Genomic DNA, 46,272 nt, shown 5'->3' with positions numbered 1-46,272 from the left:
CAGGCGGTGGCCATTTCGACGGCCACCACGCCGCCGCCGACCACGACGAGACGACCGGGCACACGGTCGGCGCTGGTCGCCTCACGGTTGGTCCACGGACGAATGTCGTCCAGATGGGGGAGGTTTGGCATCGCCGGGCCGCTGCCGGTGCAGACGGCGACCGCGTGGCGGGCACTGAGCCGCACCGTCTCGCCGTCGGGGGTGCTCACCACGACCTGGCGGGGTCCGTCGAGGCGGCCGTGGCCGCGTACGAGGTCGACAGAGACCGAGTTCAGCCAGGCGACGTGGTCGTCGTCCTGCCAGTGCCGGACGATGTCGTCGCGGTGCGCGAGGACGGCTGCCACGTCCAATGGCCCGTCCACCGCCCGCCTCAGTCCCGGTACGCCCAGCGAGTCGGCGCGTGCCAGCACCGGCCGCAGCAGCGCCTTGCTGGGCTCGCACGCCCAGAACGAACACTCGCCGCCGAGCAGCTCGCTCTCCACGATGACGGTACTGAGCCCCGCAGCACGGGTCCGGTCGGCCACGTTCTCGCCCACGGGGCCCGCGCCGATGACGACGACGTCGTAGGTGCGGGAGGTGTCGTTCACTGCTGCTCCTGTTTTTCCGGTTCTGCGGGGCTGTGTCACGGGGGCGGGCGTTACTGGATCACCCGGCGACGGCGGTCCGACGGAGCGGGCGTTCGACGGGCTGACGTCCGTCAGGTCACCGTCCGGGGAGCCGGGTCGTCACTTCCTGGAGCACCCAGCCGCTGCCGTCCGGGTCGCTGCACGAGGTGAACGAGCCGTAGCTCTTGCGCTCGGGCTCGGGGCTGCTGACCCGCCCCTCCTCCCCGGCGAGACGGAAGACACCAGATGGAATCCACTCAGTGGCGCCCCCCAGGTGACCGCGGCCGTGCATTCCCGCCGGCGTTGGAGACTACGCCTCCAGGTCGAGGCGGACGACCGCGCCGATCTCGACGAGCTGGTCGGGCAGTGCGAGGTCGCACACGCCCATGACGGTGCTGGTGGGCCGATGGTTGCCGCAGTACGCGGCGTGCAGGCGGGCGACGGTGTCGAAGTGCTCCCGCAGGTCCTTGACGAGGACGGTGGTCTCGACGATCTGGTCGCGGGTGGCGCCGAAGTGCTCCAGCACCCGGTCGAGGTTGTCGAGGGTCGTCGTCACCTGGAGCTCGAAGTCGCCCGCCCCGACGAAGGCCCCGGCGCTGTCGTGCGACAACTGCCCGGAGACGTAGAGCGTGTCGCCGGCCTGCACGGCCTGGCTGAACCCGTACAGAGATTCCCACGGCATACCGAAGCCGAATTCCTTGGACTGAACAGTCACGGTTCTCTCCTTGTGGTCGACCGAACCATCCCCGCGAGGGCGGGACGACAAATAAGACCAGCGTGGCGCCGATGGTGTGACAGACCCTCCCCGCGCGGGTGGGGAGGATCCGACCGGGCCGTCTGCCCACAGCACGGCGTCAGCCAGCTCGAACAGCGCGTCCGCACGTCTGGTCAGGCAGGAGTAGAACTCGCCCTGGAAGCACGACAGTTCAGCGAACGCATCCTGCCCGACATGCTGACACAGCAGACTCATCCTCAACGGTCTTCGCGCTGGTCGCGTGTACTCCTTGGTTGGAGCACATGATCAGCCGAAGGCCGCCCGCGCATACGGCGGATTCCAGGCCGAGTGATCAAGTTCGAGAGGCGATTCGATTTCGCCGTATCGGACTCGCGGGTCAGCCTGCGGAGGGACGCGGGGCGCGCAGGTGCGCCCGCTTCTCCGGCGGAACCACGCCCGGTGAGTGAGGACAGCCTGATGGACCGGACCACATCGAAAAGTTGGTGCTTTGAGTGAGTGTCGGGCTTAGGTTCGGCACAGGTACCCATCGCCACGCGGCGGCCGCTGAGGACTGCTGCGCACCAGCGTCCGAGCCAGGGCCGCCCGCTGGTCTCGCGTGCTCTTGGCGGTGGCGGTGTGCCCTTGTGCCCGCTCCAACGCCTTCTTGGCGTCGGCGATGCTCTCGTCGAGGTCGGTGAAGTCCTGCTTTCTCACCAAGGGCTGCGGTGAGTTCTCGATACGCGGAGGCAACCTTGGCTGCGGCGGTATCGAGGTCGGTCCGTGCCTTTGCGTCGGCACGGGTCTTGTCCCGCTCCTTCTCGTCCTTCAGCTCCGCCGCCAGGGCCTTGTTGGCGGTCTGCCGAACACCGTCGGCCAGCTCGTTGTACTCCTCCACGGTTCCCGGCTTGAGTGTGATCTGCTCAATCGCGCCGGTGTCCCGATCGGGGAAGTTCAGCGTCATCGACGTGCCGCTGATCGAGCCCGAGACCGTCAGCATGTGATCAAGGGTCAGCGTGATCGAGCGCTGGCCAGTGGTGCCCGTGATCCCGAAGTGCCCCGCCTTGGCTTCCGTCGGCTCCTCGTCCGGGATCGACGTCGCATCCAGAGAGCCCGTCACCCGATGCTCCGTCCTCGTCATCTGAAGCATCACCGCATCCTCGGGTGTGCCCCCCACCCAGGTTCCCGGACGGCTGTCGGTGGTCTGGGTCATGATGACGGGCATGGTCACACCGATTGAGGTCCGTCCCTCGCCTCGTCCGGAGCGGCGGGCGCTGTGCCCGGATCAGATCTTGGGCCGAGGTCTTTCCCGAGGCGGCTCTGTTTGAAGCCGCCGAACGGCGCGACAGACCGAGAGGGTAGGCGTTGCCGCCGACCGGTCCGGTGTGAATCCGGCGGGCAACGTGGCCGCCCCGGACGACGTGCGCCGTAAAGGCCGAGCCCTCAAGCCTCTGGCCGGAATGGTTGGCCAGGGCGACCGCTTCATCGTTATTGCCGAACGGGATGACGGTCAGGACTGGGCTGAAGATCTCCTATGGGGCCAACCGACTGGGGTCCCGGCACGAAACCGATCGGCCTCGCCGCCTGCCGCCGGAACTGGCCAGGCGGCGTGGCGGCCGTAGCCATGGCGCAGGCCACGCACACAGTCTCGAACCCATCCAGTAGTGATCAGCTTTGCGAGAGGACGCGACGATGCGATGGTTCCGCGGCTCGGTGTGGTCGTGGAGTCGACCGCCGGGGAAACTCGCGTAGTAGCTCCCACCACCATGCGTCAGTTGACGCGCCTCGGCTACGAAGTTGTGGTCGAATCAGGAGCCGGCTCAAGCGTGTTCTGTCGGCTGGTGGGGTCCGGGTGGCGCGGGTGAGTGCGGATCCCGAGCCATCGGGGGTCTCCTTGCAGGAGAAGGTGCAGAGACGGCGGACACCTGTTGTGGTGTCGTCTGCGGGGGATGGTCAGCGCGCGGTCGGCGGCCTTCCGGGCGGCCCTCTGCCTGAGAGCGTCCCTGTGGGGTCTCGGCCCTGGCCCAGTATGGCGTGATCAGCGTACTCGCTAGTGGGGTGCAGTCGGGGCGTACCTGAATTGCAAGAGAAAACTCAGCCGGTGTACTGTCGGTACGACAGCGCAGCAGCTGGGGACATACGGAGCCCGGCACCACGTGGGAGGTGGGGAGTGCCAATCGGAAGGCAGTTGTCAGGTCTCGTTGATGACGAGCCGGCCTGCTCCATCGAGCGGAGCCTGCAGATTCTCGGCGAGCGCTGGTCCTTGCTCGTGCTCCGGGAGGTTTTCGCCGGTAAGCATAAGTTCGCCGAGATCCAGTCGTCCCTGGGCATCGCATCGAACCTGCTGAGCGCTCGGCTCAAGCTGCTGGTCGAAGCGGGCGTGCTGGACACGCAGACCTACCAGGAGCCGGGCAGCAGGCCGCGGCAGAGCTACCACCTGACGGCGGCCGGGAACGACCTGCGGGTGGTGCTGGTTGCGCTCCAGCAGTGGGGCGACCGCCACCGACCGCGCCCCTCGGGCCCCTCCGCGCTCCGGCGGGTGCGCTCCACGAACCGGCCCGTCCATGTCGGGTTCCTCGACGACGACGGTCACGAAGTGCCCGCCACGGACGTCGTCATGCTCGCGGACACGGCCGCCAGGGCCTGATCAGAAGTCGCTGTCCGGGGCTCCCTGTGGGTGTGAGATCTCACCGAAGGTGGGTTACGACGGGTTCTGGACCCTGTGTGAACCGTAGGACCTGCAGTCCTTCAGGGCCGGATGAGACTGCCTCAAGTGCAGTGAGAACGCCTATGGCTGTGGCGGCGCCTGGGGAGTGTGCTGGGCACCGCTCCCGTGACGCAGCTCGGGGAATGCGTCCTCCCGGACATCCTTGATGGCCGAGGCGCTCGCCCGGCGTCGCACACCCGACACTGGTACATCCGGCGCCGAAGCCTCCGCGGAACGGGCCGGCGCGCGGCCTCTCGCGCCCGCCGCGAGCCCTCCGGCGAGCCGGCTCACCCCCGGTCACGCAGGGTCGGGCCGCCCACTGCACCGCGCACCAGCCATTTCGGCCGGGCGCACGCGGGTGGGCGGCCCGGCGATGCCGACGTCCGTCACCCCTCCTGCGCCCTGCGCCGCCACCAAAGGCGGCGGCGACGCGGATCCCAGGACTGCTTCGGCCCGCGTACGGGCATGCGATCTTCATGTGGGCCTCGGCTCACAGGGCCGGGGCAGGGCACGGCCTGCCCGCCGCCGAAGGCGCGGCCTGCCGTCGGCGGAGCGCGATGCGGGCGCAGGACAGCGCCCCCTGTGCGGGCAGGTGGGCGAGAGGGACCGGCCGGCAGGCCGCCGCCTCATGAAGCCGCGACCGTGGGGCGGCGGCTAGAAGTACCTGCAGGTGAGCCACTTTTCGTGGTCGTAGTGGTCCTGCGACGGGTACCGCGCTATGAGGGGGACCACTTCCGTCGTGTCCTCCGGCCGGACGCGCTCGGGCAGGGATCCGAACCGGGCCTGCCGCGCCGAGGCGGCGGCGTCTTCGACCGTGTCGACCCTTTTGACCTTCTGGGTGTTCGGCATGTGCCGCGTCCTTTCCGTTCGGTGTCGAGGATTCGGTGGCGGTGCAAAGGCACCGAGCCCGATGCCTGGGTCTTTGCCGTCGTCCGCGGACGTCAGAAGACCTGGAGGAAACAACCGCAGGTGATGGTGAGCACGGCCACCGCCACCGCGGCCGTTTTCAGTGCTTTGGGAATCTTCACGGGAAACCTCTGGTGGGGGATGGGTGAACTGTCGCGGTCCGCGCGCCCGCGGCGGGGGCCGCGGTTGCTGCGTGAACCGGGGGGCGCCGCCTGCGCGGCCCGATCTGTTCCGCAGGGGCGGCAACGGCCAGGGCCGGTCGCGAAGGGCCGCTCCTTGCCGGCCGGCCCGTATATGCGTCCTCGGGTGCGTTCACCGTCGACCCTCGCACCCCCTCCGTCACCTGTCAATGGGGTGACGGAGAGGGTGGTCGGTCTCACGGTCCGGGTGCGAGGGGCTGTTCGGCCCAGATGAGTTTGCCGTCGGGTGTGGCGGGTGCCCCATCTGCGGGACAGTTGGTCGACGAGGAGGAGGCCGCGGCCGCTCTCGTCGGTGGTGCGGGAGCGGCACAGGAGCGGGGCGCTGCCGCTGGTCGCCCCCGACACCGCCGTGGCTGTCGGCCGTCAGGTAGCGCCAGGCCACGTCGGCAGCGGAGCCCCGCTCGCGTGATGGGGGAGCAGGTGGCGCCGCAGGGCCAGGGCCGCGAAGCGATCGCGCGCATACCGGCGGGCGTTGTCCAAGGACAGCGCGGCCCAGCCGACGAGTTCCTCGGCAAGCAGCAGGTCGTCCTGGTCGAACGGCACACGATCGTCCGACCGCACGAATACCGCCACGCCCAGCTCGGCGCCCCGCGCCCGGATCGGGACGACCATCAACGAGTGCATCGCGTGCTCACGGACCTTTTCCGCCCGGGCTGCGTCGTGGCGGTCCAGCCAGGTACCCAGGGAGGTGTCCAGCACGAAGTGGGACTCCTCGGAGCGCAGGACACCGGCCAAGGGCGAAGCCGGAGGGACGAGCACCGGTTCGCCCCGCTCGAACAGGGCCTTCGGAACCCCCGGATGGATCGAGGCCAGGCCCGCCCGGCGGAATACGGGGGACGGGTCCGCCCCCTGCGGGCCCGGGCGAGTCGGCGGCTCCTCGCCGAACGGGACCGGCTCCACCAGGTCGACGGTGGCGTAGTCCGCAAGCAGCGGCACCGCGAGATCGGCCAGTTCCTGCCCGGTCCGCATGACATCCAGGGTGGTTCCGATTCGCTTGCCGGCCTCGCCCAGGACCGCCAGCCGCTCGCGCGCCCGCCGGCTGTCGGTGACATCCACGCTCACAACACACACGCCCAGCGCACGGCCCTCCGCATCGTCAAGACGGAAGAAGGAGGCCAAGAGCTCGCGATGCCGATACCCGCGTTGTTGATCACGATGGTGACGTCACCCGCGACAGCGGCGGCCTCGGCGATCTCGTCGGGCTCGGTCACATCGAGACGCAGCGGAGTGAGGTCCTGTTCGGCGACTGTTGCCGGATCACGGACGCCTGCGTAGACCTTGGCCGCGCTGTGCTCGATCAGCGCTCGGGCGAACGAACGGCCGATGCCACGGTCGGCCCCCGTGACCAGGGCGAGGCAAGGGGCCTCGTGGAGCGTGGTGCGGGCGTGACCCACCGCCGGCTCGTGAGCGGCGCGCCGGCCGACGGACCCGCGTGCGGGCCCCGACGTCCGACTCGACGTCACTGATGCGGCGAGTGTCAACGGCGCCGCCCATGGGATGATCGCCAATCCGCGCATGAAGCGGTTCCTCGCCGAGGTAGACGAGATGGAGCGGGTCAGAGCGTCATCCCCATGGCAGGCTCGTGGAACCGGAGGAGGCCGCCGACGCCCTCTTGCTCCTGAGCAGCGCATCGGCCTCGATCATCACCGGAAAGATCATTGTCCGCGACGGTGACGTGCAGTACACCTGGGCCTACTCAGACCTCTGAGCTCGAGTGACACACGTAGGACCGACCATCCGGTCAGCCTCGTTCGGAGGTAGCATTCTTACTCTACAATTGCAAGTAATCTGCGATTGGGGGCACCGGTGAAACGCCGAGAACTGGGCAAGTCGGCCTGTCCGATTGACCGTTCCCTGTCTGAGGTCGGCGACACCTGGACATTTCAGATTCTCCGTGACGCCATGCACGGCGTCACGCGGTTCACGGACTTCAACAAGCGCATCGGCCTCGCCTCCAACATCCTGTCCGCACGACTGCAGAAGCTCGTGGCGGTCGGGATCTTCGAGATCCAAGAGTCGGCACTCGGCAACTCGCACGAATACGTCCTCACTGAGAAGGGTCGGGACTTCCACACCGTGCTCTCGGCCCTGCGCCAGTGGGGGCAGAAGTACCTGTTCGAGGACGACGAGCCGATGACCCGCGTGATCGACGCCCGCACCGGACAGCCTCCCCGGCAGATGTCGCTCACCGCAGAGGACGGCAGGAACCTGTCTCCCGACGACATCCTCGTGGTCCGGTCGCGGGCGGCGGACCCCATCGAGGCCGCCGTACCGGTCGACACGCCTCGTCGCCGCAAGGCGTGATCCCGGGCTCCCGCCGACCGCAACAAGCAGGGCGTCACTCAGCAGCTCACGGACATCGCCGCCCGCGCAGGAGCCGCAGACCCGGAGCAGTTGGGCCGTCACCTGGCCGTCGTCCTCGCGGGTGCCACCGCTCTGTCGACCTCCCTCGACAGCCCCTGCCCCCGCCATGACGCCCTTGAGGCCGCCCGCGCACTGATGGATCACGCCCTTCCGGAAACGCAACCCGCCAACTGACCCCGTGATCCGCCTTGCTCGACCTCGTCGGTCATGCCGTCGCGTTCAACGCGTCTCGAACCGCAATGAACTGTCATAGGATCAGTGATGCCATCAGCCCCCCGAATCCGAGGCGGGGCGCGCGGTCGCACTGCCGATGCAAACCAAGAGTGAATGACCTCCTGGGCTTCGTCGGCGGTTTCGTCTGTCACCGCCAACTGACCGGACCGGCCGCATTCTCGGCCGGGCGCACCTGGCCTCGACGGCTTCAGCTGCGTACGGAGGCAACGTCAGCGCTGCCGGGGGCGGAGCTGTGGTGTCCTGCGGCGGCGGTGGCGTCCGGGCCGGCCTCGACTGCGCGCGCGGGCCGCGCGGAGCGACGGCGGTTGATGAGGACCACGCCGCCCACAATGACGGTGCCGCCAATCAGCTCTGTCACGTGCGGGACTTCACCGAGCCATACGAACGACACGATCAGTGCCACTGGGGGTACCAGGTACAGGGCGGCGGTGGAAGCCGCCAGCGGCAGTCGCGCGACGGCATAGCCCCAGATGACGAAGCCAAGTGCAGAAGGCAGAAGTCCCAGGAAGACAGCCGACAGCAGGGCACCGGCAGGGGCATGAGCCGTCGCGCGGATGGTTGCCGGCACCAGGGGCAGGGCGAATACCGTGCCGGCGACCATCGCGTAAGTGGCCACCTCGAGGCCTGTGTATCGGCGCAGCAGCGGCTTTGCGGCGACGTGATAGACGCCCTGGACGACGGCCGCGGCCAGAACGACCAGAGCTGCAGCGGTGAAGCCCGATACGCCGTTGGCCAAGGTGACTACAGCGGTTCCCGCGATGGCGATGGTGCTGCCGACGACGACGTTACGCGTCAGCGGCTCGGCCAGGAATGCGCTGCCGAGCAGGATGCTGAAGACAGGAGCCACGGCGATCAACAGGCTCGCCGTACCGGCCTCGACGTGGATCTCCCCCCAGTTCAGCAGTATCTGGTACGCGGTCATGCCGGTGAGACCGCACAAGGCGATCAGCGGCAGGTCACGTCGGTCCGGCAGCCGCACGTGGGCGAAAGGTGCGACGGCAGCCAGGGCGATGGCAGCGACGGCCAGGCGCAGGAATGACAGAGCCGCCACGCCGAGCCCGTCGACCCCGACACGGATCGCGGGGAATGCCGAGGCCCACAGCACGACCGTGCCGGCCAGGGCGAGGAAGCGGGGAGAGGTCATCGTGGTAATCACCCCTCCACCGTGCCCGCCACAAAAGAAAAGGTCCAGTTAGGTTTCTTGGAATACAGGAAAAGGAAAGCTTAATGGTGGCGGCTTCCGTAGCGCCAGACACCATGAAGGAGTTCTTGCTTCATGCACTTAAAAGCGTAAGGTGTGCTTATGCTCGATGTGCGCCGACTCAGGATCTTGCAGCACCTCGCCACGTACGGAACGGTCGCAGCAGCGGCCGAGGCCCTGCACCTGACCGCGCCGGCCGTCTCCCAGCAACTGGCCGTACTGGAACGTGAGGCCGGTGTACCCGTGGTGGAGAAGCACGGCCGCACGCTCCGTCTGACCGCCGCGGGGAACCTCTTGGTCGCGCACGCGGAGGTGCTCCTCGGCGACCTTGCCGCAGCAGAGTCCGACCTGGCGGCTCTTCGGGGAGGCCGACGCGGGCTCATTCGGGTTGCTGCGTTCGCGTCTGCCGCTCGTACCCTGCTGCCGGCGGTGTACAGGTCGATCGCAGAACAGTCCGATGAGCCGGCGAGCGCGCTCACCGTCCACCTCGTCGAGCAGGAGCCCGACGAGGCGCTGGAAGCGTTGCGCCGACGTGAGACGGACGTGGCCGTCGTGCACGGCTACACCGTACTGCCCCGTAACTTCCCTTCCGACAGCGAACAGGAAGTGCTCATGGAGGACCCCGTGGTGCTGGTCCTCCACCCTGACCACGCGGAACGCCTCGGGCTGTCTCCCGGAAAGCCGGCGGACCTGGCCGGCCTGGCGCACGAGCCGTGGCTGACTCCGGCGCCGGACACGTCCTGCTACGAGATGATCCAGCGCACCTGCGGCGCCGCAGGCTTCGTCCCGGACATCCGCGTACGAAGCAGTGACTTCTCCGTTTTGACGTCACTGGTAGCCGCAGGCGCAGGTGTGTCACTTGCTCCTCGACTGGCCATTCCCGAAAAGGCCGAAGGCATCAGCCTGCACCCTCTGGGCGCGTCGGTGAGCCGCACCATCTTTACAGTCAGCCGTTCGGGCACCGCCCGCAGGCCCGACGTGCATCTGTTGAGCGACCTCCTGAAGGGCGCGGCAGCCAGTCATGCTGCCGGTGTGAAGTAGCGCCCGACGGTGGGCCGTCTGCTCGCCGGCGTCTCGGTGCCGGTCAGCGCGGCGACTCCTCACAGTTCGAGGCCGTGCTGAAGGCCATCCGGCTGTCCCGGCTCAGCCCGGGGCGGCCGCGCACCCGACCCCGACGGGTCCGCGCCGACAAGGCATACGCCTCCCGCAAGAACCGCACCTACCTGCGTCGACGGGGGCTCCGCTGCACAATCCCGGACAAGGTCGACCAGGCCGCCAACCGCAAGAAACGCGGCTCGCGCGGCGGCAGGCCGCCCAAGTTCGACAAGGCCGACTACAAGGAAAGGCACGCCGTCGAGTGCGGCATCAATCGCCTCGAGAGGCACCGGGCGGTGGCCACCAAGGGCATCAAGCTCGCGGTGCGTGACGAAGCGACCGTCCTCGTCGCGGCCATCACGAATGGCTGTGACCAGCTACCGCGGGGCATCCGGCCGTTGCGCGTGTGAGCCTCAAGAAGACATCGCTGCGCGGTCGGCCTCACTGCGGAGAACACAGAATTCATTGCCCTCAGGGTCCGCGAGGACCGCCCAGCCGGCACCATCGGGCTCCCGGCGATCGTCGACGAGGGTGGCCCCGAGCTTCAGTAGTCGCTCGACCTCCTCCTCGCGCGTGGTCTTCGGACGCAGGCACAGGTGAACCCTGTTCTTGATCGTCTTCGGTTCCGGCACCTGGTTGAAGTGCAGCAGCGGGCCCTCCGGCAGCATCACCTCAGTCTCTGGATCACCTGGGTTGTCCTCCCGATGCAGCGGACAACCGAGCACCTCACTCCAGAACCGAGCCAGCTCATAGGCATCCGCACAGTCGATCGCCACATTCTGCAATACCGAGACCATGCACGAGAGCCTGCCTGAAGCACCGCTCGGTCCGCTACCAAATTGCGGCCGGACAGCACCAGCACTCTCGTAACAGGCCCTAGTAAGGGGAGGTCGAGTTGCTCTCAGCCCAGAGCTTCTCCGCGTCGGAGCCTCCGGGGGGCGGCACGATCCCGTTGATCATCCAGAGGTCGTCGCTGGTCTCGTCGACGTGGAATTCCCAGTGCAGCCCTGCGTTCCGTTCGAGGTGGGGCTGCAGTATGCCCTTGACCCACTGGGCGGTCCGGCGCCGGCTCGCTCGGTCGGGGTTGTGGCGGGCGATGTGGTCGATGACGATGCGGGCCCCGACCGGGGCGGGCTTACCACCGACGTAGAAATCCTCGGGCCGGGTCTCATGGAACAGCGTGACCACGTAGAACCGGGGCAGCCCGATCTTTTCGTAGTGGTCAGTGATGTGGGAGGCGAGTCGGTGCTTTTCCTCGTCGGTGAAGATTCCGGGCGTGTGGTGAATAGTCCACAGTGGCATGACGGTTCGTACTCCCTCATTGAGTGTTGGGTGGGATGTCAACGGGCGGCCGGGAAGGTCAGGCGCTCCACGGGGCCGGACAGCGCCGCCTTGGCGGCGACGGTGACGTCGTCGGCGAGCACCTCCGTGGCCTCGGCCTCCAGGCCGTCCACGATCCGCGCGGCCACCTCGGCCGGCGTCGCCTTCGGCAGGTCCATGGCGGAGACCATCTCGGTGTCGATGAACCCTGCGTGTACGCCGACGACCTGGGTGTTCTGGCTAGCCAGTTCGAATCGGAGCGAGTTCGTGACGGACCACGCCGCCGCCTTGGACGCCCCGTAGGCGCCGCTGCCGGCCAGCCAGGACAGCACGGAGTGCATGTTCACCAGTGCGCCCCCGCCGTTCGCGGCCAGGATCGGCGCGAACGCCCGTGCCACCCGCAGCAGCCCGAATACGTTGACGTCGAACGTGATGGTGGCGTCCTCGAAGTCGCCCGTCAGCAGCGGAGCCGGCAGCAGGATCCCGGCGTTGTTGAACACGATGTCGACGTCGGCGGTGCCCTCCGCGAGGGCGGCGACCGACGCCGCCGAGCGGACCTCGAGCTCAGCGGTGACCACCTCCGACCGTTCGTCGGTGTACGCCGAGCGTGCGGTCGAGTACACCTTTCGCGCCCCGCGTGCCAGCAGCTCATCTACCAGCGCCGCGCCGAGTCCCCGCCGGCCCCCGGTCACCATGACCACCCTGTCTGCTACTGCAACCACGGCATCTCCCATCTGAGTAACGAGTTCGTTAGTGAGATCGAACCACGCCCTGCTGGATAACGCAAGCGTTAGTTACAATGGTGGGATGGCGATGAACTTCGAGGAACGGCTGCACGACCGGGATGCGTGGCCGATCGGCGACGAATGCTCGGCGCGGCGGGTGCTGGACCTGCTGCTCAACACCAAGACGGCGTTCCTGGTGGTCCGCGAATGCTTCTATGGCACAACCAGGTTCGACGACTTCGTGGCGCGGATTGGGGCCTCGGCACCCGCGGTGTCACGGGCACTCACACAGCTGAAGGCCGCGCAGATCGTCGCGCCCGTTCTCTATCGGGAGCCCGGGAGCCGTGCCCGCGACGAGTACCGGCTGACCAAGGCCGGCGAGGACCTGCTACCGGTGCTCCTGTCGCTGACGCAATGGGGCGATATGTACCTACAGGAAGGCTGCCCGCCCCTGTCGTTTGTCGAAGCCGACACCGGCCGTCCGATACGGGTCCGCGTAACCGCCGACCCAGCTTCGGAGACGATGTCCAACGACATCGAGATCCGGCTGAACCCCGCCTGCCGGCCGCGGCTGGCGGCCGCGATCGGGAGCACCGCGGAACGCCACGATTCTGAGAGCCGTTCCTCTACCGATCATGGTGAGCATGCGTTCGAGTGAGGCTTCGCTGTCGGTTGATCTTTCAGCCGGGTGCGCCTGCACGCCACCATCGCCAGGGCGGCTCACCGCGCGGACCCCGCGCTGCCGGCGGACCTGGTGGCCACCCTGGTGACACCGGAGCGCAGCCGGTACTCGGAGCTGGAGCGGCTGCGCCGGCCGGCCGACGCGGACGACGGGCACGGCCTTCGCCCGGTCGCTGGAGCGGGTCGATGCAATCGGCGCGTTCCAGCTGGGCCGGTTGAAGCTGTCGCAGATCCCGCCGAACCGGCTCGCGGCGCTGGCCCGGTACGGGCTGGGGTCCAAGGCCGCGAGCCTGGAGCGGGCCGCGGAGCCCAAGCGCACGGCGATGCTCACCGCGGTGATGCGCCACCTTGAGGCCAGAGCGATCGACGAGGCGCTGGACCTCTTCTCGGTCCTGATGGCGACGAGGCTGATCAGTACCGCGAAGCGGGCCACGGACAAGGAGCGCCTGTCGACGCTGCCGCAGCTGGAGAAGGCGTCGCGGACCCTGTCCAGGGCTTCGAAGGTGCTGTTCGAGGAGCTGGAGCTGGTCGAGGCACACGGCATGGATCTGGACGCGGCGGCGTTGTGGCGGGCGGTGGAGGAGGTCGCGCCTACCTGCGCGCCGACACCATCGCCGCGGCGAACGCGGCGCTGATCGCTGCCCAGTCCGAGGTGCCGATCGTGCGGTACTGGGGTGACGGGCTGCTGGCGTCGGTGGACGGGCTGCGGTTCGTGGTCCCCGTCCGGACCATCAGCGCCGCCCCGTCGCCGAAGTACTTCGGGTCCAAGCGCGGCATCACCTGGCTCAACGCCGTCAACGACCAGGTGGCGGGCATCGGGCAGATGGTCGTGCCGGGCACCCCGCGCGACTCCCTGCACATCCTGGACGCCCTGCTGAACCTGGACGGCGGGGTGAAGCCGGAGATGGCGGCCACCGACAACGCCTCGTACTCCGACATCGTGTTCGGCATCTTCCGCATCCTGGGCTACAACTTCAGCCCCCGCTTCAAGGACCTGGACGACCAAAGGTTCTGGCGCGCGTCCCTGCCTGGGGTCTTGGCAACGACGCGTACCGCCGCTGTCCCGGCCAGGGATCAGCAGGCCGCAGGCGATCTCGACCGGCCCATGGATGTCAGGAGTTGCGCGGAGTCACCAGGCCGGATTCGTAGGCGAGCACCACGAGTTGGGCGCGGTCGCGGGCGTGGAGTTTGGTCATGGCCCGGTTGATGTGGGTCTTCGCTGTCACTGGACTGATCACCATGCGGTCGGCGATCTGGTCGTTGGACAGACCCTGCGCGACCAAGGTGACGGCCTCGCGTTCGCGGCCGGTCAGCTCGTCCAGCCCGGTGTCGGCGACGGCGGGGAGCGGCTGGGTGACGTACTGGTTGATCAGCTTGCGGGTGATGGACGGCGCGAGCAGCGCGTCGCCGCGGGCGGCGACACGCACAGCGTGCACAAAGTCGTCCGGCACGATGTCCTTGACGAGGAAACCGGCGGCGCCGGCGCGCAGCGCGTCCAGGACGTACTCGTCCATGCCGTAGTTGGTGAGGATGACGACGTGCACAGGGGCCAGGGCCGGGTCCGCGGCGATGCGCCGGGTGGCCTCGATGCCGTCGACGACCGGCATCTGGATGTCGATCAGCACAACATCGGGCAGGTGCTGTTTTGTCAGCGCCAGGCCCTGCTCGCCGTCGGCTGCCTCGGCCACCACCTCGATGTCGTCTTCAAGGTCGAGGAGTGCACGGAATCCGCTGCGGATGAGCGGCTGGTCGTCGACGAGCAGGACACGGATCATGACGCTCGTTCCACGGGGAGTTCGGCCTGGACGGTGAAGCCGCCCTCGGCGGTCGGCTGCGCGCGCAGCCGACCGCCGAGGGCGGTGACGCGTTCGCGCATGCCGAGCAGCCCCAAGCCGGGCTTCGGCACTGCGGTCGGCGTGGCCTTGCCGTCGTCATCGACCTGGATGGCCAGTGAGTCGGCCCGGTAGACGATGCGGACCGACGCGGTAGCGGCACCGGCATGCCGGGCGATGTTGGTCAGCGACTCCTGAACGATCCGGTAAGCAGTCCGGCCCAGCGCGGCCGGCACGTCGGTCCGCTGCCCCTCGACCGTCAGCGTCGCCTCCAGGCCCGCCCTGTTTGCCTGCTCCACCAGCTCCGGGACGTGGTCGAGCCCGCGGGGCGGGGCGGTGTCGTCATCGCGCAGCGCCTCCAGGGTGGCGCGCAGCTCCCGGGTCGCCTCACGTCCGGCCTCCTGGATCGCGAGCAGGGCCTCGGGTACCTGTTCACCCCGCCTGCGGGCCACGTGGACGGCGACTTCCGACTGGACCTTGATGATCGAGATCTGGTGGGTGAGCGAATCATGCAGCTCCCGCGCGATGTGCAGCCGCTCCTCATCCGCACGGCGCCGCGCGGTCTCCTCCCGGGTGCGCTCGGCTTCGTCCGCCCGTTGCTCGGCCTGCCGCAGCGCCTCCCCCGCGGCGAACGCGGCGATCAACCAGGCAACCTCCAGGACGTGTCGGGCCTGCGCCAACGCCTCACCCGCAGGCCCATCGTGGAAGACCAGGGCAGTGAGGAGAAGAACGACCAGCATGGTCACGGACGCCGCCACCGTGACGGCCCGGTGCCCGGCCCGTACCGCGCCGTACACCGCGACCAGGTACGAGACGGCGAGCACGTCGAAACCCGCCGCCTGATACCCCACCGCACACAGCCCGGTGACGGCCAGGACGCTCAGCGGAGCGCGGCGACGCGCGGCCAGCGCGAGGCCGCCGGCTGCCAGCAGGGCGTAGCCGAGCATGTCGGGGCCCGTGCCGGGGTGTTCCCCGGACAGCCCGGTGCCCAGCAGCAGCGCCGCCACACCGAGGGCGATCGCCCCGTCTCCGACACCGGCCGGGACGCCGAACCGACCTTTGTCCATGCGCGCACCTTAACCGGGTGCCGCTGCGGGCACGTCCCGCTTGTGGACGAGCGGCCGGCTACCGCGCCCGCAGTATCCGGGCGGCTCCTGCCGCATCCGCAGCAGGCGTCTGCGGCATCGGCGGCAGCACAAAGTGCCTGCGCCTGAGGGACGACCGGCACTGTGGTCGGCAGACATGCTCAAGGCAGAGCGAAACCTTGGAATTGCTCCACGCGAAGAATGGGGAGAGGCATGAACGCATCAGACGTTTTGATGGCTGCTGCTGAGGGCGGAGTCATCGGCGACGGGCGGACCGGGGCCAACCTGGCTCTCGCGGTAGGGGCGGTCGGCGTGGCCATCGGCTGGCTGACGCTGGCCCGCGTCGCCGGCCGTATCCGCACCGGCAACGCGCGCACCGGCGCCATCTCGGCCATGACGGTGGGGCTGGCCGGCACGGTCCTCGCGGTGCTGCACCTGGCCACCTCCAGCGGCGGTCCCGGCACCGGCAACGGGCTCGTCGGAGCCATCGCGGCCATCCCGTTGGGAGCGATCGCGATCGTCCTCGGCCGCCGGGCGCTGATCCGTTCCCGCCGCACTGTGCCGGCTGGTTGACCGCAGCGAATCCGTGCGCGGCCGGACACGGTCAGCCGCGGGCCGCGAGACCGCGCCTGATGCCGTAGGCAACGGCACCGAGGGCCAGCACCGCGGCCCCGGAGATCACCGAGGAGATGGGCAGGGCGAAGGCCAGGATCAGGCAGCCGACCAGCCCGAGGACGGGAATGACCCGTGCGGGGCGGCCTTCTTCCGGGGTCAGGGTCCAGGCGGAGGTGTTGGCGATCGCGTAGTACGTCAGGACGCCGAAGGAGGAGAACCCGATCGCCCCGCGCACGTCCGTCGTCGCGGCGACCACCGCCACCACCGCGCCCACCAGGAGCTCGGCCCGGTGCGGCACCTTGAACTTCTGGTGGACCACGGCCAGGCCGTGGGGCAGGTGCCGGTCGCGGGCCATGGCCAGAGTGGTGCGCGAGACGCCGAGGATCAGGGCGAGGAGGGAGCCGAGCGCGGCCACCGCCGCACCGACGCGCACAACCGGCACCAGCCAGTCGGCGCCCGCCGCCCGGGCCGCATCCGACAGGGGCGCGGTGGCCTGCGCCAGCCCCTCCGGTCCGAGGACGGTCAGCACGGAGATGGCGACGACGGCGTAGACGACCAGGGTGATGCCGATCGCGATCGAGATACCCCGGGGGATGGTGCGCTGCGGGTCGCGGACCTCCTCGCCGAGGGTGGCGATGCGCGCGTATCCGGCGAAGGCGAAGAACAGAAGGCCCGCCGCCTGGAGCACCCCGCCGAAGGTCGCGTCATCCCCGACATCGAGCCGGGCCGCGCTCGACGCAGAAGAGGTGAGGGATGTGACCACCACGGCGGCAAGCACCGCCAGAACCACGGCCACGATCACCCGGGTTACCAGCGCCGACTTCTGCACCCCGGCGTAGTTCACCGCGGTCAGCGCCACCACCGCCGCGACCGCAACCGCGTGCGCCTGGCCGGGCCACACGTAGGAGCCCACCGTGAGGGCCATGGCCGCGCAGGACGCGGTCTTGCCCACCACGAACCCCCACCCGGCGAGGTAGCCCCAGAAGTCGCCGAGCCGCTCGCGGCCGTAGACGTAGGTGCCACCCGAGGCCGGGTACCGGGCGGCGAGCCGGGCGGATGAGGTGGCGTTGCAGTACGCGACCACGGCGGCCAGGGCCAGGCTGATCAGCAGCCCGGAGCCGGCCGCGTGCGCGGCCGGCGCGAGTGCGGCGAAGATCCCCGCGCCGATCATCGACCCCAGGCCGATCACCACGGCGTCGCGGACGGCCGAAGGTCATCGACGACGACATGCTCACCTTCGCCGTCGCACTGAAGGACAAGGGCGTCCCCGTCCCCGACATCGCGAAGAAGCTCACCATCAAGGTCGGGAAGAACGCGGGCAAGTCCCCCTCGGTCGCCTCGCTGTATCGGGCGCTCGCCGAAGCAGAAGCCGCCGAGGCAGACGACGGCCTGCCCCTGCGGCCCAAGCCCGCACGCATCCGCCGGCCAGAGGACCCGCTCACCCCCGAGGAGATCGACCTCCGCGAACGCCTCCAGTCCCAGCCCCACCCGAACGCGGAGACTCGCGGCCAGACCCCGTGATCAATCTCGGCGCAGGCGGCTTTGCCGATGCTGCCCGGGGCGTACGCCATGATCCGTGGATGCAAGGTTCTGTGAATTCAGGATTCCGTGTACTGTCGGTGGTGTGCTGACTCTCGCTGCTGACATCGAGGTGCTGGCGCGGTTCGGCCGTGCCCTCGCCGACCCGATCCGCTGCCGGATCCTTCTCGCCCTGCGCCAGGCCCCGGCCCACCCCGCCGACCTCGCCGACACCCTGGAGATCTCCCGGACCCGGCTGTCGAACCACCTGGCGTGCCTGCGCGACTGCGGACTGGTCGTCGCGGTACCGGTCGGCCGCCGCACCCGCTACGAGCTTGCCGACGAACGCCTCGGCCACGCGCTGGACGACCTGCGCACCGCCGTGGTTGCCGTCGCCGCCGACAAGACCTGCGTGGACGCGGACGAGAAGGGCTGCTGCTGATGACCGCCGAGATGCCCATCGGCATAGGCCCCGCCCCGGCCCGCCGCGACGTCCTCTCCAAGCGGATACGGCTGTTGGTCGCGGCCACCATCACCTACAACGTCATCGAGGCGATCGTCGCGATCACTGCCGGGACGATCGCCTCCTCCACCGCCCTGATCGGCTTCGGCCTGGACTCCATCATCGAGGTCTCCTCCGCCGCCGCGGTCGCCTGGCAGTTCTCCGCCCGCGACCACGCCGTACGCGAGGCGCGGGAGAAGACCACCCTGCGGATCATCGCGGTGTCGTTCTTCGCGCTCGCCGCGTACGTCACCATCGATGCCGTCCGCGCGCTGGCCGGCACCGGCGAGGCCGAACGCTCGATCCCCGGCATCGTCATCGCCGCCCTCTCGCTCGCAGTGATGCCGTTCCTGTCCGCCGCTCAGCGCAAGGCCGGCCGCGAACTCGGCTCCGCCTCGGCGGTCGCCGACTCTAAGCAGACCCTGCTCTGCACCTACCTGTCCGCCGTCCTCCTGGCCGGCCTGGTCCTCAACGCCACCCTCGGCTGGTCCTGGGCCGACCCGATCGCCGCCCTGGTCATCGCCGCCATCGCCGTCAAGGAAGGCCGCGACGCCTGGCAGGGCAAGGGCTGCTGCGCGACACCCGCCGCCGCGGTCCCCTCCGCCGGCCCCGAGACAGACGCGTGCGGCTGCCGCCCCGGCTGCGACTGCTGCGGCTGAACCGACACCGGCACACGCCCAGGACCCCGGCCATCACATGGTCGGGGTCCTGCGCATTCCCAGGGACCCTCGCTTCGTCCAGGAACAGGTCGGCCATGACCACGCGAGCACAACCTCGATCTACACCTGCGTCAGCTCAGACTTCCGCACCCGCACCTTGCGGCGACACCTCGACGGCACCGTCGCCGCCGCCCTGGAGAGCCAGAACCGGAGGCAGTCGTGAAACGCAAGGTCGGCTACGCATGGAAACTGCGTGAGGTGATGGCGGCGCACGGCATCTTCACCACCACCGAACTGGTGCCGATGCTGCGCGACCGGGGCATTGAACTGTCCGCCTCTCAGATCCACCGCCTGGTCTCCGGCACCCCCGAACGGCTCTCCCTCCAAGTACTGGCCGCATTCTGCGACATCCTCGCCTGCACACCGACCGACCTGGTCACGACAACCGCCGAGAACGCCGGAGTCCGCAAGACCGCGACGGGTGACCTCCCGGCCCCACCGTCAGCGGTCGCGAAACTGCGACCCCGGCCAGCCCGGATTCTGCCTGACGAATGAGCCCGACCTACACCCCGGAAGAGTGCGAGCGGTGGCACAAGAGGACCTGCGCCCGCTGCCGACGGCACGGATGGTTCGCCGCCCGCTGGCCCGATGGCCACGTCTGCCGCACCTGCCACGACAAGGCCCTCCTCGTCCGCGGCACCTGTCCCGGTTGCGGCGACGAGCGCGCTCTTCCCGGCCTACGGCCCAGCGACAGCCGACGGATCTGCTCAGACTGCGCGGGCTTCATGATGTCCTACCGATGCTCTCGCTGCGGGACCGAGGACAAGCTCCACCGCGCACGGCTCTGCACTCGATGCACCATCGCCGACCGGCTCGCTGCTGGACGACGGAACCGGCCGCATCCGCCCCGAGCTCCTCCCGCTGGCCGACTCGCTCCTGGCCATGGACAGCCCGCTGTCCGGCCTCGCTTGGCTCGACAGGCGCAAAGGGAACCCCGGCTCCTCCGCTGACCTCCTCCAGCGGCTCGGCCGAGGCGACATCGAGCTGACCCACGAAGCCTTCCATCATCTCCAGCCTTGGCGGGCCGCCGCCCACCTGCGGGAACTCCTCATGGCCTGCGGCATCCTGCCGACCATCGACAAACAGATCTGCTCGTTCGAACGATGGCTCATCGGGCACCTCGCCGACATCCCCGACCCTGACCACGCGCAGATCATCCGCCGGTTCGCTACCTGGGAGGTGTTGCCGCGGCTACGAACCCGCGCCGAGAGGAAGCCGATCACACCAGCTGCCCGCAGACATGTCGCGGACCAGGTCAAGCAGGCCACCACGTTCCTCAACTGGCTCGCCGATCGGGACCACACCCTCGCCACCTGCGGTCAGACCGGCGTCGACGCCTGGCATGCCGAGCACAACGAATACGCCCGCAACAGCATCCGGAGCTTCCTGCTGTGGTGTTCGGCCAGCAAGATCACCCAGCCTTTCCGGCTGCCGCCAGTGCAGATCAGCCGGGCCACGCCGATGCCGCAGACCGAGCGCCTGGAGCTGATCGGGCGCCTTCTCACCGACCCGAGTCTGCCTCTGCGAGCCCGGGTCGCGGGGAGCATCGTCCTGCTCTACGCCCAGCCGCTCAGCCGCGTCGTCCGCCTCAAGCTGGACGACATCACCCGCGCCGGACAACAGACCCTACTTCGGCTCGGCGAGCCACCGTCCCCAGTTCCCGAACCGCTCGCGGAACTCCTTTTCCGCTGGATCGACAGCCGGGACAACATGAACACCGCGACCAACCACGCCTGCCGGTGGCTGTTCCCCGGCCGCCGAGCAGAGCAACCGCTCAACCCAGATGTCCTTGCGGCCCTCCTCAACAACCTTGGCATTCCCACCACAGCCGGCCGCACCGCCGCAATCCGGCAGCACGTCCTGGACATGCCTGCCCCAGTCGTCGCGGAGGCTCTGAGCTACCACCGGGTTACCACGGCCAAGCTGGCCTCCGAGGCTGGAGGCACCTGGAGTCGATACGCCTCTGGAGACCACTGGCGGTCACCACCTGGTTGGACCCCGCGGAGTGACAGTTGAATACGCGAGCCCACCAGTAGCCCCGTGATACGAAAGATTTGGATAGTCGGGGGATCCGCGATCCAACGATGGGCGACATGACGGCTACAGGCCCGCCCGGGTCAGCAGCCACTCCATGCGCTCGACGGGAAGGAACGGCGAGGCACCAGCCGCTTCCGCGACGCGCTCCGAGGAGTCGGCGAGGAGTCGGAACAGGGATGGGAGCGGGAGATTGCGGTGGGGCGCGACCGCGCGGCGGACGCGTTCTTCGGGGTCGGAGGCCAGCTTCTCGGCGAGTTCCGACGGCAGATTCGGATCGCGGGGGGCGAAGCAGCGGAGCCGGGATTCAAAGTCGGTTGCGAAGCGCCGCAGGACCTCTGAGGGGAACGTCAAGACCTCCTCCTTGTCCCACCAGAACGTGAACTTGTCCCGTCGGCGGTAGCGGCGCTCGATGTTCTCGGCGGTCGCGGGATCAACCAGGTGCGGGGCGGTGCGCGCCATGGTGAGGCGGACGATCTCCTCGTCGTCGCCGAGCAGTCGGGCCACCGCGTTGGCGGGAAGGGCCTTGCTGACGGCCGCTGAGACTCGGAAGCTGACATAGGGCGAGTCGATGTGGGGCAGCGGATCGGCCGTAACCCATGGCAGGCGCAGGATCCGCAGCTCCGTGCGTGCGGCGACGTCTTGGTACCACTGGAGGATTGTTTCGTCGTCGGCGTCGGGGCTCGGGTCGGCCATCGAACGCGAAAGCTCGTGGACCGAGCTGTGGATCTGTGCCCGCACGTGCTCCGGCGTGTCAGGTCGGGCAAAGACCTTCACCCGGACGCTCAGGGCCGGATCGACGGCAAGGACCTCGCGGACCGACGGCGGCAGGTCGGGATGCCGGGCGAGCTGAGCGCGCACCTCGCTGTCCGGATCACCGGCGAGTTGCTGGAGAGTGTCCGCGTCGAGAACGGCGTGAATCACCGCGCCCGCCCGAGTCACAGGGTCCGCCAACAGCGCCGGCAGCAGGTCCGAGGGCGGTATCGGATGCGGACGATGCGCGAAGTAGGTCGAACAGGCCGCGGCGCGGACGTTGGGCTCGGGATCGGTCAGCAGGATCCGACGGACCGCTTCCGGCGCTTGTGTCCAGTGCTTCGCCAGCGCGGCGCGGATCGCGGGTTCGGAGTCGGCGGCGAGGCGGGCCCGGAGGTCGGGCGGCGTGTGATGACCCTGCGCCAGGTACTCGCGGACCTGTGGATCGGGGTCGTCAATGAGCTGCTCCAGCATCTCCCTCGGTGCGGTCGCGGCGTGGATGACGAGCGCGGACCGCACCGCCTTGTCCTGATGGGCGGCCAGACGAATGCGGAACCGGTCCGGCAGCCGGTCGTTGAGCGCCAGGCTGTGCAGGAGCCAGTGGTCGTCGATCGCGATGATCTCGGCGATCATGTCCTCGGTAAGGTCCGGACGCCCCGCCACCTTCCCCCTGCCCCGCCGCCATGCGAACAGGCGCCGGACCATGGAAGCCGGCAAGGCGGAATTCATCGCCAGCCCGTCCATCACCTTGTCGATGTGGACCGGGGCCGGGGCGTCAGCGTCCATGCGGCCAGGATGCCAGGCGGGGCTTCGATGCGAAGCTGCCGGGCTGCGGGTGGCACCAATCAAGGCTCGCTCAACGTCCGAGACACGGCGATGCACTGACCACAGAGAGCAGTTGGTCACTTTGCGGCAGCTTCGGGAGTCAGGACCGTCACTCTCTGCAGCCGACGAACGCGGCAACCCGAGGATCTCGCGACAGTTGAATACGCGAGCCCACCAGTACCAAGGCCGCATCAGGGGGGTCGGGGAAATCTGGTCGATCCAGTGGCCGGGGTCGTAGAACCTGGCCCGCCGGTTGGACTGGACCGTGACACGGTTCTCCCAGACGCCCTCGGGCACCTCCTGCAGATAGAAGCTGATCGCGTCCGTTTGCCGGTAGGACGCGGTCAGCGCCGGGTCGTCGCTCACGAACGCTTGTGTGGCCGGTGCCCGAGCGGAACTGCGTAACGGGGTCCTCTGGGCCACGATCGACAATCCCCCGATCAACCTGATCGACGAACGGTTCGTAGCTGACCTGATCGCGTTGCTCGACGACACCGAGGCCCACGGCAGTGTGAGGGTCGTAGTCTTCCGCAGCGGGGACCCCGACTTCTTCATCCCGCATGTCGACCTCGAGCGGATCGCCGAGTACACGGCGATGGCGGCGACGTCCGGCGGGCCCGACGACATCAGCCTCGGCGCGCTGTTCCGCAGGCTCAGTGAGGCGCGCCCCGTCACGATCGCGGTTCTCGAAGGCCGGGCGCGCGGCGCCGGCGCGGAGTTGATGTACGCGTGCGACATGCGGTTCGCGTCTGCTGAGCGTGCCGTGATCGGCCAGCCGGAGGTGGGCACGGGCGTCTTTCCCGGCGCGGGTGCTGTGCAGCAGCTCGTGCGGCTCGCCGGCCGCAGCCAGGCCATGCAGGTGATCCTTGGGGGCCGAGGACCTCGACGCGCGCGAGGCCGAACGCATCGGTGTGGTCAACAAGGCGCTGCCGGACGAGGAGTTGATCCCGTACGTCGAGCGTCTCGCCGAGCGCATCGCCGCATTCCCGGAGGCCGCCGTGCGGCTCGCCAAGCGCCGGAACAACGCCGCCGGCCTCCCGCCCAAGGAGGACGTCCAGGTCGACGCGGCCCTCTTCCAGATCCTGGCCCGTGACCCGGCAAGCGCCGCCCGGATCGGGGCCCTCATGCAGCGCGGGCTGCAGGAACGTTCCCGCACCGAACTCGAGTTCGGAGCGGTGCTCGGGGAGCTGTGAGCACGATGGAACCCCTGCCACTTGAATGACGTGTCCCGCAAAACGGTCGATCCTGTGGCAATGCGGGCCTACGTTCGGACCTGAACCCAGGACGACGTGTCCAGCGAGGTCCAGGGCTACCAGCGGCCCGTCCTCGTCCGCACCGGCCGACACGACCGCGTCCTGACCGCTGCTGTGGCCGAAGAGCAGTCGTTCCCCAGTACACCGACGTGCACAGCCAACGTCCTCGATGGCGCGGCCTGCGCGCCATGCACGCCGTCCACGCGGGCGAGGTTGCACTGCGCTGACGCCCCGCGGAATCAGCCCTTCGGGGCCGCCTGCAGTCATGGCGGCGACTCCTGAGCGCATTGAAAGCGTGGCATTGCCGCGGTGATCAGCCACGGGCAGGACCGGGGCTTGTTGTGAAGGAGCAGTGAGGATCTTCAGCTTTGCTTCGGCCTGTCGCTCAGATCCGGCTGTGGGCTCGTCGTGCGCATGATCGAGTCCTGGGTGATCGATGACGGCTGCCCTGTGCCGGCGGCGTCCGGCGTGGCGCGGGAGATGCTTCGGGCGAGGATCGACGCAGGACTACGTGACAGGTGGCTGTCCGGTTCGTCTGGCCACTTGCCGACCTTTGTGACCAACGCCGAGCGGGCGACGGTGTCGTTGCTCGAGGAAGAAGGCGACTCTGGCGAGCTCGCTGTAGTCCCGGGGGCCCATGGACGAGCGAGGGATCACGCCCGATGGGGCGGTCAACGACGGCGCTCGAGATCGAGCGGCTCCAGCGTGCCGTCCGGTTTCCCGGGACGGCACGTCGTGCGGAACGCGGCCGGCCGGACGGCGTCGGGCCGGCCCCGTTCCACTGCGTCGTAGACGTCATCTCCCGGCCCGCGGCCTTCGCGGACGGTGTATCCGCTGGGGGAGGCGCCGTGGCATCCTGGAGCCTTCTGAGGCTTGGCCGCCTGCCTCATCGCCGGCCGGCGCGTTCAGTGTCTTTGTTTCAGGGCCTCTCAGCCATCGAGCAGATGGGCGAGGTGTGCGCCGAACCGTTCTTCCAGGTCCCCTTGCTGTTGCATGCCGCGCTTGAACAGGGCTGCGATGCGCTGGTGGGTTTCGGGCCAGGCGAGGGCGGCTGCGAAGGCGTTGCGGCCGTCGAGGAGTTTGTCGACGGGTGGCAGGGAGACCTGGTTGACCAGGTTCTTCGCTGTTTCGATCGGGCGCCGATCGAAGGAGGCGATGCGCCGTGCGAGCGTGTCGACGAAGCCGTCCAAGTCGTTGTCCGGAAGGGACCGGTTGACCCAGCCGTAGCGTTCGGCGGTGTCGCCGTCGAAGTCGTCGGCGCCGAGGATGATTTCCAGTGCACGGCCTCGGCCGGTCAGCAGGGGAAGGCGCTCGGTGCCACCGCCTCCGGGGATGACTCCCGCGCCGACCTCGGGCTGGCCGAGGACGGCGTTGTCGCGGGAGGCGAAGCGCATGTCGCAGGCGAGGGTGAACTCGCTGCCCACGCCGCGGACGCGGCCGCGGATCTTGGCGATGCTCACCACGGGGGACTTGGTGAGGCGGACGAAGGTGTCCGTGGGGGTGGCCAGGCCCATGGGGCCGGCAGTCTTGGCGATGCTTCCCGATCTGCCGGACATGTCGAAGTGTGCGAGGTAGAAGTCGGGGATCGCGCTCTCGAACACGACGACGCGAAGGTCGGGGCTGGCGTCCATCCGTGCGAGCAGGTCCTGCAGGCCCTCGAACACGGTGTGGTCGACCACGTTGAGGGGCGGGTTGTCGAACAACACCCGCCAGTATGCGGGTGTTTCCTCGATGATGCGCACGGGCGCTGCGGTTTCGGTCATGCTCCCCATGCTAGATCCTGAATTTAAAGATGCAAGCTAGCTTCCTGTGGGCGTTGTCACGCTCGTGGCCGCCGGTCACGGGGCGGCCGCGGGTGCCTGACCGGAAGGTTCTGCGCGGGAACGTGTTCGTGCTGCACGCCAGGGCCCAGCGGAAGTACCTGCGGCACGCCGGGCTTCGGCTGGGGGATGGCCTCTTGGTGCCGTCTGCGGATCTGGAACGAAGCCGGCGTGCGGGCCCCTGGTGCGCGGTGCTGCCGAGCCGATCGCGCTCGGCGAAGAAGCCGGGCCGGCCGTGGGCAGTGCTCGGCTTCTCCCGTGAGCGGGCTGCGCGGCGGGGCGCGAAGCGGTTCGTAGCCGGTCGATCGCGTGCTTCGGGGGCAACTACCGCGTCCTCGCCGCCGGTCGGGGCGTGCTGTCCGCAGTGTTGCTGACCGGCGGCAACCAGATGCCCCGGGGGAGCTGCGGCGGCATGCATGAAGCCTTCTGCGGCCTTGCTGCGTGCCTCGTCAGTCACCGGCGCGGCAGGCGCCTTGGTGAGCGCCGATCGGCAGTGGCTCACGGGCACCCCCGGTGAGAGGCATGGGTGTCACCGGCGGGTGCTCAGGTGCTGGGTGTGAGGTGTTGCTCTGCCCAGATGAGTTTGCCGTGCGGTGTGTGGCGGGTTCCCCATCTGCGGGTCAGCTGGGAGACGAGGAGGAGGCCGCGGCCGTTCTCGTCGGTGGTGCGGGGGTGGCGCAGGCGGGGGTGGCTGTTGCTGGTGTCGGTGACCTCGCAGGTCAGTGCCTCGTGCCGGATGAGGCGCAGGCCGATCGTGCCGTGGCTGTTGCCGTGGAGGATGGCGTTGGTGACGAGTTCGCTGACGATCAGTTCGGTGGGCCCGGCCAGGTGGTCCAGTTGCCACTGGTTCAGTTGGTCGGTGGCCAGGGCCCGGGCGCGGCCGACGGCGGACGGCTCGGTCGGAAGCTCCCAGGAGGCGGTCTGGTTCGGGCCGAGTGAGCGGGTCCGTGCGAGGAGCAGGGTGGCATCGTCGCACGTGGCCTCGCAGGACAGCGTGTCCACCGCGGACGAGCAGAGGTCTTCCAGCGCCTGGCCGGGCCTGGTCAGGGAGGTGGCCAGGCGGTTGATGCCGACGTCGATGTCCTGGTTGCGGGTCTCGATCAGGCCGTCGGTGTAGAGGGCGAGCACGCTGTTCTCGGGCAGTTCCAGGGTCACGGATTCGAAGGGGACCAGGCCGAGGCCGAGTGGGGTTCCGGTGGGCAGGTCGGGGAAGGTGACGTGGCCGTGCGGGTCGATGATGGCGGGCGGTGGGTGGCCGGCCCGCGCGAGGGTGCACTGCCGGGTGACCGGGTCGTAGACGGCGTACAGGCAGGTAGCGACCATCGCCGCGGTGTTTGGGTCCTCGGGGTCGGCGTCTTCCTCGGCGAGGCGGATGACCTGCTCGTCGAGGTGGGCGAGGAGTTCGTCGGGGGGCATGTCCATGCTGGCGAGGGTCCGTACGGCGGTGCGGAGTTGGCCCATGGTGGCGGCGGCGTTGATGCCGTGTCCGACCACGTCGCCGACGACCAGGGCGAGGCGGGCGCCGGGCAGCTCGATCACATCGAACCAGTCGCCCCCGACGTCGTGGTGGCTGTCGGCGGGCAGGTAGCGCCAGGCCACGTCGGCGGCGGATCCGCCTGTTGCACGGTGGGGGAGCAGGTGGCGCTGCAGGGTGAGGGCCGTGGCGCGTTCGCGGGCGTACTGGCGGGCGTTGTCCAGGGCCAGGGCGGCCCAGCTGACGAGTTCCTCGGCCAGGAGCAGGTCGTCCTCCTCGAACGGCACACGGTCCGCGGTCCGTACGAACACCGCCACGCCCAGCACGGCGCCCCGCGCGTGGATCGGGACGACCATCAGGGAGTGCATCGTGTGGTCGCGGATCGCCGCCCGCACTGGGTCGTGGTGGTCCAGCCAGGTGCCGGGGGAGGTGTCCAGCATCGGCTCGAAGTGGGACTGTCCGGAGCGCAGGACGCTGGTGAAGGGCGATGCCGACGGGACCAGAACAGGCTCTCCCCGCGCGAACAGGGACGTTGGGGCCCCCTGGTGGGCCCAGGCCAGGCCCGCGCGGCGGAAGGCGGGGATGCGTCCGCCCTGCGGGCCGAGGCGGGCCAGGGGCTGTTCGCCGAGCAGGACGGACTCGGCCAGGTCGACGGTGGCGTAGTCGGCCAGCAGAGGCACTGTGAGGTCGGCCAGTTCCTGCCCGGTCGTCATGGCATCCAGGGTGGTTCCGATCCGCTTGCCGGCCTCGCCCAGGATCGCCAGACGCTCGCGCGCCCGCCGGTTGTCGGTGACATCCACGCTCACGGCGCACACACCCAGCGCACGGCCCTCACCGTCGTCGATGCGGAAGACGGAGGCCGCCAGCGCGGGTTCACGGCGCGCATGCATCGGCAGGAAGGCCCGGTATTCCCTGTTGATCGCCGGGACGCCGCTCTGAAGTACCTGGCGCATCACCGTCTCGATCGTTTCGGCCTCCGTGCCAGGCGCCGCCTGCGTCAGCGTGCGCCCCAGCCGCTGCTCAAGAGGGATGCCGTCCTTGAGGCCCTGGGTGTCGTTGACCCAGGTGCAGCGCAGCTCGGTGTCGCGTACCACGACACCGACCGGCAGGCGGCTCGGCAGATGCAGCGCCCCCGTCAGCGACTCCAAGCCCGCCCCCTCCGCCACCCACGAGGGGGGCGTGTCCTTGCCGGTCGCCGCCACGACCCACTGGGCCCGGCTGTCCTGTCCGGTCAGCGGCTGCACGCACAGGCGCACGTCGATCCTGCGGCCGTCGCGGTGACGAACCGTGGTGAAGCCGGACCAGCGAGAGGGGGAACCGTCCGGCTCGGTGAACGCCGATGCCTTGGCCCGGTCGTCAGATCCCGCCAGCAAGGCGGCACCGGAGTAACCCACCACGTCCGCGGCCGAGTAGCCGACGAGCCGCTGGGCGGCCTGCGTCCATCCGACTACTGTTCCCTGCGCATCCAGCAGGGCGATCGCCGTGCCGACGGTCGGGAAGGCGGTCTGGGCCGCGGCGATTGCCGTTGGTGTAGAACTGTCCATCGGTCATCCTTTCTGTGTCCTGCGGGGTGAGGTGCGCCGGAGGGCTGGCCGCGCGCGTGGGAGCCGTTCACCGGCCGTCGTGGTGCTGTCGTCCCCAGGGCCGTGGCCACGCCTGCCGCCCGTCGGCGGCCCGGGGGGTAACAGGCTGGAGGTGTGCCCCAGCGGGAGGTGGACCCGAGGGCGGAACGGGGCGATGCGCGCGCCGATCGGCGTCAGCGCCGACCGCGGCTGTTTCCTTGCGGCCGAGGCCGCTGCATGCCCGGGCCGTGGCTCGTCACGGAGGCCAGCGCGACGAGGGGCCAAGATCCCCGGCTGGGCCGCCCCCATGCGGGCCGTTGGCGGAGCAAGGGGCCAACAGCCCTGCCGGATCGCGTAGAACCCGGATCAGGCGCGTGGCTGTTTGCTCAGTGCGTGCGTGCCATGGGCGAGGCTGCGTTCGGGGGGTTCCCCGTCGTCGCGGTTGGCTGGTTCGTTGAGGTTGAGGGTTTGTGTGACTTCGCGCAGGCCCGTCTCGTGCTCGGCCCTGGAGAGTGCCTTTTCGGCGAGTGTTCGCGGGTGGAGGTCGTGGAGTTGGAGATCGGCGAATTCGGGGCCGAGTTCTTGGCGGATGTCGGCGTGGGCGCTGTCGGAGAGGGATCTGATCTTGCGGATGAGGGCGGACGTCTCGGAGATCGCCTTGGGGAGTTTGTCCGGGCCGAGGACGACGATCGCGATCACGAAGAGGGTGAGTATCTCGAGCGGACCTATGTCGAAGAACATGTGTGGCCTCCTGGGCAGTGCGAGTCATGTGCGGGGCCGGCTCAGCGACGGTGGTGCGACTCGTGGAGGGCGGGCAGCGGCGAGGGCTCGTCGGGGCCGAGGCCTGTGCCTGCCGTGTTCTTGCGGGCGCGGCGGCGGTCGTTGGCCCAGGAGACGGCGCAGGCAGCCAGGTACAGCGCGGTGATGGGTCCGGCGAGGGCGAGCATGCTCAGCGGGTCGCTGCTGGGTGTGGCGATGGCGGCGAACGCGGTGATGCCGAGGATCATGTGCCGCCACCAGCCGGTCATCCGCCGGGCTGTGAGGACGCCGGCGAGGTTGAGCATGACGAGGAGCAGGGGGAGTTCGAAGGACAGTCCGAAGACCACGACCATGCGGGTGGCGAGGTCGAGGAAGTCGTCGACGGGCAGGATGTTCGTGGCCTGGTCCGGGGTGAAGGAGATGAGCACCCGTGCCGTCGTGGGCAGGACGGCATAGGCGAAGGCGGCTCCGGCCAGGAAGAGCGGGATTCCTGCGGCGAGGAAGGCGAGGGTGTACTTCTTCTCGCCGCGGTGCAGGCCGGGGGCCAGGAACCTCCACAGTTGGTAGAGCCAGACGGGGCTGGCGCCGATGAGGCCGGCGGTCAGCGACACCTTCAGGGCGAGGGTGACGGGCGAGAGGAGACCGTTGGTGGCGATGACACCGCATCGCCCGGAGCCCGCCGTGCCCTCCGCCAGGGTGGTGCAGCCCGGCAGGGGCGCGATGACGAAGTCGATCAGCCGCATGTAGAACAGCCCCGCGACAACGGTCGTCACGATGACCGCGCCGATCGCCTTCACCAAGCGGCTCCGCAGTTCGCGGAGGTGGCCCACAAGGGACATGTGCCCCTGCGGGGCCCGGGGTGCGGCCTCAGGGGCCTGGGATATGGCTGTGAGCACGAGCAGACCTCCGTTCCTTGTCTCGTCGGCGCCGTTGGGCGTCAGCGCGCGCCGGCGTCCTGAACGTGGGCCCTGGCCGTGGTCTCCTGCAGCCCGGACGCGGTATCGAGGTCGCGCGCGGGAGCGATCTGGCCTGCGGAGTCGACCCGGCCCGCAAAGTCGGGCTGCGCGGGGGAGGGGCCTTGGGCGGTGGTCTCGTCCTCGCGGGTGCGCATGGCCTTGGTCTCGCTCTTGAGGATGCGCATGGACTGTCCGAGCGAGCGCGCCATGTCGGGCAGGCGCTTGGCGCCGAAGAGCAGGATGACGGCGACGAGGATGAGCAGGATTTCGGGTGCTCCGATTTTGCCGAACATGGTGGTTGCTGCCTTTCGTGTCGGGAGCGTTGAATCGCTCCGTCGTGTGGGGGGTTGGGCTGGTGCGGGCGAGGGCATGTGCCTGCCCCCGCCCGCACGGGTGGCTAGCGAAGGGGCCGGAAACCTGCGCGAAGCTCTTCTGTAAAGAGTTTCGGCTGTTCCCAGGCCGCGAAGTGCCCGCCCTTGTCGAGCTTGTTGTAGTGGATGAGGTTGGGGTAGGCCTTCTGTGCCCAGCTCTTCGGGGCTTGGAAGTTCTCGTCGGGGAAGGCGCTCACGGCAACCGGGATGGAGACGCCATTGGGGATGAGGGTGTATTTGTTCTCCCAGTAGAGACGAGCGGCAGAAACCGCCGTGTTCGTCAGCCAGAAGAGCGTGATGTTGTCCAGGACGTCGTCCCGGGTCAGGCCTTCACGGTGTCCGGCGAAGACCCGGGAGATCAGTTCCAGGCTGCGCCCATCGTGATCGAGCAGGAAGGCCGCCAGACCGACGGGCGAATCCGTCAGCCCGGTCAGCGTCTGCGGGCGCGTCCCCATGATGCGGGCGTAGGCGATGTGCTTGTAGGTGAATTGCAGCTGCTCGTACGCGTGCCTTTCTTCGTCCGAGAGGCCGGGGGGGACCGGGCTGCCAGTCGCGAGCGCCTTGGCGATGTCGGGCGGAACCACGCCGGGCAGGTTGGTGTGGATGCCGAGCAGTCCCGCGGGTTCCTGCACCCCCATGCGATCCACGATGAGCGCACCCCAGTCGCCGCCCTGCGCCACGTACTTGGTGTAGCCGAGGCGCTTCATCAGCTCTATCCAGGCACCGGCGATATGGTCGGGGCCCCAGCCGGTCGTGGTCGGCTTGCTCGAGAATCCGTAGCCGGGCATTGACGGGATCACCAGGTGGAAGGCGTCGGATGCCTTGCCGCCGTGGGCCGTGGGGTTGGTGAGCGGTTCGATGATCTTCAGTTGCTCGATGACCGAGCCTGGCCATCCGTGCGTGACGATGAGCGGCAGAGCGTTCTTGTGCTTGGAGCGGACGTGGATGAAGTGGATGTCCAGCCCGTCGATCTCGGTGATGAAATTCGGCAGGGCGTTCAGTTTCGCCTCGACCTTGCGCCAGTCGTACTCCGACGCCCAGTAGCGCGCGAGCTCCCGCATCGTCTCGAGCGGCACGCCCTGCGAGTGATCCGTCACGGTCTCGTGCTCGGGCCAGCGTGTGGACACGATGCGCCGGCGGAGATCGACCAGATCCCTCTCCGGGAAATGGACACGGAAGGGACGGATACTTCCGCCCGCTGCCGGATGGAGGCGTGCTCCCCTTTCGGCCGCTGCGGCCGACTGGGCGGGGAACAGGCTGAAGGATCCCGCGACCGCCGCGGCCGTCGCAGCGGCAGACGTGGAAAGGAAAGCTCGTCGAGAGTGCGGCGGAAGTACTTCAGACATGGTGAATCTCCAAGGGTTGTTCGAATTTCGCCGTACAAGGGCCGGTGCGTGGATGTCGACGGCGACCGGTCGATCGTTTCGGTGGCCTGCGACCGGGCGCGGATGTACGGCTGCCGGTCCTATTCGGTCGTGCCATCCACGGTAGACCCTAAATTTAAATATGCAAGTCAGATGGCGCTCGAGGCGTTCGTGGCGGGCGGCCCGGCGAGGCCGGGGGCTCGAAGGTGAGCCGTCCCGGTCCTGTCGGGCGAGGTGGTGCGCAGGTTCGAACGGGTCGTCTACGGTGCGATGCGGCAGCGTGGGGTCGTGTACCTCGCTCTCGCTCGCGGTACGGGGCCAGGAACGCGGTCAGCGCCGCCAGCATCTCCTCGGGAGCCTCCTCGGCGAGCGAGTGGCCGCAGTTGGGAATGACCAGGCTCTGCACGTCGTCCGCGGCAAGCTTCATCGCCTTCCCGACCCCCTCACCGCCGCTTGCCGCTCCGCCGATCGCCAGAACGGGCATGGTCAGCAGCGGGTCTTACGTTGCTGGTTCTGCGCGACGGTGGTGTCGAACGCTCGGTAGATACCGAAGCTGCCGCTCAGGGCGTCATGGTGGGAGGCAAAGGTGCGGATGTAGTGCCTGACGGCGTAGTCGGGCACCTTCTTCACGGCGTTGATGTCGAACTCGTAGCCGAAAAGGATGTCTCCCCGTCCCCTGACGAGCTGTTCGTTCAGTTTGGCGAGCCGGGTTGAAGGGGATGTGCCACAGCCTGTCGTTGAGCTGCGCGGGGGCAAACAGGGGCGGTGAGGGACCTTATGCCCGGGAGGAAGGCCTCGGCGACGACCAGGCGGTCGAGGCGCTCCGGGTGATCCGCGGCCAGGGCGTAGTCGATCGGCATTCCGATGTCGTTGCCGACCATGGCGAACCGCTGGTGGCCGAGCGCGTCCATCAGCGCGAGCAGGTCGTCGGCGAGGGTGATGGTGTCGTACCCGCCCTGGGGCTTGTCGGACAGCCCGATGCCGCGCTGGTCGACCGCGATGACCGTGAAGTCCCGGGCCGGCGCCGGCATCAGCAGGCGCCAGGCGTACCAGGTCTGGGGCCGGCCGTGCACCAGCAGCAGGGGCGGCCTGTTGCCTCCGATGACCGCGTGCACGCGCACGTCGATGTGTCGATGTACCGGCTGATGCGGTGCGCCCGGCCCGTGCCGACGCCGCCACGGCTCCGCAGACCGGCTTCGCCGGCGACCACCTGGCCGACGCGGAGGCGCCCGGGATGGCGTGCCGTTCAAAAACTCGTCGCGGCTGGTCGGGCCGCGAACCTGTACTCGTTGATCGGGCCGCCCGGGATGCGGGTTCGGAGGAGCGACCGTGTGGTTGTCAGGTTGGTGCAGCCGCCGTAGCCGGCCGTTCGGACGGCGAGGGTGTCGTCAAGCGGAGTCGCATCGCCCGGTGTTCGCAGACCGAAAGCCGGCCATCGTCGAGCCGGGACAGGTCGCGGGGCAAACTTCGCCGCTCAGGAGTTCCGGTTCGGCAGATCCATGTCGAACCAGACGGTCTTCCCGGCCGTGTGTGGCGTGGCGCCCCACTGCCTGGCCAGCTGGTCCACCAGCAGTACCCCGCGCCCGCTCTCATCGGTGTCCTGTGCGTGTCCGTGGTGCGGCAGCTGCGGGGAGCTGTCGCCGACTTCGCAACGCAGTGTGTCGGGGGTGCGCAGCAGGCGCAGGGTCACCGGCCCCTGCGTGTACCGCACGGCATTGGTGACCATCTCGCTGACCAGCAGTTCCATCGAGTCGGTGAGGTCTCCGAGGCCCCATTGGGCCAGTGTTCGCCGGGTGGTGCGGCGGGCGCGGCCGGCGGCTTGGGCTTTCGACTCCAGTAGCCAGCAGGCCACGTGGCTCGGCGTTGTGGTGCCGGATCGGGCGGTCGTGGTCTGAGCGGTGAGGGTGCTCCTGGCGTCACGCATCGCTGCCGGTCGCCGGCCGGCCTGGCTGCAGCCTGGCCGGATGCGGGGCGCTTCGCATAGGGAGGGGCTCATCGTTCTCGGCTCATCTCGTGCTGGGCGGGCGGGCGGCGCGGGCGGGGGCCTGCGGTGGGGGAGGCGGTAGATCGTGCCGGCCTCTGCTCGGGAGCATAGAGGCAACTTTTTGTTGTGTTTAACGCTACCGGCCGCACCCACTTAGTGCAACGAAATGGTGCATTTATTTCGGATCGGAGATTCCGGACCTCGCCGCCCCACACGCTCCGTGACTGCGCCAAGCCGCAGCGTCGCCCAGGCCGGTGACTGCTGTACCCTGTCGGCCGACCGCACACGTTCAGTCGCCCAGGCTGAACGTGTGCGGCGGTGTCGGGCGCGGAAAGCGGCACGGCGCGCCTTCCACCGCCCACCGCAGTGGAAGGCGCCGTGCGCAGGAGCTGTCCGCGGTTCAAGGCCCAGAGCTACGTCCACGTCCACGACCGCTGCTGGGAGAAGGCGTCCTCTCGGCGGCGGTGCCCCGCAACGTGACCGGCCGGTCGACCGAGCTGGTGTGCGTGGTGGCCTCGCGGTGCCACACGACCCTGGGCGCTCCTCGGGCTGTGGGCGGGCCCCGCCGGTTCCCTGCGGGCCTGCCGCAGGATTGCCGCCGGGCCGGGGTTGCCGTTTCGTTATCGTCCGGGCCAGGTCCCATCACATCGCGGACGCAGCATCGACGACCATGACCGCGCACGATGCGACGCCTTCAGTACCTGGATCCCGCCCTCGCAGCGGCCTCGCGCACGTCACTGGACGCAGCACAAGCAGAAGAGGAACCTCGCCAGAGGGCTGCGCCACGCGGGGCTCCTCTTCCTCGCCGACACCGGTGGATGGCGGGGAGCCTGTTGTGGGTAGGCGTGGCACCACACGCGGAAAGCGCGGAAGGAATCGCCGTGGGGTACGTCGCCGCGGCGTGCTGATCGGGGCGGCGCTCGGCGCGGTCCTCGCGGGATCGATTCTCGGCGGCGTTGCCCTTGTACGTTGGGACGGCGGCGCGGAGCCGGTGACGGCAGCCGATCCCGTCCGGCCGCCGGTGACCCCGAAGGCGACCGCGGCCCGCGCCGATCGATCGAGCCCTGTGCAGCGCCGTCCGTCGGCTTCGGCCGAGCCGACGAGGCCGCCCGAGGTCCCTGCTTCCGGTTCGGGCACCTTCACCACGGCGCGGGCCTCCGGCGACGCGGTCGGTTCGGGACCGCTGCGCCGCTATCGCGTACAGGTCGAGGACGGCATCGACATGTCCGCCGAGGAAGCGGCTGTGGAGATCCAGACGATTCTCGCCCACAAGCGCAGCTGGGCCGCGCACGGCCGCGGTTCCTTCCAGTTGGTGTCCTCCGACGCCGACTTCGTCATCAAGATCGCCACCCCCGCCACGACCGACCGGCTCTGTGGGGCCCAGGGCCTCGACACCGGCGGCGAGCTGAACTGCGAGACGCTCGAAGGTGTCGTGGTGAATCTGCGCCGCTGGATGCTGGGCTCGCCGAAGTTCGACGGGACGCCGGCGGAGTACCGGCATCTGATCATCAACCATGAGATCGGGCATGAGATCGGCATCCGCACACACATGGGCTGCCCCGGCCCGGGCCGACTCGCGCCGGTGATGATGCAGCAGATCAAGGGACTGGACGGCTGCCTGTCCAACGCCTGGCCGTACGACAAGAACGGAACGTACATCACGGGCCCGGCCCTCGGCTGAGGCACGGACCGTGACACACCGTGGCCGGGTTGGTGTGGCACGCGGCTCAGCCATCGCGCGCGGCCGCCGGCGCACCACGTCACTTCCCGGCTCCGGCCGCGCGCCGCCCGATCTCCTCCGATCCCTTGCGCGTCGCCCCTGACGCAGGCGCGGGGGCTCCCGACGGGGAAGGGACGACGATGGCTGCTGCGGAGCAGACCTTGCTGGATCGTTCGACGCGCCCATGGCGGGAGCCCGTCACGGTCACGTTCGTCGTCTCGGCATCCGGCGCGTCGATGCGGTGCGCTTCGACAGAGACACAGAGCAGCTGGTCGAGAGCGGTCCGGCTCAGCGGCCCGGTGTCCGGGGGCAGCTCGACCGACACCTCGTCGCCCCGTATTCGGACTGTCCAGCCGGTTGTCAGCGGTGGTAGTTCCGTGGTGAGGCCGCTGAGCCGTTCCGGCGTGTTCGGTCCCCTGACCACCATCGCCACGGCCTGCTCGACGCCGACCGGCTCAGTGGTCGCGCGCGGGACGGCGATCAGCTTGCCGTCCTTGACGAAGTGGAGCAGCAGGATGGGCCGGATGCCGGTTGCGGGATCTCCGGCCTCCACCACACCGGTCGAGGGGATGGCGCACGCAGAGAGCAGGAACGCTGCCGAGAACAGCAGCGCGTGCCGGACGATGCGGCGGGCGTGTCTCATGGTCGGCTCCCCTCCGGTGGTTCGGGGCACTGCTCGTCGTGTTCCAGTGGGACGCGGACAGTGAAGACGGCGCCGCCGTGCGGACGGTTCGCCGCGCGGATGGTGCCACCGTGCAGGTGCACGTTCTCGGCGGTGATGGCAAGCCCGAGGCCGCTGCCCTCGGTCCGGGTCCGGGCGGTGTCCGCTTTGTAGAAGCGCTCGAAGACGTGAGGCAGGACGTGCGGGGCGATCCCCGGCCCGCTGTCCAGCACCTCGATGACCGCCTGCCGTCCCGCGTTGGCGTGTTCCTGCGCGTACAGGCGCAGCCCTACGGGAGGTTCGCCGTGGCGGTGGGCGTTGGCGACCAGGTTCGCGACGACCACGTCGAGGCGGCGCGGGTCGACGCGGCCGCGGAGCGTGCCGGGAGGGGGCAGTTGGGTGTCGACGGTCTCGAGCCAGGCGCGGGATGCGAGCGTGCGCCGGATGGATTCGGTGAGGTCGATCTCGTCCAGGTGCAGGCCGGCCGCGCCCGCGTCGAAGCGGGACACCTCCATCAGGTCGTCCACCAGGCGGGCCAGCTTCGTGGTCTCCTCGCTGATGAGCCGGACGGCGGTGGCGGTATCCGCATCGAGGTGGGCCGCCTCCTTGTCGAGGATGCCGGTGACCACCGACATGGCTGCCAGGGGTGTGCGCAGTTCATGGGAGACATCGGAGGCGAAACGGCGGGCGCGCACCTCCATGCGGCGCAGCTCGGCCACGGAGCTCTCCAGGGCCTCGGCGGTCTCGTTGAAGGTGTGTGAAAGGTCTGCGAGTTCGTCGGATCCGTTGACGGTGAGCCGGGTGTCCAGATGGCCCTCGGCCATGCTCCGGGTGGCGTGTCGCAGCGCGCGTACCGGCCGCAGCACGCCGCGGCTGCGTCAGACCGTCCTCCCCGGCCCCGGCGGCAGCCACGTCGTGTCCCTGGCGGCGCAGTGCGAGCTGGACGCCTTCCCGGACGGCGCGGTAGTCCTCGACGAGCAGGATGCGGGGCATGGGACTCACTCGCCTCGGTGCTGGGCCGGCCGAACGGTTGCCCCAGCCTGCGGGGAGTTCCCCGTCGAACCGGACGTGGTTCATCGCGCTCTGCTCATCTCACTGCGGGCGACCGGCGCGGTCCGGGGGATGGCTGCGGCGACCGGAGAGCCGGCGCGTGCGGTGTGCCCGACGGTGGGCACGATCAGCGCCGCGCCGAGGGCGGCGATGGAGGTGGCGGTGAGCAGCAGGAACCCGGCGGTGTAGCCGGCTTCCTGGGGGAGTCCCGTCGGCTGGAGATCGCTGGTGACGACGCTGCCCATCACGGCCGCGCCGATCGCTCCGCCGATGGTGCGGAAGTTGGCGTTCATACCGCTTGCGACGCCGGTCTGCTGCGCGGGGACGCTGCTCACGATCAGGTTGGTCATGGAGGAGAACGCCAGGCCGGACGCCATGCCGAACACTGCCGTGGCAACCGCGATCTGCCAGCGCTCGGCGTGGGCGAAGGCGAGCGAGGAAGCTGTGAGGACGCTGAGGGTCGTTGCGGTGGCAAGCTGCGCCCTCGGGCCGACCCTGTGCTGGATGCGCCCGCTGACGACGCCCGCGACGGACATGGTGATGACCATGGGGAGCATGAGTAGGCCTGCACCGGTGATGCCGGCGCCGAAGCCGTATCCCGCGCTGGTCGGCGTCTGGAGGAACTGCGGCAGGAACACGAAGATCGCAAACCAGCCTGCGCCGAAGAGCAGCGCGACGAGGTTGGTTCGCCAGACGGCCGGCAGCCGCATCATGCGCATGTCCACCAGTGGGTTCACCGAGCGGAGCTCCGCGACGATCCACAGGGAGAGCAGAATGACGGCGGCGACCGCAAGGCCGGCCACTCGGGCGGAACTCCAGCCCCAGGCACTGCCCTTGCTGACCACGAGGAGGAGGCTGACGAGCCCGGCGGACAGCAGACCGGCCGCAGGCCAGTTGATCCGGCCGGGCTGCCGGACGGGCGACTCGGGAATGAACAGCTGCGCCGCAGCAGCCGCAAGCGTGACGACTGCCATGGGGGTCCAGAACAGCCAGGTGTAGCCCAGGGAGTCGACGATCGGGCCGGCGAGGACGATGCCCAGACCGCCGCCTGCGGCGATGACCGCTGACATCGTCCCCACCGCCGAGGCGATGCGCTCGGCCGGGAATTCGTCGCGGATGATTCCGTATGCGAGCGGGAAGACGGCACCGGCTGCGCCCTGGACGACACGGGCGACGATGAGGATGCCGATGTTGGGTGCGAGGGCGGCGAGCAGGCTGCCGACGGCCAGCGTCAGGAGAACCGCGACGAGCGTGCGCTTCTTGCCGACCGCGTCGCCGACGCGGCCCAGAATCGGGGTGAAGATCGCGGCCGACAGCAGGTTGGCGGTCATCACCCAGGTTGCTGTGCTCTGCGAGGTGTTCAGTTCGGCCTGGATCGTCGACAGCACTGGGGCGATGAGCGACTGGAGCATGGCGAAGGACAGGGTCCCTGCCGCCAGGACGAGGAATGTTGCGCCGGGGGATGGGCGCCGAGACGTTGTGATCACGGATCTTCCCTTGGGACGTGTGAGCCTCGTTGTCGAGGGGGGACTTCTCTCATGCGTCGCGCGGGAGTCCGGAACGTCGGAGGCGGTCTCGCGTGGACACACGGCGGGTTGGCGCCGGCGGAGCGATGGGCGCTGCGGGAGGCAAGGCCCTCGTCCGCACACGCCAACCCTTTGCTCGCATGCGTTTCGGTTATGCGGATGCCGCTCCGCTGTCCGGGGCTCCGCTGCCTTCGTAGGAGCCGAGGTTGTCGACGAGGTCGGCGATTTCGGGGTGGTCGGCGTAGCGGTCGGTGTGGACCTTTGCGATCTTGTCGCCGATGGTGGGGTCCTGGTCGTCGGTGAGGTCCAGGGAGACCATGTTCTTCACCAGGGGCAGTCCGACTTCGTCGATCTTGCGGTGGAGCGGGGCGTACATGTAGGTGCGGTAGGCGTCGATGTCCTTGAGCGCGTACATGGCGCCGTATTCGAACTCGCCGCCGAAGTCGCGGCCGACGGCCCACTGCTCGACGACGTCGAGTTCGCGGCCGAGCCGGCGCAGCAGATCGAGGGCGTGGTCGACCTGGTCCTTGGGGGCGTCCGGCTTCATGGCGATGCGGATCTGGTGGTAGATCATGCTGACCTCATCCTCCGGGATGCACGTAGACGCAACGACTTGTTGCGTTTAGAACGCTATCAGTCTGCCGGGTCTTACTGCAACTCCTAGGTGCGTTTACGTGCTCGAGGTGGAGCCGTCCGCGGGGGATCGGGGCGAGAACCGCTGGAGAAGCGGGCGAGAAAGGTTGAGGGTGTGGGCGGCCTCACACGGGAAGTGATCGCCTCCAGTGCCCGGACCCGGTCTCCAGCCCCGCCTGCCACGGGGCGAGGCCAGGTGAGGCGACGAAGCTCGGCCGTCGCGTGGCGGATGTGGCAATGAGGGCCTTCCCCGGTGCCGACGCGGACGTGCTGTCCGCGCCAGGCCGGAGAAGGCCCTCACATCAAGATCACTCACTGATCAGCGCCGCCGCGAGTGCCGTCGCCAGGACAACCGGGTTCATGAGCACCGCGGCGGCGGGTGCCCGTCACCGGGAAAGGGGACCGCGCCGCGACAGGCCGAACACATCGACCAGCCAGTCGCCGATCAGCTCCATGCCGAGCGTCGGGTTGTCGTGCTGGCAGTGCTCGGCACCGGTCTGCTCCTGCTGAACGAGGTGGAAGGTCACATCGACGCCCTTGCTCTCGGCGTAGTGCGCGGTCTTCCTGGCCTGCTCCACGCCGAGCACGTCGTAGCCGCCGTGCACGATCAGGTACGGGCACTGCATCTCCTCCAGTACGCCGTCGAGCTTGAAGTCCTTCGTCCGCTCGATGGCCGCAGCCATGGAAGGCGCACCGAACACCCACTTGATGTGGCCCGCCATGCCGAAGTCCTCGGAGTGGTCGTTCTGCGCCCACATCGCCGACCCCAGCTCGTGGACGTCAAAGACCGCGCCGTGCGAAATGGCCGCGGCCAGGCGGGGCTCCTTCGAGCCGGCGCGGGCGGCGTAGTAGCCGCCGAGGCTCGAGCCGGTGACGGCGATACGGCCGGGGTCGACGTCGTCGCGGCCCAGCAGGTAGTCCACGCACGCACCGACCGGCACTTCGTAGTCCAGGCGGGTGACGAGGCCCTGGCGGCGCAGCGTCGCGCCCTGGCCGGGCCCGTCGACGAGCAGGCAGGATATGCCGCGCTCGAGTACCCCGCGGCCGACCATGAGGTAGAGCTCTTCCTTGATGGAGTCCAGGCCTCCGAACGCGATGAGTACGGGCTGCGGGCCGTCCGCGGTGCCCGGCGCGCGGAGGAAGTAGCCCGGGAGGAATGCGCCGTTCTCGTACGGCACTTCGACACGCTCGCCGGGCACGGCGAAGTGGCGTATGGCGCCGGCGAACGACTGCTCGCACCATGTGTAGGTCTCGAGCCGGCGCGGGTCGTCCGCCGCCAGCCAGAACTCCGCCGAGCGGTAGTAGTTGCAGGCCCGCAGCCAGGCGTCCCGCGCGGTCATGACGTGACCGGCCTGCTCGGCGGCCTCGGCTCGTTCACGGCTGCGATCGGCGATGCGGCGCCACTCGGTGAACCAGCTTTCGGTGTCGCCGGGGACCATCCGGGACGCGGCCTGGAAGACCTCGCTCACGGCGCCGCCGCCGGGTTGCGTCTCTCCCAGTGCGCGCCGCAGCTGATAGCTCATCCACGGAAACTCGGGCCAGTGGTGCCAGCCGAAGGGCTCGTAGTGCGGGCCGGTGTCCGCGGTGACTTTGCCGATGGACATATCGCTCATGTCGCCTCCGGGGCGTGGTGGAGCCTTTTCCAAGGGATCTGGGAAAGACACGTCTCATGGGGTGAGTTGGTGGGTCCGCGTCCGGCGCGCGACAAGGCGAGCGGCCGCCGGTTCCCGGGATCCGTTCGTGCGCTGTCGGGGAAATCGGCGCGCCGCCCCGAGTCGCCGCAGGGGGCGGAGTACGAGTCGGGCGCGTTGCGGAGTCATCCGGTCGCGCTGCCACGTGCGGGCTTCTGCGCCCGCACGGGCGGGGACTGAGCATCACGGGACTTTCTGCCGGCTCGCACACGTGCTTCTGCTGTCGTGGAACGATCCGTACCCGCGTGTATGAAGCGGGCGTTGGTCAGCGGAGCGTACGGTCGAGCCAGGAGCCGATCGTCCGCGCCGCGGCGTGCACCGAGTCGACCTGGCAGTGTTCGCTGCCGGGCTCGCCATGGTTGAAGATCTTCAGTTCCTTGTCCTGGCGGGGAACGGCGTCGAAGAGGCGCCGTGCGGTGCGGACCGGGACCAGCGTGTCGGCCTCGCCATGGATCACCAAGAACGGGCAGGCGATCAGGGGCGCGTCCTCCTCTGCGGTGTACGGCCTCAGCTTCTCCACCGCGTGTTCGAGATCGGGCGCTCCCATCATCTGCGGGATCCAGCGCGCGAGGTGCTCGACGAGCGGGCCTCCTGCCCGCGCCCAGTCGGCGAACATGGCATGGATGTCCCACTGCGCGCCCCATGCCACCACCGACCGCAGGCGCCTCTCGTGTGCGGCCACGCGCACGGCGTAGAGCCCGCCGAGGCTCTGGCCCACGAATCCGATACGGCCCGCGTCGACGCCGGGGACGGTTTCGAGGAAGTCGATGACCGCCGCGGTGGGAACCTCCCAGTCGGCGCGCGACACGAATCCCCGCTTGAGTGCCTCGCCCTGTCCGGGCCCGTCGAAGGTGAGGACCTGGTACCCGCGCTCGGCGAGCCCTCTGCCGATCGCGAAGTACAGCTCCTCGCAGACGGAGTCCGCGCCCCCGGAAACGATGACCGTGGGCCTCGGGGCGTTGTCCGGTCCGGTCCGGGTCGAGATGAGGTACCCGGGAAGGGCGCCGTTCTCGTACGGGATGTCGACGCTGGAGATGAGCATGTCGTCCAGCGGTATCGCCTTGTGGAAGGAGCGCCGGCGGGCTTCGACCGCGTCGAGATACTCCTGGTCGCCGGGACGGAGGAAGAAGCCGCTGGCTCGGTGGTAGTTCGCCGCCCGCTTGTAGGCGTCTCGTGCGGTGATGGATTCTCCTGAGGCTGCGGCCTTGTCGCCCGCCTGCTCGACCTGCGCCGCGAGACCGGCGAACGCCTCGTACCAGGCGTCCACGTCTCCGGGCACCAGGCCCCGCACCGCCAGGTGCACCTCTGTCAGATCGGCCCCGCCGGTGCCGGCCTGCGAGAAGAGCCGCAGCAGCTGAAATGACCAGAATCCGTTCTCCGGCCAGTAGAAGAAGGCCCCGGGCTCCGCGCCCGTGGGTGGCGACACGTCGATGTCCGAACTCATATGACCAGCTCCATCGGGCTTGATTCAGTGGTTGGTTGGAACAGTGGGAGTTGCGCCGACGGCGCGGACGACGAGCTTCGCGGACGCCAGAACGCCCCGTCCTCCCGCCTGGTCCGCCACGCGCGGGCCGGCGGATGGCTGCCTGCGCTGATGACGCGCGACGTGCCGCACGCCGGCAACGGTATGAGCGTCGAAGTCGACTCCCGCAGGTCGCCGAACGACCCGAGAGAACCCTCCGACGCTGCGCATCCATCGGTGTGCGCTGGACCGTAACAACCCGCCCGCCTTGATGCAACAGTTCGGTGCGTTTGATGGAGCAACCGGAGTGGGACCCTTGTAACGCAACCATCTGATGCGTTAAAACGGTCCGACGTTGCGCGTCGACGTGTGCGCAAACGAGCCGATCGCGGCGAGCGGCCCAGGTGGTGGCTGATCCACCGTGCAGGACAACTGGCCGGTCTTCTGTGGCGATCTCGATGAGAGGGCTGATGTCAGGATGATGCGGACGTATGTGATCGGTGCCGGGATGACGAGGTTCGAGAAGCCCGGGACCAAGGCGGGCGACTACCCCGACTGGGCCCGGGAAGCAGGAGTCGCGGCTCTGGCCGACGCCTCCATCGGCTACGACGCCGTGGAACAGGCGTACGTCGGCTACTGCTACGGCGACTCGACCGCCGGCCAGCGCGCGGTGTACGAGCTCGGACTCACCGGGATCCCGGTCGTCAACGTGAACAACAACTGCGCGACCGGGTCCAGCGCGTTGTACCTCGCGCGCCAGGCCGTCAGAGGCGGGCTTGCCCGGTGCGCCCTCGCTCTCGGATTCGAGAAGATGGAACGAGGCTCCCTCGGTCTGAAGTACACGGACCGCACGAGCCCGGTCGGGCGGCACGTCGAGGCAGTGAGCGAGCTCCGCCCCTGGCAGGACGTTCCTCTCGCGCCTCAGCTGTTCGGCATGGCCGGCCGGGAGCACATCGAGCGCTACGGCTCGCGCCCCGAGCACTTCGCATGGATCGCGTGGAAGAACCACAAGCACTCGGCCGACAACCCCTACGCGCAGTTCCGGCAGCAGTATTCGCTCGAGGAGATCCGGTCCGCCAAGGAGATCTACGCTCCGCTGACCAAGCTCCAGTGCTCACCGACGTCGGACGGATCCGCGGCCGTGGTCGTCGCGAGCGAGGAGTTCGTCGAGGAGCACGACCTGTGGGACCGCGCAGTCGAGATCACCGGGCAGTCGCTCGTCACCGACACCCCGTCGACCTTCGAGGCGCGCTCGGCGATCCGTACGGTCGGCTACGACCTGAGCCGCACCGCGGCGCAACGCGCACTCGAGGAGGCGCGGACAGCCATCGACGAGGTGGACGTCATCGAGTTGCACGACTGCTTCAGCGTCAACGAACTGCTCACCTACGAGGCACTCGGCCTGGCCGAGGAAGGCAAGGGCCACGAACTCGTGGAGCGTGAGGCCACGGCCTTCGGGGGAGACGGCCCGGTCGTCAACCCGTCCGGAGGGCTGATCTCGAAGGGGCACCCGCTGGGCGCCACGGGCCTCGCGCAGGCCTCGGAGCTCACCTGGCAGTTGCGCGGAGAGGCCGGCAAGCGCCAGGTCCAGGAGGCCAGGATCGGACTCCAGCACAACATCGGACTCGGCGGCGCCGCCGTCGTCACCGTCTTCCGAAAGGCCGACTGACGTGATCGTTCAGGTTTCCCGGAAGGCCGAGTCGCTGCTCGGCAGCAGCGTCGGCGCTCTGCTCGAGCAGGCCTGCCGGTTCTACCCGGACCGCGTGGCGGTCGTGCAGGACGAGCGGCGCATGACGTACGCGGAGCTGCTGTCGGAAGTCCGCCGGGCCGGGCGGGCGTTCCTGCGGCTCGGGCTGCACAAGGGGGACCGGGTCGCGATCCTCATGAAGGACCGGCCGGAGCTTCTCGCCGTCCAGTACGGCGCCTTGTGGGCCGGGCTCGTGGTCGTACCGCTCAACACCAGGCAGGGTGCCGATGACCACGCCTACGCCGTCGAGAACGCCGGCGCGCGCGTCCTGTGCCACGACGCCGTGCACGCGGAGGCCGCCGAGAAGATCCGCAGTCGCGGCTCCGTCGGGCACGTCATCAGCATGGACCCCCATGCCGTGCCGGAAGGCGGCCTCGACTTCACCGCCCTCGTCGCGGACGAGGACGACGGTCCCGCTCACACGCCCGGTCCGGGCCCGGACGACCTCATGGCCATCTACTACACGGGCGGCACGACCGGCAGGCCCAAGGGAGTGGCGCACTCGCACCGCACGTACCTCAGCGCAGTGCTGTCCGAACTGCTGGAGATGAGCATCGAGGGCCCCGAGGTCTTCGCCCACGTCGCCCCGCTGACGCATGCGAGCGGCATGTTCGTTCTGCCGGTGCTGATGCGCGGCGGAACGAACGTCATCCTCGGCGGCTTCAGCCCCGAGACGCTGCTCAGGAGCATCGAACGGGAAGGCGTCACGGCGACGTTCATGGTCCCCACGATGCTGTACGTGCTCATGGACCACATGGCTGCGGCCGCGTCGGACACCAGCACGCTGCGCACGATCATCTACGGCGCCGCTCCCATGGGGCGGGAACGGCTCGTGGAGGCCATGGAACGCTTCGGCCCGGTCCTGACGCAGGTCTACGGCCAGACCGAAGCCCCCAACCAGGTGACCGTACTGCGCAAGGAGGACCACGCCGAGGCCGTCGCGAGCGGCGACGCGGCCGTGCTCGGCAGTTGCGGACGGCCGGTCGCCATCGCCGACGTCCGCCTCGTGGACGACGACGGCGAAGACGTGCCCGAGGGCGAGTTGGGCGAGATCGCCGTCCGAGGTCCGCACGTCATGCTCGGCTACTGGAACAAGCCGGAGGAGACCGCGAAGGCGCTGCGTGACGGCTGGCTCTACACCGGTGATGTGGCCCGTGCCGACCATCGCGGCTTCCTGCACATCGTGGACCGCAAGAAGGACATGATCATCTCAGGCGGGTACAACGTGTATCCGAAGGACGTCGAAACGGCGCTCTTCGCGCACCCGGCCGTCCGGGACGTGTGCGTCATCGGCGTTCCGGACGAGAAGTGGGGCGAGGCGGTCAAGGCGGTCGTGGTCGCCGACGGAGTTCAGGATCTGGAGCTCATGGCATGGGTGCGGGAGCGCAAAGGCCCGCTGTGCACCCCCAAGAGCATCGACTTCGTGGACGCGATTCCCGTGACGGCCCTGGGGAAGCACGACAAAGCCGCACTGCGCGCCACGTACTGGGCAGGGCGCCGGCGTGCGGTCAACTAGTACTCCAGCAGTACTTCGTGGCTTGACCTGGGGAAGCGTCGAGCGGTGGGAGTGTAGCGGGCAGGATGCCGTCACGGACGGCTTCTGCTC

Annotated in this window: 44 protein-coding genes and 9 pseudogenes; 20 read left to right on the top strand and 33 right to left on the bottom strand. The window is 69.1% G+C overall.

Translation table 11 applies throughout. The features are described 5' to 3' along the window. The 6 genes and pseudogenes from ACWCP0_RS38320 to ACWCP0_RS38295 all read right to left on the bottom strand — a co-directional run. Nucleotides 1-587, bottom strand: a 587-nt coding sequence (locus tag ACWCP0_RS38320; protein ID WP_451083353.1) for an FAD-dependent oxidoreductase, incomplete at its 3' end; no start/stop codon positions are given. A gap of 115 nt (nucleotides 588-702) precedes the next feature. Continuing rightward, the gene (locus ACWCP0_RS38315; protein ID WP_451083352.1) at nucleotides 703-897 is read right to left on the bottom strand and encodes a hypothetical protein; all 195 of its coding nucleotides are present in this window, start codon (nucleotides 895-897) and stop codon (nucleotides 703-705) included. A gap of 18 nt (nucleotides 898-915) precedes the next feature. Further along, complete coding sequence (locus tag ACWCP0_RS38310; RefSeq protein WP_451083357.1) at nucleotides 916-1,320, bottom strand: RidA family protein; 405 nt, start codon at nucleotides 1,318-1,320, stop codon at nucleotides 916-918. A 105-nt stretch (nucleotides 1,321-1,425) separates the two neighbouring features. Continuing rightward, a pseudogene (locus tag ACWCP0_RS38305) lies at nucleotides 1,426-1,575 on the bottom strand (NF041680 family putative transposase); the annotation flags it as partial. A gap of 142 nt (nucleotides 1,576-1,717) precedes the next feature. Then, nucleotides 1,718-2,530: a hypothetical protein gene (locus tag ACWCP0_RS38300; protein WP_451083351.1), complete on the bottom strand. Its 813-nt coding sequence runs from the start codon at nucleotides 2,528-2,530 to the stop codon at nucleotides 1,718-1,720. Between the two features lie 154 nt (nucleotides 2,531-2,684). Then, nucleotides 2,685-2,846 (bottom strand): annotated as a pseudogene (locus ACWCP0_RS38295) (aldehyde dehydrogenase family protein); the annotation flags it as partial. Nucleotides 2,847-3,505: 659 nt separating this feature from the next. Between ACWCP0_RS38295 and ACWCP0_RS38290 the strand changes: the two are divergent. Continuing rightward, nucleotides 3,506-3,964 carry a winged helix-turn-helix transcriptional regulator gene (locus tag ACWCP0_RS38290; protein ID WP_451083350.1) on the top strand — a complete coding sequence of 153 codons (459 nt, stop codon included), beginning with the start codon at nucleotides 3,506-3,508 and terminating at the stop codon, nucleotides 3,962-3,964. Nucleotides 3,965-4,678: 714 nt separating this feature from the next. On the opposite strand, the gene ACWCP0_RS38285 is transcribed toward ACWCP0_RS38290, so the two are convergent. From ACWCP0_RS38285 to ACWCP0_RS38275, 3 genes are all read right to left on the bottom strand, one after another. Next, nucleotides 4,679-4,873, bottom strand: a complete 195-nt coding sequence (locus tag ACWCP0_RS38285) for a hypothetical protein (protein WP_451083349.1) — start codon at nucleotides 4,871-4,873, stop codon at nucleotides 4,679-4,681. Between the two features lie 620 nt (nucleotides 4,874-5,493). Next, nucleotides 5,494-6,186 carry a GAF domain-containing protein gene (locus ACWCP0_RS38280; RefSeq protein WP_451083348.1) on the bottom strand — a complete coding sequence of 231 codons (693 nt, stop codon included), beginning with the start codon at nucleotides 6,184-6,186 and terminating at the stop codon, nucleotides 5,494-5,496. A gap of 2 nt (nucleotides 6,187-6,188) precedes the next feature. Further along, the gene (locus ACWCP0_RS38275) at nucleotides 6,189-6,524 is read right to left on the bottom strand and encodes an SDR family NAD(P)-dependent oxidoreductase (RefSeq protein ID WP_451083347.1); all 336 of its coding nucleotides are present in this window, start codon (nucleotides 6,522-6,524) and stop codon (nucleotides 6,189-6,191) included. Nucleotides 6,525-6,697: 173 nt separating this feature from the next. Between ACWCP0_RS38275 and ACWCP0_RS38270 the strand changes: the two are divergent. Beyond that, nucleotides 6,698-6,838 (top strand): annotated as a pseudogene (locus ACWCP0_RS38270) (hypothetical protein); the annotation flags it as partial. A 98-nt stretch (nucleotides 6,839-6,936) separates the two neighbouring features. Continuing rightward, nucleotides 6,937-7,434: a winged helix-turn-helix transcriptional regulator gene (locus ACWCP0_RS38265; RefSeq protein WP_451083346.1), complete on the top strand. Its 498-nt coding sequence runs from the start codon at nucleotides 6,937-6,939 to the stop codon at nucleotides 7,432-7,434. A gap of 481 nt (nucleotides 7,435-7,915) precedes the next feature. Here the strand turns inward: ACWCP0_RS38265 and ACWCP0_RS38260 are convergent, their stop codons facing one another. Next, entirely contained in the window at nucleotides 7,916-8,884 is a 969-nt protein-coding gene (locus ACWCP0_RS38260; RefSeq protein WP_451083345.1) for a DMT family transporter, read from the bottom strand. 147 nt (nucleotides 8,885-9,031) lie between these two features. On the opposite strand from ACWCP0_RS38260, the gene ACWCP0_RS38255 reads away from it, so the two are divergent. After that, nucleotides 9,032-9,970, top strand: a complete 939-nt coding sequence (locus ACWCP0_RS38255) for a LysR family transcriptional regulator (protein WP_451083344.1) — start codon at nucleotides 9,032-9,034, stop codon at nucleotides 9,968-9,970. A 32-nt stretch (nucleotides 9,971-10,002) separates the two neighbouring features. Then, nucleotides 10,003-10,434, top strand: a pseudogene (locus ACWCP0_RS38250) (transposase); the annotation flags it as partial. Nucleotides 10,435-10,437: 3 nt separating this feature from the next. Here the strand turns inward: ACWCP0_RS38250 and ACWCP0_RS38245 are convergent. From ACWCP0_RS38245 to ACWCP0_RS38235, 3 genes are all read right to left on the bottom strand, one after another. Beyond that, nucleotides 10,438-10,821, bottom strand: a complete 384-nt coding sequence (locus tag ACWCP0_RS38245; protein ID WP_382942081.1) for a VOC family protein — start codon at nucleotides 10,819-10,821, stop codon at nucleotides 10,438-10,440. Nucleotides 10,822-10,900: 79 nt separating this feature from the next. Beyond that, entirely contained in the window at nucleotides 10,901-11,326 is a 426-nt protein-coding gene (locus ACWCP0_RS38240) for a tautomerase family protein (RefSeq protein ID WP_451083343.1), read from the bottom strand. A 38-nt stretch (nucleotides 11,327-11,364) separates the two neighbouring features. Further along, complete coding sequence (locus ACWCP0_RS38235) at nucleotides 11,365-12,066, bottom strand: SDR family oxidoreductase (protein WP_451083342.1); 702 nt, start codon at nucleotides 12,064-12,066, stop codon at nucleotides 11,365-11,367. An 85-nt stretch (nucleotides 12,067-12,151) separates the two neighbouring features. On the opposite strand from ACWCP0_RS38235, the gene ACWCP0_RS38230 reads away from it, so the two are divergent. The 3 genes and pseudogenes from ACWCP0_RS38230 to ACWCP0_RS38220 form a co-directional block, all read left to right on the top strand. Continuing rightward, a complete protein-coding gene (locus ACWCP0_RS38230) occupies nucleotides 12,152-12,727 on the top strand; it encodes a winged helix-turn-helix transcriptional regulator (RefSeq protein ID WP_451083341.1) in 576 nt (191 codons plus the stop codon). A gap of 238 nt (nucleotides 12,728-12,965) precedes the next feature. Next, a complete protein-coding gene (locus ACWCP0_RS38225; RefSeq protein WP_451083340.1) occupies nucleotides 12,966-13,385 on the top strand; it encodes a hypothetical protein in 420 nt (139 codons plus the stop codon). Continuing rightward, a pseudogene (locus ACWCP0_RS38220) lies at nucleotides 13,343-13,783 on the top strand (Tn3 family transposase); the annotation flags it as partial. The gene ACWCP0_RS38225 and the pseudogene ACWCP0_RS38220, both read left to right, overlap by 43 nt. 79 nt (nucleotides 13,784-13,862) lie before the next feature. Here ACWCP0_RS38220 and ACWCP0_RS38215 read toward each other — a convergent pair. Together ACWCP0_RS38215 and ACWCP0_RS38210 are read right to left on the bottom strand one after the other, a co-directional pair. Further along, nucleotides 13,863-14,525, bottom strand: a complete 663-nt coding sequence (locus ACWCP0_RS38215) for a response regulator (RefSeq protein WP_451083339.1) — start codon at nucleotides 14,523-14,525, stop codon at nucleotides 13,863-13,865. Further along, on the bottom strand, nucleotides 14,522-15,649 hold the full coding sequence (locus tag ACWCP0_RS38210) for a sensor histidine kinase (RefSeq protein WP_451083338.1): 1,128 nt from the start codon (nucleotides 15,647-15,649) through the stop codon (nucleotides 14,522-14,524). Before ACWCP0_RS38210 ends, ACWCP0_RS38215 begins: the two co-directional genes overlap by 4 nt. A gap of 231 nt (nucleotides 15,650-15,880) precedes the next feature. Between ACWCP0_RS38210 and ACWCP0_RS38205 the strand changes: the two genes are divergently transcribed. Next, complete coding sequence (locus ACWCP0_RS38205; protein WP_451083337.1) at nucleotides 15,881-16,240, top strand: DUF6223 family protein; 360 nt, start codon at nucleotides 15,881-15,883, stop codon at nucleotides 16,238-16,240. Between the two features lie 31 nt (nucleotides 16,241-16,271). On the opposite strand, the gene ACWCP0_RS38200 is transcribed toward ACWCP0_RS38205, so the two are convergent. Next, nucleotides 16,272-17,453: an APC family permease gene (locus ACWCP0_RS38200; protein WP_451083356.1), complete on the bottom strand. Its 1,182-nt coding sequence runs from the start codon at nucleotides 17,451-17,453 to the stop codon at nucleotides 16,272-16,274. 56 nt (nucleotides 17,454-17,509) lie between these two features. Between ACWCP0_RS38200 and ACWCP0_RS38195 the strand changes: the two genes are divergently transcribed. The 6 genes from ACWCP0_RS38195 (at nucleotide 17,510) to ACWCP0_RS38170 (ending at nucleotide 21,037) form a co-directional block, all read left to right on the top strand. After that, on the top strand, nucleotides 17,510-17,803 hold the full coding sequence (locus ACWCP0_RS38195) for a hypothetical protein (RefSeq protein ID WP_451083336.1): 294 nt from the start codon (nucleotides 17,510-17,512) through the stop codon (nucleotides 17,801-17,803). 103 nt (nucleotides 17,804-17,906) lie between these two features. Further along, the gene (locus ACWCP0_RS38190) at nucleotides 17,907-18,242 is read left to right on the top strand and encodes an ArsR/SmtB family transcription factor (protein ID WP_451083335.1); all 336 of its coding nucleotides are present in this window, start codon (nucleotides 17,907-17,909) and stop codon (nucleotides 18,240-18,242) included. Then, on the top strand, nucleotides 18,242-18,961 hold the full coding sequence (locus tag ACWCP0_RS38185) for a cation transporter (protein WP_451083334.1): 720 nt from the start codon (nucleotides 18,242-18,244) through the stop codon (nucleotides 18,959-18,961). Before ACWCP0_RS38190 ends, ACWCP0_RS38185 begins: the two co-directional genes overlap by 1 nt. A 37-nt stretch (nucleotides 18,962-18,998) precedes the next feature. Beyond that, nucleotides 18,999-19,184: a hypothetical protein gene (locus tag ACWCP0_RS38180; protein WP_451083333.1), complete on the top strand. Its 186-nt coding sequence runs from the start codon at nucleotides 18,999-19,001 to the stop codon at nucleotides 19,182-19,184. Continuing rightward, nucleotides 19,181-19,516: a helix-turn-helix domain-containing protein gene (locus ACWCP0_RS38175; protein ID WP_451083332.1), complete on the top strand. Its 336-nt coding sequence runs from the start codon at nucleotides 19,181-19,183 to the stop codon at nucleotides 19,514-19,516. Before ACWCP0_RS38180 ends, ACWCP0_RS38175 begins: the two co-directional genes overlap by 4 nt. 387 nt (nucleotides 19,517-19,903) lie before the next feature. After that, nucleotides 19,904-21,037 (top strand): hypothetical protein, encoded by a 1,134-nt coding sequence (locus tag ACWCP0_RS38170; RefSeq protein WP_451083331.1) that lies wholly within the window; start codon nucleotides 19,904-19,906, stop codon nucleotides 21,035-21,037. An 84-nt stretch (nucleotides 21,038-21,121) separates the two neighbouring features. Here ACWCP0_RS38170 and ACWCP0_RS38165 read toward each other — a convergent pair whose 3' ends face one another. Further along, nucleotides 21,122-22,999, bottom strand: a complete 1,878-nt coding sequence (locus ACWCP0_RS38165; protein WP_451083330.1) for a hypothetical protein — start codon at nucleotides 22,997-22,999, stop codon at nucleotides 21,122-21,124. Between the two features lie 10 nt (nucleotides 23,000-23,009). On the opposite strand from ACWCP0_RS38165, the pseudogene ACWCP0_RS38160 reads away from it, so the two are divergent. Together ACWCP0_RS38160 and ACWCP0_RS38155 are read left to right on the top strand one after the other, a co-directional pair. Further along, nucleotides 23,010-23,465, top strand: a pseudogene (locus tag ACWCP0_RS38160) (enoyl-CoA hydratase/isomerase family protein); the annotation flags it as partial. Between the two features lie 34 nt (nucleotides 23,466-23,499). Beyond that, complete coding sequence (locus ACWCP0_RS38155; RefSeq protein ID WP_451083358.1) at nucleotides 23,500-23,826, top strand: enoyl-CoA hydratase/isomerase family protein; 327 nt, start codon at nucleotides 23,500-23,502, stop codon at nucleotides 23,824-23,826. A 989-nt stretch (nucleotides 23,827-24,815) separates the two neighbouring features. Here the strand turns inward: ACWCP0_RS38155 and ACWCP0_RS38150 are convergent. From ACWCP0_RS38150 to ACWCP0_RS38110, 9 genes and pseudogenes are all read right to left on the bottom strand, one after another. After that, on the bottom strand, nucleotides 24,816-25,649 hold the full coding sequence (locus ACWCP0_RS38150) for an enoyl-CoA hydratase/isomerase family protein (RefSeq protein ID WP_451083329.1): 834 nt from the start codon (nucleotides 25,647-25,649) through the stop codon (nucleotides 24,816-24,818). A gap of 600 nt (nucleotides 25,650-26,249) precedes the next feature. Then, nucleotides 26,250-28,724, bottom strand: coding sequence for a SpoIIE family protein phosphatase (locus tag ACWCP0_RS38145; protein WP_451083328.1), 2,475 nt, complete (start codon nucleotides 28,722-28,724; stop codon nucleotides 26,250-26,252). Between the two features lie 384 nt (nucleotides 28,725-29,108). Further along, the gene (locus ACWCP0_RS38140; RefSeq protein WP_451083327.1) at nucleotides 29,109-29,483 is read right to left on the bottom strand and encodes a Sec-independent protein translocase subunit TatB; all 375 of its coding nucleotides are present in this window, start codon (nucleotides 29,481-29,483) and stop codon (nucleotides 29,109-29,111) included. Nucleotides 29,484-29,524: 41 nt separating this feature from the next. Continuing rightward, a complete protein-coding gene (gene tatC, locus ACWCP0_RS38135; protein ID WP_451083355.1) occupies nucleotides 29,525-30,340 on the bottom strand; it encodes a twin-arginine translocase subunit TatC in 816 nt (271 codons plus the stop codon). A gap of 98 nt (nucleotides 30,341-30,438) precedes the next feature. Then, the gene (gene tatA, locus ACWCP0_RS38130) at nucleotides 30,439-30,750 is read right to left on the bottom strand and encodes a Sec-independent protein translocase subunit TatA (protein WP_451083326.1); all 312 of its coding nucleotides are present in this window, start codon (nucleotides 30,748-30,750) and stop codon (nucleotides 30,439-30,441) included. A 104-nt stretch (nucleotides 30,751-30,854) separates the two neighbouring features. After that, the gene (locus ACWCP0_RS38125) at nucleotides 30,855-32,174 is read right to left on the bottom strand and encodes an epoxide hydrolase family protein (RefSeq protein ID WP_451083325.1); all 1,320 of its coding nucleotides are present in this window, start codon (nucleotides 32,172-32,174) and stop codon (nucleotides 30,855-30,857) included. Nucleotides 32,175-32,678: 504 nt separating this feature from the next. Beyond that, nucleotides 32,679-32,822 (bottom strand): hypothetical protein, encoded by a 144-nt coding sequence (locus ACWCP0_RS38120; RefSeq protein WP_451083324.1) that lies wholly within the window; start codon nucleotides 32,820-32,822, stop codon nucleotides 32,679-32,681. A 62-nt stretch (nucleotides 32,823-32,884) separates the two neighbouring features. After that, on the bottom strand, nucleotides 32,885-33,307 hold the full coding sequence (locus tag ACWCP0_RS38115) for an alpha/beta fold hydrolase (RefSeq protein WP_451083323.1): 423 nt from the start codon (nucleotides 33,305-33,307) through the stop codon (nucleotides 32,885-32,887). 359 nt (nucleotides 33,308-33,666) lie between these two features. Next, nucleotides 33,667-34,053: pseudogene (locus ACWCP0_RS38110) on the bottom strand (ATP-binding protein); the annotation flags it as partial. Nucleotides 34,054-35,077: 1,024 nt separating this feature from the next. Between ACWCP0_RS38110 and ACWCP0_RS38105 the strand changes: the two are divergent. Beyond that, nucleotides 35,078-35,857, top strand: coding sequence for a DUF3152 domain-containing protein (locus ACWCP0_RS38105; RefSeq protein WP_451083322.1), 780 nt, complete (start codon nucleotides 35,078-35,080; stop codon nucleotides 35,855-35,857). Nucleotides 35,858-35,936: 79 nt separating this feature from the next. Here the strand turns inward: ACWCP0_RS38105 and ACWCP0_RS38100 are convergent, their stop codons facing one another. From ACWCP0_RS38100 to ACWCP0_RS38070, 7 genes and pseudogenes are all read right to left on the bottom strand, one after another. Next, nucleotides 35,937-36,539 (bottom strand): hypothetical protein, encoded by a 603-nt coding sequence (locus tag ACWCP0_RS38100; RefSeq protein WP_451083321.1) that lies wholly within the window; start codon nucleotides 36,537-36,539, stop codon nucleotides 35,937-35,939. Next, a pseudogene (locus tag ACWCP0_RS38095) lies at nucleotides 36,536-37,432 on the bottom strand (sensor histidine kinase); the annotation flags it as partial. The gene ACWCP0_RS38100 and the pseudogene ACWCP0_RS38095, both read right to left, overlap by 4 nt. Next, nucleotides 37,425-37,550, bottom strand: a pseudogene (locus ACWCP0_RS38090) (DNA-binding response regulator); the annotation flags it as partial. The pseudogenes ACWCP0_RS38095 and ACWCP0_RS38090, both read right to left, overlap by 8 nt. Nucleotides 37,551-37,630: 80 nt before the next feature. Beyond that, complete coding sequence (locus ACWCP0_RS38085; RefSeq protein WP_451083320.1) at nucleotides 37,631-39,094, bottom strand: MFS transporter; 1,464 nt, start codon at nucleotides 39,092-39,094, stop codon at nucleotides 37,631-37,633. A gap of 190 nt (nucleotides 39,095-39,284) precedes the next feature. Then, a complete protein-coding gene (locus ACWCP0_RS38080) occupies nucleotides 39,285-39,707 on the bottom strand; it encodes a Dabb family protein (RefSeq protein ID WP_451083319.1) in 423 nt (140 codons plus the stop codon). 445 nt (nucleotides 39,708-40,152) lie between these two features. Beyond that, on the bottom strand, nucleotides 40,153-41,379 hold the full coding sequence (locus ACWCP0_RS38075) for an alpha/beta hydrolase family protein (protein WP_451083318.1): 1,227 nt from the start codon (nucleotides 41,377-41,379) through the stop codon (nucleotides 40,153-40,155). A 343-nt stretch (nucleotides 41,380-41,722) separates the two neighbouring features. Continuing rightward, nucleotides 41,723-42,901 carry an alpha/beta hydrolase family protein gene (locus ACWCP0_RS38070; protein ID WP_451083317.1) on the bottom strand — a complete coding sequence of 393 codons (1,179 nt, stop codon included), beginning with the start codon at nucleotides 42,899-42,901 and terminating at the stop codon, nucleotides 41,723-41,725. A 499-nt stretch (nucleotides 42,902-43,400) separates the two neighbouring features. Between ACWCP0_RS38070 and ACWCP0_RS38065 the strand changes: the two genes are divergently transcribed. Together ACWCP0_RS38065 and ACWCP0_RS38060 are read left to right on the top strand one after the other, a co-directional pair. Beyond that, entirely contained in the window at nucleotides 43,401-44,588 is a 1,188-nt protein-coding gene (locus tag ACWCP0_RS38065; RefSeq protein ID WP_451083354.1) for a lipid-transfer protein, read from the top strand. Nucleotide 44,589: 1 nt separating this feature from the next. Continuing rightward, nucleotides 44,590-46,182: an AMP-binding protein gene (locus ACWCP0_RS38060; RefSeq protein WP_451083316.1), complete on the top strand. Its 1,593-nt coding sequence runs from the start codon at nucleotides 44,590-44,592 to the stop codon at nucleotides 46,180-46,182. The last annotated feature ends 90 nt before the right edge of the window (nucleotides 46,183-46,272 follow it).

This window comes from Streptomyces sp. NPDC001970 (assembly GCF_053594115.1).
This window is presented reverse-complemented; position numbering and strand designations above follow the sequence as displayed.

Bases quoted from the DNA above. Each gene is read 5' to 3' on its own strand.
- ACWCP0_RS38125 (WP_451083325.1), bottom strand. From the start codon at position 32,174: ATGTCTGAAGTACTTCCGCCGCACTCTCGACGAGCTTTCCTTTCCACG.
- ACWCP0_RS38300 (WP_451083351.1), bottom strand. From the start codon at position 2,530: ATGACCCAGACCACCGACAGCCGTCCGGGAACCTGGGTGGGGGGCACA.
- ACWCP0_RS38080 (WP_451083319.1), bottom strand. From the start codon at position 39,707: ATGATCTACCACCAGATCCGCATCGCCATGAAGCCGGACGCCCCCAAG.
- ACWCP0_RS38200 (WP_451083356.1), bottom strand. From the start codon at position 17,453: ATGATCGGCGCGGGGATCTTCGCCGCACTCGCGCCGGCCGCGCACGCG.
- ACWCP0_RS38185 (WP_451083334.1), top strand. From the start codon at position 18,242: ATGACCGCCGAGATGCCCATCGGCATAGGCCCCGCCCCGGCCCGCCGC.
- tatA (WP_451083326.1), bottom strand. From the start codon at position 30,750: ATGTTCGGCAAAATCGGAGCACCCGAAATCCTGCTCATCCTCGTCGCC.
- ACWCP0_RS38315 (WP_451083352.1), bottom strand. From the start codon at position 897: ATGCACGGCCGCGGTCACCTGGGGGGCGCCACTGAGTGGATTCCATCT.
- ACWCP0_RS38180 (WP_451083333.1), top strand. From the start codon at position 18,999: ATGGTCGGGGTCCTGCGCATTCCCAGGGACCCTCGCTTCGTCCAGGAA.
- ACWCP0_RS38065 (WP_451083354.1), top strand. From the start codon at position 43,401: ATGCGGACGTATGTGATCGGTGCCGGGATGACGAGGTTCGAGAAGCCC.
- ACWCP0_RS38215 (WP_451083339.1), bottom strand. From the start codon at position 14,525: ATGATCCGTGTCCTGCTCGTCGACGACCAGCCGCTCATCCGCAGCGGA.
- ACWCP0_RS38145 (WP_451083328.1), bottom strand. From the start codon at position 28,724: ATGGACAGTTCTACACCAACGGCAATCGCCGCGGCCCAGACCGCCTTC.
- ACWCP0_RS38075 (WP_451083318.1), bottom strand. From the start codon at position 41,379: ATGAGCGATATGTCCATCGGCAAAGTCACCGCGGACACCGGCCCGCAC.
- ACWCP0_RS38150 (WP_451083329.1), bottom strand. From the start codon at position 25,649: ATGACCGAAACCGCAGCGCCCGTGCGCATCATCGAGGAAACACCCGCA.
- ACWCP0_RS38230 (WP_451083341.1), top strand. From the start codon at position 12,152: ATGGCGATGAACTTCGAGGAACGGCTGCACGACCGGGATGCGTGGCCG.
- ACWCP0_RS38240 (WP_451083343.1), bottom strand. From the start codon at position 11,326: ATGCCACTGTGGACTATTCACCACACGCCCGGAATCTTCACCGACGAG.
- ACWCP0_RS38195 (WP_451083336.1), top strand. From the start codon at position 17,510: ATGCTCACCTTCGCCGTCGCACTGAAGGACAAGGGCGTCCCCGTCCCC.
- ACWCP0_RS38245 (WP_382942081.1), bottom strand. From the start codon at position 10,821: ATGGTCTCGGTATTGCAGAATGTGGCGATCGACTGTGCGGATGCCTAT.
- ACWCP0_RS38070 (WP_451083317.1), bottom strand. From the start codon at position 42,901: ATGAGTTCGGACATCGACGTGTCGCCACCCACGGGCGCGGAGCCCGGG.
- ACWCP0_RS38210 (WP_451083338.1), bottom strand. From the start codon at position 15,649: ATGGACAAAGGTCGGTTCGGCGTCCCGGCCGGTGTCGGAGACGGGGCG.
- ACWCP0_RS38255 (WP_451083344.1), top strand. From the start codon at position 9,032: ATGCTCGATGTGCGCCGACTCAGGATCTTGCAGCACCTCGCCACGTAC.
- ACWCP0_RS38140 (WP_451083327.1), bottom strand. From the start codon at position 29,483: ATGTTCTTCGACATAGGTCCGCTCGAGATACTCACCCTCTTCGTGATC.
- tatC (WP_451083355.1), bottom strand. From the start codon at position 30,340: ATGTCCCTTGTGGGCCACCTCCGCGAACTGCGGAGCCGCTTGGTGAAG.
- ACWCP0_RS38100 (WP_451083321.1), bottom strand. From the start codon at position 36,539: ATGAGACACGCCCGCCGCATCGTCCGGCACGCGCTGCTGTTCTCGGCA.
- ACWCP0_RS38205 (WP_451083337.1), top strand. From the start codon at position 15,881: ATGAACGCATCAGACGTTTTGATGGCTGCTGCTGAGGGCGGAGTCATC.
- ACWCP0_RS38285 (WP_451083349.1), bottom strand. From the start codon at position 4,873: ATGCCGAACACCCAGAAGGTCAAAAGGGTCGACACGGTCGAAGACGCC.
- ACWCP0_RS38170 (WP_451083331.1), top strand. From the start codon at position 19,904: ATGGACAGCCCGCTGTCCGGCCTCGCTTGGCTCGACAGGCGCAAAGGG.